Source organism: Prosthecobacter sp. (assembly GCF_044378005.1).
Lineage (GTDB): Bacteria > Verrucomicrobiota > Verrucomicrobiia > Verrucomicrobiales > Verrucomicrobiaceae > Prosthecobacter.
On sequence record NZ_JBILYB010000033.1, the window covers coordinates 1 to 47878 of the forward strand.

At 60.2% G+C, this 47878-nt stretch carries 40 protein-coding genes; 20 read left to right on the top strand and 20 right to left on the bottom strand.

Annotated elements, in window-relative coordinates:
• The 4 genes from sufB to AC6FTP_RS09070 form a co-directional block, all read left to right on the top strand.
• Positions 1–1197: Fe-S cluster assembly protein SufB (sufB, locus tag AC6FTP_RS09055; RefSeq protein ID WP_497206590.1), on the top strand; the 1197-nt coding region annotated here is incomplete at its 5' end.
• Between the two features lie 28 nt (positions 1198–1225).
• Positions 1226–2584, top strand: a complete 1359-nt coding sequence (gene sufD / locus AC6FTP_RS09060) for a Fe-S cluster assembly protein SufD (protein ID WP_497206591.1) — start codon at positions 1226–1228, stop codon at positions 2582–2584.
• A 113-nt stretch (positions 2585–2697) separates the two neighbouring features.
• Positions 2698–4473 (top strand): GMC oxidoreductase, encoded by a 1776-nt coding sequence (locus AC6FTP_RS09065; protein ID WP_497206592.1) that lies wholly within the window; start codon positions 2698–2700, stop codon positions 4471–4473.
• The gene (locus tag AC6FTP_RS09070; RefSeq protein ID WP_497206593.1) at positions 4470–4856 is read left to right on the top strand and encodes a hypothetical protein; all 387 of its coding nucleotides are present in this window, start codon (positions 4470–4472) and stop codon (positions 4854–4856) included. The genes AC6FTP_RS09065 and AC6FTP_RS09070 overlap by 4 nt, the downstream gene beginning before the upstream one ends.
• 4 nt (positions 4857–4860) lie before the next feature.
• Here the strand turns inward: AC6FTP_RS09070 and AC6FTP_RS09075 are convergent, their stop codons facing one another.
• Positions 4861–5937: a PEP-CTERM sorting domain-containing protein gene (locus tag AC6FTP_RS09075; RefSeq protein WP_497206594.1), complete on the bottom strand. Its 1077-nt coding sequence runs from the start codon at positions 5935–5937 to the stop codon at positions 4861–4863.
• Between the two features lie 155 nt (positions 5938–6092).
• Here AC6FTP_RS09075 and AC6FTP_RS09080 point away from each other — a divergent pair, with 155 nt between their 5' ends.
• Entirely contained in the window at positions 6093–6401 is a 309-nt protein-coding gene (locus tag AC6FTP_RS09080; RefSeq protein WP_497206595.1) for a DUF3817 domain-containing protein, read from the top strand.
• Between the two features lie 42 nt (positions 6402–6443).
• The gene (locus AC6FTP_RS09085; RefSeq protein WP_497206596.1) at positions 6444–8402 is read left to right on the top strand and encodes a sialate O-acetylesterase; all 1959 of its coding nucleotides are present in this window, start codon (positions 6444–6446) and stop codon (positions 8400–8402) included.
• 273 nt (positions 8403–8675) lie between these two features.
• Here the strand turns inward: AC6FTP_RS09085 and AC6FTP_RS09090 are convergent, their stop codons facing one another.
• The 7 genes from AC6FTP_RS09090 to AC6FTP_RS09120 all read right to left on the bottom strand — a co-directional run bounded on the left by AC6FTP_RS09090 (position 8676) and on the right by AC6FTP_RS09120 (position 17647).
• Positions 8676–9593, bottom strand: a complete 918-nt coding sequence (locus tag AC6FTP_RS09090) for a prolyl oligopeptidase family serine peptidase (RefSeq protein ID WP_497206597.1) — start codon at positions 9591–9593, stop codon at positions 8676–8678.
• Positions 9594–9702: 109 nt separating this feature from the next.
• Positions 9703–10989 carry a DUF1552 domain-containing protein gene (locus tag AC6FTP_RS09095; protein ID WP_497206598.1) on the bottom strand — a complete coding sequence of 429 codons (1287 nt, stop codon included), beginning with the start codon at positions 10987–10989 and terminating at the stop codon, positions 9703–9705.
• Positions 10986–13568: a DUF1592 domain-containing protein gene (locus AC6FTP_RS09100; protein ID WP_497206599.1), complete on the bottom strand. Its 2583-nt coding sequence runs from the start codon at positions 13566–13568 to the stop codon at positions 10986–10988. The genes AC6FTP_RS09095 and AC6FTP_RS09100 overlap by 4 nt, the downstream gene beginning before the upstream one ends.
• Positions 13565–14518, bottom strand: a complete 954-nt coding sequence (locus AC6FTP_RS09105) for a hypothetical protein (protein ID WP_497206600.1) — start codon at positions 14516–14518, stop codon at positions 13565–13567. The genes AC6FTP_RS09100 and AC6FTP_RS09105 overlap by 4 nt, the downstream gene beginning before the upstream one ends.
• Positions 14515–15744, bottom strand: a complete 1230-nt coding sequence (locus AC6FTP_RS09110) for a serine hydrolase domain-containing protein (RefSeq protein WP_497206601.1) — start codon at positions 15742–15744, stop codon at positions 14515–14517. The genes AC6FTP_RS09105 and AC6FTP_RS09110 overlap by 4 nt, the downstream gene beginning before the upstream one ends.
• Positions 15745–15783: 39 nt before the next feature.
• Positions 15784–16710 carry a TolB family protein gene (locus AC6FTP_RS09115; RefSeq protein ID WP_497206602.1) on the bottom strand — a complete coding sequence of 309 codons (927 nt, stop codon included), beginning with the start codon at positions 16708–16710 and terminating at the stop codon, positions 15784–15786.
• Between the two features lie 52 nt (positions 16711–16762).
• Complete coding sequence (locus AC6FTP_RS09120; RefSeq protein ID WP_497206603.1) at positions 16763–17647, bottom strand: sugar phosphate isomerase/epimerase family protein; 885 nt, start codon at positions 17645–17647, stop codon at positions 16763–16765.
• A 169-nt stretch (positions 17648–17816) separates the two neighbouring features.
• Here AC6FTP_RS09120 and AC6FTP_RS09125 point away from each other — a divergent pair, with 169 nt between their 5' ends.
• Positions 17817–18911, top strand: a complete 1095-nt coding sequence (locus tag AC6FTP_RS09125) for a site-2 protease family protein (RefSeq protein WP_497206604.1) — start codon at positions 17817–17819, stop codon at positions 18909–18911.
• 106 nt (positions 18912–19017) lie between these two features.
• Entirely contained in the window at positions 19018–20340 is a 1323-nt protein-coding gene (locus AC6FTP_RS09130) for an ammonium transporter (RefSeq protein WP_497206605.1), read from the top strand.
• 6 nt (positions 20341–20346) lie between these two features.
• On the opposite strand, the gene AC6FTP_RS09135 is transcribed toward AC6FTP_RS09130, so the two are convergent.
• The 3 genes from AC6FTP_RS09135 to AC6FTP_RS09145 all read right to left on the bottom strand — a co-directional run bounded on the left by AC6FTP_RS09135 (position 20347) and on the right by AC6FTP_RS09145 (position 26892).
• Entirely contained in the window at positions 20347–20604 is a 258-nt protein-coding gene (locus tag AC6FTP_RS09135) for a hypothetical protein (protein WP_497206606.1), read from the bottom strand.
• 3 nt (positions 20605–20607) lie between these two features.
• Positions 20608–25803, bottom strand: a complete 5196-nt coding sequence (locus AC6FTP_RS09140; RefSeq protein WP_497206607.1) for a PVC-type heme-binding CxxCH protein — start codon at positions 25801–25803, stop codon at positions 20608–20610.
• A 126-nt stretch (positions 25804–25929) separates the two neighbouring features.
• Positions 25930–26892 (bottom strand): 3-hydroxy-5-phosphonooxypentane-2,4-dione thiolase, encoded by a 963-nt coding sequence (locus AC6FTP_RS09145; RefSeq protein WP_497206608.1) that lies wholly within the window; start codon positions 26890–26892, stop codon positions 25930–25932.
• Positions 26893–27061: 169 nt separating this feature from the next.
• Between AC6FTP_RS09145 and AC6FTP_RS09150 the strand changes: the two genes are divergently transcribed.
• Positions 27062–28099, top strand: coding sequence for a Gfo/Idh/MocA family protein (locus tag AC6FTP_RS09150; protein WP_497206609.1), 1038 nt, complete (start codon positions 27062–27064; stop codon positions 28097–28099).
• A gap of 66 nt (positions 28100–28165) precedes the next feature.
• Here the strand turns inward: AC6FTP_RS09150 and AC6FTP_RS09155 are convergent, their stop codons facing one another.
• Positions 28166–28687 carry a GtrA family protein gene (locus tag AC6FTP_RS09155; RefSeq protein WP_497206610.1) on the bottom strand — a complete coding sequence of 174 codons (522 nt, stop codon included), beginning with the start codon at positions 28685–28687 and terminating at the stop codon, positions 28166–28168.
• 217 nt (positions 28688–28904) lie between these two features.
• Between AC6FTP_RS09155 and AC6FTP_RS09160 the strand changes: the two genes are divergently transcribed.
• A complete protein-coding gene (locus AC6FTP_RS09160; protein ID WP_497206611.1) occupies positions 28905–31112 on the top strand; it encodes a DUF1549 domain-containing protein in 2208 nt (735 codons plus the stop codon).
• Positions 31113–31153: 41 nt separating this feature from the next.
• A complete protein-coding gene (locus tag AC6FTP_RS09165) occupies positions 31154–32458 on the top strand; it encodes a DUF1501 domain-containing protein (RefSeq protein ID WP_497204168.1) in 1305 nt (434 codons plus the stop codon).
• Positions 32459–32565: 107 nt separating this feature from the next.
• On the opposite strand, the gene thiH is transcribed toward AC6FTP_RS09165, so the two are convergent.
• The 4 genes from thiH to AC6FTP_RS09185 all read right to left on the bottom strand — a co-directional run bounded on the left by thiH (position 32566) and on the right by AC6FTP_RS09185 (position 38350).
• Positions 32566–33699: a 2-iminoacetate synthase ThiH gene (gene thiH / locus AC6FTP_RS09170; RefSeq protein WP_497206612.1), complete on the bottom strand. Its 1134-nt coding sequence runs from the start codon at positions 33697–33699 to the stop codon at positions 32566–32568.
• Between the two features lie 58 nt (positions 33700–33757).
• Entirely contained in the window at positions 33758–34930 is a 1173-nt protein-coding gene (tyrS, locus tag AC6FTP_RS09175; RefSeq protein ID WP_497206613.1) for a tyrosine--tRNA ligase, read from the bottom strand.
• Between the two features lie 82 nt (positions 34931–35012).
• Positions 35013–36425: a DUF1501 domain-containing protein gene (locus tag AC6FTP_RS09180; protein WP_497206614.1), complete on the bottom strand. Its 1413-nt coding sequence runs from the start codon at positions 36423–36425 to the stop codon at positions 35013–35015.
• Entirely contained in the window at positions 36422–38350 is a 1929-nt protein-coding gene (locus tag AC6FTP_RS09185) for a DUF1549 and DUF1553 domain-containing protein (protein WP_497206615.1), read from the bottom strand. Before AC6FTP_RS09185 ends, AC6FTP_RS09180 begins: the two co-directional genes overlap by 4 nt.
• A 41-nt stretch (positions 38351–38391) precedes the next feature.
• Between AC6FTP_RS09185 and AC6FTP_RS09190 the strand changes: the two genes are divergently transcribed.
• The gene (locus AC6FTP_RS09190; RefSeq protein ID WP_497206616.1) at positions 38392–40614 is read left to right on the top strand and encodes an FAD-dependent oxidoreductase; all 2223 of its coding nucleotides are present in this window, start codon (positions 38392–38394) and stop codon (positions 40612–40614) included.
• Positions 40615–40675: 61 nt separating this feature from the next.
• Positions 40676–41479 (top strand): SDR family NAD(P)-dependent oxidoreductase, encoded by an 804-nt coding sequence (locus AC6FTP_RS09195; protein ID WP_497206617.1) that lies wholly within the window; start codon positions 40676–40678, stop codon positions 41477–41479.
• 186 nt (positions 41480–41665) lie between these two features.
• On the opposite strand, the gene AC6FTP_RS09200 is transcribed toward AC6FTP_RS09195, so the two are convergent.
• Positions 41666–42130: a hypothetical protein gene (locus AC6FTP_RS09200; RefSeq protein ID WP_497206618.1), complete on the bottom strand. Its 465-nt coding sequence runs from the start codon at positions 42128–42130 to the stop codon at positions 41666–41668.
• 299 nt (positions 42131–42429) lie between these two features.
• On the opposite strand from AC6FTP_RS09200, the gene AC6FTP_RS09205 reads away from it, so the two are divergent.
• The 4 genes from AC6FTP_RS09205 to AC6FTP_RS09220 all read left to right on the top strand — a co-directional run bounded on the left by AC6FTP_RS09205 (position 42430) and on the right by AC6FTP_RS09220 (position 44180).
• A complete protein-coding gene (locus AC6FTP_RS09205) occupies positions 42430–42867 on the top strand; it encodes a hypothetical protein (protein WP_497206619.1) in 438 nt (145 codons plus the stop codon).
• Positions 42845–43165, top strand: a complete 321-nt coding sequence (locus tag AC6FTP_RS09210; RefSeq protein ID WP_497206620.1) for a hypothetical protein — start codon at positions 42845–42847, stop codon at positions 43163–43165. The genes AC6FTP_RS09205 and AC6FTP_RS09210 overlap by 23 nt, the downstream gene beginning before the upstream one ends.
• On the top strand, positions 43162–43386 hold the full coding sequence (locus AC6FTP_RS09215; protein WP_497206621.1) for a hypothetical protein: 225 nt from the start codon (positions 43162–43164) through the stop codon (positions 43384–43386). Before AC6FTP_RS09210 ends, AC6FTP_RS09215 begins: the two co-directional genes overlap by 4 nt.
• Before the next feature lie 71 nt (positions 43387–43457).
• On the top strand, positions 43458–44180 hold the full coding sequence (locus AC6FTP_RS09220) for a hypothetical protein (RefSeq protein WP_497206622.1): 723 nt from the start codon (positions 43458–43460) through the stop codon (positions 44178–44180).
• A 12-nt stretch (positions 44181–44192) separates the two neighbouring features.
• Here the strand turns inward: AC6FTP_RS09220 and AC6FTP_RS09225 are convergent, their stop codons facing one another.
• Entirely contained in the window at positions 44193–45059 is an 867-nt protein-coding gene (locus AC6FTP_RS09225; protein ID WP_497206623.1) for a bestrophin family protein, read from the bottom strand.
• 137 nt (positions 45060–45196) lie between these two features.
• Here AC6FTP_RS09225 and AC6FTP_RS09230 point away from each other — a divergent pair, with 137 nt between their 5' ends.
• Positions 45197–45652: a carbonic anhydrase gene (locus AC6FTP_RS09230; protein WP_497206624.1), complete on the top strand. Its 456-nt coding sequence runs from the start codon at positions 45197–45199 to the stop codon at positions 45650–45652.
• 9 nt (positions 45653–45661) lie between these two features.
• Entirely contained in the window at positions 45662–45883 is a 222-nt protein-coding gene (locus AC6FTP_RS09235) for a hypothetical protein (protein ID WP_497206625.1), read from the top strand.
• Here the strand turns inward: AC6FTP_RS09235 and AC6FTP_RS09240 are convergent.
• Both AC6FTP_RS09240 and AC6FTP_RS09245 read right to left on the bottom strand, forming a co-directional pair.
• Positions 45854–46762 carry a sugar phosphate isomerase/epimerase family protein gene (locus tag AC6FTP_RS09240; protein ID WP_497206626.1) on the bottom strand — a complete coding sequence of 303 codons (909 nt, stop codon included), beginning with the start codon at positions 46760–46762 and terminating at the stop codon, positions 45854–45856. The genes AC6FTP_RS09235 and AC6FTP_RS09240 overlap by 30 nt on opposite strands.
• A gap of 82 nt (positions 46763–46844) precedes the next feature.
• Positions 46845–47285 carry a DUF3592 domain-containing protein gene (locus AC6FTP_RS09245; protein ID WP_497206627.1) on the bottom strand — a complete coding sequence of 147 codons (441 nt, stop codon included), beginning with the start codon at positions 47283–47285 and terminating at the stop codon, positions 46845–46847.
• A 194-nt stretch (positions 47286–47479) separates the two neighbouring features.
• On the opposite strand from AC6FTP_RS09245, the gene AC6FTP_RS09250 reads away from it, so the two are divergent.
• On the top strand, positions 47480–47878 hold a 399-nt coding region (locus tag AC6FTP_RS09250), incomplete at its 3' end, for a DUF808 family protein (protein ID WP_497206628.1).

Sequence of the window (47878 nt, forward strand, 5' to 3'; positions counted from 1 at the left end):
AAGGACCTCGAAAACATCCACTTCGACGAGTTCCGCTACTACCTCAGCGACGGCCAGAAGCCGAAGCGCTCCTGGGACGACGTGCCCGAGGACGTGAAGAAGACCTTCGACCGCCTCGGCATCCCTGAGCAGGAACGCAAATTCCTCGCCGGCGTCGAGGCGCAGTACGACAGCGAGGCCGCCTACTCGAACATCAAAGCCGCCGTCGCCGAGCAGGGCGTCATCTTTGTGAACAGCAGTGAGGGCCTCAAAGAGCACCCCGAGATTTTCAAAAAATGGTTCGGCAAAGTCATCCCCACCGGCGACAACAAATTCTCCGCGCTCAACAGCGCCGTGTTCAGCGGCGGCTCGTTCATCTACGTCCCGCCCGGCGTGAAGGTGAAGCACCCGCTCCAGGCTTACTTCCGCATCAACAGCGAGCAGTTCGGCCAGTTCGAGCGCACGCTCATCATCTGCGATGAAGGCAGCGAGGTCATGTACATGGAAGGCTGCACCGCGCCGAAGTTTGAGACCGCCACGTTGCACAGCGCCGTCGTCGAACTCGTCGCCCTCAAAGGTGCCAAGATCCAATACGTCACCGTGCAGAACTGGAGCAGCAACGTCTTCAACCTCGTCACCAAGCGCGGCATCGCCATGGAAGACGCCGAAGTGCGCTGGATCGACTGCAACATCGGCAGCCGCCTCACCATGAAGTACCCAGGCGTCATCATGAAAGGCAAACGCGCCCGTGGTGAAGTCATCAGCATCGCTTTGGCGAACAGCGGCCAGCATCAGGACACCGGCGCGAAGATGGTCCACGCCGCCGATGACACGACCAGCAACGTCATCAGCAAATCCATCTCCATTGGTGAAGGTCGCAGCACCTATCGCGGCCTCGTCCACATCCCGAAGCACCTCAAAGGCTGCAAAAACAACACCGAGTGCGACGCCCTGCTCATCAACAGCAACAGCCACACCGACACCTACCCCGCCATCAGCGTCCGTGGCAATCAGCACAGCACCCAGCACGAAGCCAGCGTCAGCCAGGTCAGCGCCGACCAAATCTTCTACCTCATGCAACGCGGCCTCACCGAAGCCGAAGCCATGAGTTTGAGCGTCAACGGCTTCATCAATGACTTGGTGAAGGAATTCCCGATGGAATACAGCGTCGAGCTGAAGCGCCTCATCGACCTCGAAATGGAAGGCAGCGTCGGCTGATCAAGAGCAGCCGCACACTTTGTTCGCCATGTCCGCCGCACTTGTTCCTATTTCCAAACACACACCTGTCACTGTGTCTCAAACTCCCGAATCTCCTGCTCCTTCCGGCCTCGAAATCATCGCTTCAACACGCGACGAATCCTCCGCTCCCGGCTGGTTCCATGCCCGCAGCGAAGCTGCGTGGACCGAATTTAAGTCTCTGCCTCTTCCAGGCCTCAAAGACGAAAACTGGCGCTACTCCAGCGCGAAGAAGATCGAACTCGCCGATCACTCGCCTGCCGTCTCACCGACTGCTGCGAACATCCAGGCTGCTCTCGCTGCCACCGAAGGTCTCAAAGAACGCGCGGCACGTTTTGTGTTCGTGAACGACACGCTCGTCGAGTCCGATACCGTCGGCCTTTCTGCCGGTGTCGTCTGCGTGAGCTTCGAGGAAGCGCTCAAAACACACGCTGACGTGCTTCAGCAGCACTTCATGAAAGGCGAGCAGGCGCTTGGTTCCGGCAAATTCGCCGCGCTGCATTTGGCGCATGTCAAAGCGGGCACCGTCATCATCGTGCCAAAGAGCGTCGTCATCGAAAAGCCGGTCGAAATCTTCCACTGGGTCGTCGGCGACCACGCGGCCATCTTTCCGCATACGCTGATCGTCACGGGCGATCACGCCGAGGTCAGCGTCGTCGATCATTACCGCAGTCTCGAAGGGGAAGGCGGACTCAGCATCGCCATCGCCGATCTCGTCGGCGGCAGCGGCAGCAAGATCACCTACGCCGCCTGCCAGGAACTGGCCGATGACGCCCAGGCGCTGCATCTTTCCAGCATCACCGCCGGACGCGATGCCAGTGTGAAAAGCTTCCAGGTGCAGCTCGGTGCCGCCTTCAGCCGCAGCGAGAGCGTGAGCGACCTCGTCGGCCAAGGTGCCCGCAGCGACATGCTCAGCGTCAGTTTGCCCATCGGCGAGCAGATCGTCGATCAGCGCACGCTTCAGCGTCACAAGGCCCCGCACGCCACCAGCGACCTGCTTTACAAAAACGCCCTCTACGGCCAATCCCGCAGCATTTTCAGCGGCCTCATCATCGTCGATGAAGGAGCCCACTACACCGACGCCTACCAGACCTGCCGCAACCTTCTCAACAGCAACGAAGCCGAAGCCACCAGCCTCCCCGGCCTCGAAATCAACGCCGACCAAGTCAAATGCAGCCATGGTGCGACGAGCGGCCCGATCAGCGACGAAGAACTCTTCTACCTCAAAGCCCGCGGCATCAGCGACAGCGAAAGTCGCAAGCTCATCATCGAAGGCTTCCTCGCCGGCGTCGTCGAGCGCTTTGGCAACAGCGAACTCCTCGACACCCTCGTCGCCCGCATCGACGAGAAGCTGGAGCGGGCGGTGTAAAGAGCTGGATCATCACAGCCAGCGTAACTGACTCGGGCACCAAAATATGCTGGAACTGTGACGCTCAAAGTTCTCAGGAGACATCGGGCGGAGATTTTGATAACAACTCCGCCATGCCCCTCCTCACCGACCGCAAAACCCAGCCGCAATATGATGTCATCGTCGTCGGATCAGGCGCGGGAGGCGGCATGGCGGCGCTCATTCTGGCGCTGCATGGCGTGAAGGTACTGATGGTCGAAGCGGGCCGGAACTACGAGCCCGCGACGGAGACGGCCATGTTTAACACGCCCGAGATGGCCCCGCTGCGTGCGGAGCGGAACCCGGACAAGCCTTTCGGCTTCTACGATGCCAATGTCGGCGGCTGGCAGGTGCCTGGGGAGCCTTACACGAACAAAGATGGCACCGAGGGAGCCTTCTGGTGGTGGCGCGCGAGGATGCTCGGCGGGCGCACGAATCACTGGGGCCGCATCTCCCTGCGCTTCGGCGAGTTCGACTTCAAACCGAAGTCGCGCGACGGGCTCGGCGTCGATTGGCCGATCAATTATGAAGACATCTCGCCGTGGTATGATCGCGTGGAGCAACTCATCGGCGTCTATGGCGAAAACGATGGCATCCCCAACGCGCCGAACTCCTCCCCCGGTGTGCTTTTGCCAGCACCGAAGCCGCGCCTCGGCGAACTCATGGCGAAGAAGTCGGGCAAGAAGAGCGGCGTGCCCATCGTGGCTGCGCATCGCGCTGTGCTCAGCCAACCGCTGGACTGGAAAAACCTGCCGAAGCAGCTCTTCCCGAACAACCCGAAGGCCCAGGAGATCATCGGCAAAGACATGATGATGCGCGCGCCCTGCTTCTGGGCCACCGACTGCCTCCGCGGGTGCAGCATCCGGGCGAATTTCCAAAGCACGACCGTCCTCCTGCCCGCCGCACTCGCCACGGGGAATCTCGACATCATCACCGATGCCATGGTGCGTGAGATCGTGATGAAGGACGGCAAGGCCAGCGGCGTGCATTACATCGACAAAAAGACGCGTCGTGATGCCGTGGTAAAGGCCCGCGTGGTCATCGTGGCCGCCAGCGCCTGTGAAACCGCCCGCATCCTGCTGAACTCAAAATCCCAGGACAGCGCCGGCCTAGCCAACAGCAGCGGCCAAGTCGGCAAGAACCTCATGGACAGCGTCGGCACGAAGCTCGGTGCGCACATCCCCGCTCTGGAAGATGCCCCTTTGCTGAATGAAGACGGAGCCGGTGGGCTGCACGTCTATTCGCCCTGGTGGCTCGTGAACGAGCACTCAAAACTCGGCTTTGCGCGTGGTTATCACATCGAAATGGGTGGTGGCCGGAAGATGCCCAGCGTCAGCGGTTTCAGCCTGCTGGATCAGACCAGCCCCGGCACCTACGGCAGCAAGCTGAAGGAAGACGCCCGCCGCTACTACGGCGCGAGTTTTAGCTTCAGCGGACGCGGCGAGATGGTGCCGAACGACGACTGCTACTGCGAGCTCGATCCCAAAGTCGTCGATCAATGGGGCATCCCCGTCCTGCGCTTTCACTGGAAGTGGAGCGACCACGAGATCAAGCAGGCCGAGCACATGCAGCAGACTTTTGCCGAGCTGATCGAAGGCATGGGAGGCAAAGCCAAGCCACAGAGCGGACGCGATGCCATCCAGCGCCCCGGAGAAATCATCCACGAAGTCGGCTGCGCCCGCATGGGCTCAAAGGCCGCCGACTCCGTGACGAATCAATACTGCCAGACCTGGGACGTGAAGAATCTCTTCCTCATGGACGGAGCCGTCATGCCCAGCAACCCCGACAAAAACCCCACCCTCACCATCATGGCCCTCGCCTGGCGCTCCTGTGAATGGCTGATGGGGGAGATGAAGGCGGGAGGGGTATGAGAAAAGAGGTCAAACGAGGTTGTCTGATCGTCTTCCTCCTCCTGGCGGCGGTAGTGGCCTATCCTGTTTACTTCGTTTTTTCATTCCAATACTACTACGGAGAAGCGGAACCGCTGGGAGGCCTGGTGCATGGGATGGCGGGTGTGTTGTATCTCCTGGAGGAAGAGGGTAAACCGCTTCCTCAAACCCTGTCCGAATTCTTGGCCTTGATGCCCGAAGAGGATCGGAAGCGTTTTGAGGGGTATCAGATGTCCTGGAACCCGGGGGCCGACCCACTTTTCAAGATGCGGGTGAACCGCAAATATGGGTTCACCCTGAGCCGTGACCGGTTTCTCTGGATCACCAAGCCCGAGGAACTCGACGCCTTGTTTCCGACTTCCTGAGGAATCAAGCCGAGCGCCTTCGCCTCATCCCAAACAACCCCGCCAGCAGCACCAGCACCGCACTCCCCGGCTCTGGCACGGCGGTGAGATTGAAGTTGAAGTCGTCGAAGAAATTCTTGAAGCCGTCCACGTCCGTCGCGGACCACTGGATCTCGGTAACGTTCGCTGTGTCGAAGCCGAAGAGTTCATCCGTCAGCACGGTGGTGGAGGTATTCAGGATCGAATTGTTGTCATCAAAGCCTCGGGCGGACAGGCTGACGCTGTTGGCAAAGGTGTTGAGACTGAGCGTGATCTCCGACCAGCCCTGCGTGCCGAGACTGATGCTGGTCGTCTGCCAGGTTGACGAGCCCCCCGCCCGATACTGAAGCAAATTGTCGCCCGTGTACCCTACATCGACCAGGATCTGGCCGATCGAGTCACGGAAACTCATGGCGACTGTGTTTGCTCCGATGGCAATGCCGTCATCAGCATCTGTCGGGCAAGTCCAGAAGCTGAGGTCGATGCGCATGTCGCTCGTGCTCAGCGGGTTGGTTCCATCAAAGTCGCGGGAATCGAGACTGTAGGCGTAGCTCATGTTCTGATCGTAGGCCAGAAGGTTGAGCACCTGGGAGCCGCTGTGAGCTCCTGTGTAGCCATAGGCAGCTACATAATCACGCTGGAACTGCCCCCCCTGATACACGGGCGCGCCGATGTCTTCATTGAGCCTGCCACCTGCGAGCGCCCGCCACAGGCCAGTGTTGTCCGCGATGTCCGCTGCTGATCCTCCCGGTCCTCCGCCTCCGGTGCCATACTGGCCAGCATTGTAGCGGCTCAGGTCCTGACCGTGATTGTTGTCACCCAGGGTGTTTGGGTAGGTCCCCGGAGCCACGATTCCCGTCAGCCCGTTGGTCGAGAGGTTGTTCAGGTAAAACTGCGCATCTCCGGCAAAGTTCAGGGAAGTGATGTTCCCAACACCGCCGATGCCGGGGATGCGATACCCGTCGCTCTCCTCAAAACTACCCAGGTAGGCCAGCGTCGGCAGCGCTACCCCCGAGAGGAGAAGCGTGATTGCCCAAAGGCCGATGAATGGTCTGGATGTCATTATTATTATGGTGAGTATATAATATCCACTATACGACTCAAGTCCTATTAACCAAACCTTGACAGGCTTCGGCAAACCCTTAGCCCGGCGAAGTAGAGGGACTTTTTCGCGTGAAACCAGTGCTGGTATGAGGCAGATCGGAGTCTCCCCCTCCCATGTCCGCCGCCTCCTCCATCCGCTGGTTCCGCCGCACCGCACTCGCTGAAGCCATCTCCTACCTTCTGCTCCTCGGTGTGGCCATGCCGCTGAAGTATGTCTGGGGTCAGCCGCTCGCCGTGAAGATCGTCGGTGGCATCCACGGCGGTCTGTTTGTGGTCTTCTGCCTCACGCTCGCACTCGCGATGCGCGCAGGGAAATGGTCGATCTGGAGAGCGGCAGGGCTGTTTCTCGCGTCGCTTGTGCCGCTGCTTCCCTTCTGGCTCGATGCCCGGCTTCGTGCCTGGGAACGCAGCAGCGGAGAATAATCTGGAAACATGACGAGCGAGTTTGTAGAAAGCGGCTCCGCCATGAAGCCCACCCTTTTTCTCGCCCTTCTCGTCACGCTTAGCAGCGCCTCCGCAGCCGTGAAGCTGCCCTCCATCTTCACCGACCACATGGTCCTCCAGCGCGACAAAGCCGTGCCGGTTTGGGGCAAGGCCGCACCGGGAGAGGAAGTCGTCGTCGAGTTCGCCGGGCAAAAGAAGTCCGCAAAGGCCGATGCGAGTGGCAAGTGGATGGTGAAGCTCGATCCCATGCCCGCGAATGCCGAGCCCCAGGTGCTGAAAGCGGGCAATGTCAGCGTGCAGGACGTGCTCGTTGGCGAAGTATGGCTCGCCTCCGGCCAGTCCAACATGGAGTGGGAGATGCAGATGAAGCCCGACTCGAAGGCCGACATCCCAAACACCACACATCCGAACCTGCGCCTCATCGAAGTGCCGAAGACAACCGCACTCACGCCACAGGACGATGTCCCCGCCGCATGGGCTCGCAGCTCTCCCGAAAGTGCAGCCACCTTCTCCGCCATCGGCTACTACTTCGGGCTGAAGCTTCATGAAGAGCTGAAGGTGCCCGTCGGCATCATCCTCAGTGCCTGGGGCGGCACGCGCATCGAGCCCTGGACGAGCATCGAAGGTTTCGACGCTGTGCCTGAACTCAAAGCCTTCACCGCCGACACCCGAGCCAAGCTTCCCGATAGCGACTCCTACTGCGCCGCGAACGAAAAACACCTCGCGGCCGTGGAGAAGTGGTCGCAGGCGGTTCGTGACGCCTTGGCGAAGAAACAGGCTGTCCCGGCGATGCCCGCTCAACCTCAAACACTCACCGCCGGGGCAGGCACGCCCACCGCTCTTTACAATGCCATGATCCACCCGCTCGTGCCCTTCGCCATCCGTGGAGCCATCTGGTATCAGGGCGAGTCGAATCACGGCGAAGGCTTCGTCTATACCGACAAAAAGAAAGCCCTGCTCGCCTCCTGGCGCAGCGTCTTCCAGCAGCCAGATCTGCCCTTCTACTTCGTGCAGATCGCCCCTTATCAATATGGCACCGAGGATGTCGAGATCCTCGCGCAGTTCTGGCAGGCCCAGCGTGAGTGCCTCAAAATTCCGCACACCGGCATGGCCACCATCTCTGACATCGGCGAGGTGCCGGACATCCATCCGGCGAAGAAAAAGGAAGTCGCCCGCCGCCTCTCCCTCTGGGCGCTCGCAAAGGATTATGGCCAGAGCGACATCGACCCCAACGGCCCGCTTTACGCCAGCCACAGCATCGAAGGTTCGGGCATCCGTGTGAAGTTCGACCACGCCGCCAGCGGCCTCGCCTCCCGCGATGGCAAACCGCTCACGCACTTCGAGATCGCGGGTCGCGATGGCATGTTCCACCCTGCGGAAGCGAAGATCGACGGTGACAGCGTCGTGATCACCTCCGCCAAAGTACCCGAGCCACGCCGCGCGCGCTTCGCGTGGAGCAAACTCGCCATCGCCAACCTCATGGACAAAGACGGCCTGCCCGCCACCGCCTTCCACACCCACTGGCCCGTCGATCCCGATCTCGGCAGCAATTTCGCCCGCGATTGCAAATGGGAGAGCAGCGACAAAAACACCTACGGCTGGGACACCGGACTCACGGACGGCTCATGGGCCAGCTTCAATCCGAACAGCTACGCCACCGGCAACTCAGACACCTTTCCCAAGCACGTCACCATCGATCTCAAGCAACCGCAAACGATCAATCTCATCCGCCTTGGTGCCCCGGAGTTCGGCTCCACCAAAACCGTCGCCGTCTCCCTCAGCACCGATGGCAAAACCTTCCGCGAGGTCGGCAAACACGCCTTCCCGCTCGCCAAGGCCGAGCGCGCCGCACTCTCATTCCCTGATGCCGAGGCCCGCTACATCCGCCTCACCTACCTCGATCACCACGCCCAGCAGGCGGGCAACTTCCCCAACACCTTCGCCTTCACCACCGAGGTGGAGGCGTATCGGGTGAGGTGAAACTGCGCGTTTGTTCAATTCAATCTCATCCGCGCCGTTGAGGAAGGTGCACGAAACTTAGCAACGACGGCGCATGCGACTCTCGCGCGGATGAGATCGATTCCCTTGTTCAGTTGGATTCTCACCGGCTGACTTCCACTGAGAACCGAGGATGTCCATCATGCCGAAGTCTGAGAACTCCAGGCCATCCCACAACATTCTATTCTTCGCAGCAGCAAGCGCCGGAGGGCCATGCCTGCCCATTCCGATAATGAGTGTGCGGAATACGTCAGTTTACTTCTTCTTCACCGGTGTGCTCGGGAGCGAGGAGACATTCAGCGTGAAGGGCTGCGCGGGCTGTTTGCCGAGGAGTTGGAGATCAAACCACTCGACCATGCGCTCGGTGTCCTGCGGCATCTCCTGCCAGCCGCCGTGGCCTGCGCCTTGGCGAATGACGAGTTCGCACACGGTGCCGACTTCATGGCAGCGTTTCAGAAAGCGCTCGGATTGCGTGATGGATACCTGCGGGTCGGCGTCGCCATGCACGATGAAGATGGGCGGCTGTTCCTTATGCACCCAGTAGATCGACGACAGCTCGCGCCCAAGTGCCTCGCGGCCTTCCGGCGTGGCGGCTTTGGGTCCAAAAGCAGCCGCGTAGGCTTCGAGCTTGCCGATGCCGACGGCGTTGTCTCCAGGCTCGAACCAGTTCAGGTAATCGGTGGGCGGATAGAAGCACGCCACGGCATTCACCGCGCTGCTTTCGCGATCAATCGGGTCGGCCGCCTTCGCATCGCCCGGTCCGCCGCGAGTCGCGAGCATCAGGCTGAGGTGACCACCCGCGCTGCTGCCCGTGACGCCGAGCTTTTGCGGGTCCACGCCATAGGACGCGGCATTCGCACGAACAAAACGCACCGCACGATTCAGATCCGCCACGATCTCCTCCACCTGAAACCTCGGCTGCGTGCCATGCACGACGACGAAGGTTGTGTAGCCCGCCTTGGGCCATCCGCCGTCACTGATGCCATTGTGGTTCGATTTCCACCCGCCACTCACGATCTTGATGATGCCCGCACCGTTTGGCTGCGCCGGTTTGAAGACATCCATCGTCAGCGCCACGCCATCGTGCTTCGTGTAGATGACATCGCGGATGCGCTCCGGCTCTTGGGAGAGCAGCGACGTGGTGAAGAGAGCAAGGAAGAGAAGATGTTTCATGGTTGGGTTATCGTTGCGACTTGGAGTCGAATGGAGCAATCGCTTTCAGCATCACTCGGAGAGTGAACCCGTTTGGCTTGTCGTGTGCACTTGTTCCTCTCGTTTGCGTTCAAGCCATCTCCAGCCCGCGCATGGTGCTGGTGCCGCTGCTGAAACTGCTGGCCTCAATGCCGAGGCGCTGGAGGAGGGTGAGATAAAGATTGGAGAGCGGGTAGTTCTTCTTTTTGTCGAAGGCGAGGTGCCCGACGTGCTTGAAGCTGCCGCCGACGAGCAGCGTGGGCAGGTTGTCGTTGGAGTGGGCGTTGGCGCTGCCCATGTTGGTGCCGTAGAGGCAGGCGGTGTGGTCTAGCAGGGGCTTGTCCTGCTCCTGGGTCGCGCTGAGGCCGTCGAAGAATGCGGCGAGTGACTGGAAGTGCGCTTCCTCGATGCGGCGGAGTTCGGCGATCTTCTCCGGCTGCCTACCGTGATGCGTGAGCGGGTGTGTGCCGCTGCTGACTCCGGCGATGCCTTTGGGGGTGAGATTGCCGGTGGAAAGGCAAACGGTGACGATGCGGGTCGAGTCGGTCTCGAGCGCGAGGCGCACGAGGTCGAGCATGGCGCGGGCGTTGGCCTTGAAGTCGTTCACGTCGGCGGTGTCCTTCGGTGGCGCGGTGGTCGTCTTCGGCTTTGGGCGGTTCACCCAGCTCTCGCTGGCGGCCAGGCTGGATTCGAGATCGCGGATGGCGGTGGCGAACTGGTCGAGGCGATCGCGGTCATTCGCGCCGACGCGTTGTTGCAGCGCTTTGAATTGATCTCTCATGCTATCGAGCAGGCTGCGGTCGCGCTGGAGGCGGCGCAGGGACTCCGCGCGGCCCTCGGCGGTGTCTTCGACAAAAAGCTGCTGATACAGCGCGACGGGGCTGGTGATGGGCGGAATCATGGAGCCGCTGCGTGTCCATGAGAGGCTCAGATTGCCCGTGCCGATCATCACGGGCAGCGATGGAAAGCGCGTGGCGCTGCCAGTCTTCTCCGCCATGACCTGGTCCAGCGAGACGCTGTTGCGGAAGGAGCCGCGGCTCGCGCCGGGTGCGCCGGTGAGGAAACATTTCTCCGCCTCGTGTCCGCCGTCCACGCCGGGTAGCGACACGCCGGAGAGGACGGTCGTGCGCTCGCGATGCGCCTTCAGGATGTCGAGATACGGCGTGGTCTCGTAGTCGCGCCCGGACTGCGTGGGGAAGAAAAACTCCGGCAGGATGCCCATGTTAGTCATCATGCCGACAAAGCGTCGCGGCGGCTGCGGCGCTGCGGCATGACCGAGGCGCGGCATCATGCATTCGAGGAAGGGCAGCGCCAGCGTGGTTCCGGCGCCGCGCAGCAGCGTGCGGCGGTTCAGCGGGCTGCGGAGGGAGATGTTCATGGTTTGGCAAAGAGCTGGCTGAGGATGACTTCCATCAAAAGGGTGCGCACGCCGTAATGTGCGGCTTCGGAGCGGTCGAGGATGCGCTCGACTTCGCGACGATCAGCAAAGCTCACCGGCGCACCCGTCGCATACACGATGAGGTGCTGCACAAAGGCACGCGCGAGTCCGCGTTCATCCGCAGCGAGCATGTCGCGCAGCGCGGCGTAGTCGTGGAAGGCGCGGCCATCCGCGAGTTCGCCGCTGGCATCCACCGGCTTGTCGTAGTGATACCACACGCCGCGACCATTCACGATGCGGCTGAAGTCCTCGCGTGCATGACTGGCGCGATATTGATCCCGCCAAGCGCCGGTGACATCGAAGCGCTCCAGCGCAAAGCCATACGGATCGAGCTGCGCATGGCAGCCCGCGCAGGTGGCGAGCGTTTTGTGCTTCGCGAGCTGCTCACGCACGGTCGTGGTGCCACGCGTGTCTGGCTCAATGCTGCCAGCGCCCGGTGGCGGCGGCTTCGGCACGATGCCGAGGATTTGCTCCAGCACGAAAGCCCCGCGCCGCACCGGCGAGGTGGTGGTGCCGTTCGCGGTGATTTTGTGAATGCTGGCCTGCGCGAGAAATGGTCCGCGCAGCGCATCCGACGGCAGGCTCACACGCCGCAGCTCATGCCCCGTCACGCCGGCGATGCCGTAGTGCCGTGCGAGCGTTTGATTCAGCATGGCGAAGTCCGACTTCACGAAATGCACCGCGCCGAGGTCCTTGCTCAGCAACTCGGTGAAAAACGCCCGCGTCTCCGCCACCATCGACTCCTGCAGCAGCCCGGTGAATTCCGGGTAAAGCGTCTTGTCCGGCTGCGTGGCATCGATCTCGCGCAGACGCAGCCATTGACCCGTGAAGTTCTCGATGAAGCGCCGCGCCTTGGCATCGCGCAGCATTCTTTCGGCTTGCGCACGCAGCACCTCGGGCTTGCGCAGTTCATCACTCTCGGCCAGCGCGATGAGTTCCTCATCCGGCGGCCCCGCCCACAAAAAATAGCTCAGCCGCGATGCGAGGTCGCTCCCCAGCAGCATGAACTCCGGCGACGTGAGTGCCACGCGATACGCCTCCTTCAGCGCATCCTGAAATGAATCGCCCGCAGTCAGCCGCATGGTGAAAACCTCCAGGTGCCTCGCCACCTCCGCATCCTTCACCGGACGACGAAACGCACGCCGCAGAAAGCTCGTGAGCAGCCGCCGCGCATCGTCGTGCGGAGCCGTGCTCACGACTTGCACCACGGGGCGCTTTTCGTTGCGCGTGCCGTAGGTGTTGTCCTTCGGCTGCGAACCGCTCGCGCGACCGCGAGGCCAGATTTGCTGCACCGGTTTCGGCAGGCCGCTCTCCGCCATCCACACGCTCACCGGCAGCTCGCCAAAGAGCGCCCGCTGGCTCGCAGGCGGCCATGTTTCATGCAGCGGCCCCTCGATTTCGATCCACTCGACCGCCACGCCCGGTGCCGGATGTGGCGGGCCGTGCATGTCCTCGCGGATGCCTTGTTTTGTCTGCGCATAGTGCGGCAGACGCTCGCAGGTCTCCGGCGTGAACATCAGCTCATCAGGCACGCCCGGCGTCATGCCGCCGCCGCGCTCCAGCCACGCGGTCAACTCCACAGCACCCGCCTTGTTCGGCGGCAGATCCACCGTGCCGTAGTTCAGCCCCTTGGCCAAAATACCGAAACTCACCGCACCATGCGCCTGCGTCGGGACCACCTGTTTTCCATCCCACGCGAAGCTATAGCCGCTCACGCGGATGCGATGCACGCCATCGAGCACCGGCGTGAACGGACTCACGCGATACCGCGCCGATTCATCTCCCAGTCGGAACAGCCCGATCGCCGTCGCCTTTGGCTCATCATCCGTGATGCGCGATGACTTCGCGTAGAACGTCTCATCCCGCGTCATGCCGATCAAACCGATGGCCTCCTTGAACCCCGTGAGCGTGCCGATGACCGTCGTGCTCCACGGATACCAGCGAAAGGTGAACACCGGCGGCTTCTCCACAAAGGCCGGCGTCGCCGCATTCAGCGCCGCATCCACCGCCGCCAAATGCTTTGCCAGATGCACGAATGAAAAGTCCAGCGCGGCAGGCGAACGATCAAACCCGTGCGCCTTCCCATCCGCCGGCAGTTCATGAGCCACCCGCAGCGCCGGCAGCGCGAGCACATCGCGCAGCGTATTCTCAAACTCCACCCGGCTCAGCCTGCGCATGCCCGTGCGCCCATCGCGAAGCTCACGCGCAGTGTCCATCGCCACGAGTTGCTGCGACAGAGATGCCATCGCTGCATCCAATTCCTTCGCCTCCGGCCGTGGTTTTGTCTCCGGCGGCATGTCGCCCGCTCGCACACGATCATGCACCTGCACCCATGCATCAAAGCCCGCCGAATCGAGCTTCAGCGACGTGAGATCGAGACCGCCTTTCTTCGTCTCGCTGTCGTGGCACTCGACGCAATGCGCTTCGACAAAAGAATGCAACGCCGCACTCGCTTGATCCTGCGTCGCGCTGTGCAGGATCGAAAGCGGGAGCAAAGCGAGCAGGCTGGCAGTCTTCATGGCCACAAGCGTGTGATTCCACCAACCACGAAGCCTGCGGAAGGCGCATCGAGCTTCACCGTGAGCTTGCCGAGGTTTCCCTGCATCTTCGCGGCGGCGATGACGCCGTTGACTGCTGGAGATGTTGCTTTCCGATCCGCGCCAGCGGGTGCCACACGCACTTTTTGGCCAGCTTTCAGGCTGCGGGCGACTTCATTGCTCTCCCAGAAAAGCGTCAGCTCGAGCGTCGATCCATCGACCACGTCCGCATAGCCAGGAGCGCCTTCTTCGGCCAGTCGCTTGGCATTGAGAGCCTTTTGAGCGTCCTGGAACTTGAGCAGGCTCGCGTCATCGAGGAAGACGTTCCAGCACATCTGCGTTTTGCCCTTGCCGATGCCGTGCGTCTCGGTGCGTATCTTATCGCCGATCTTGATGTCGGCGAAGGTCGCTGGCTGGCCGTCTTTCCAAACCTTCGTTTCGGCGTCCGTGGAAATGAGGATGCCCTTTTCACGAACGAAACTCTTGTCCGCGTTCGCCTGCGTCACCGTGAGGGTGCCGGCGCTGGAGTCGATGCTGTCCACGTAGAAGTATTCTTTGTGGCCGTTCATCATGTTCATCTGGTCCTGGATGTAAGTCAGCCAGGTCCACTGACCATCCGCAGCCTCGTGCATGCGAAAGATGCCGCGCATCCCGATGCGGTAGTCCTGCAAATCGCCGAACGCCGCATGGTGATACAACTCGGCATACGGCAGCACGGTGAAAGGCATGATCTCATCCGTGCCTTCTTTGCGAAATGTGCCGCTGCGAGTTTTGAGATCGATGCTGACCAGCTCGCCCCAGATGCGCCGCATGGCATCCGTCGGCACGATGACCTTGCCCGGCTGGATCTTCAAAACAGGCTTCACCGGCGCATCGGCAGCCTGGGGTGAAGTGAAGGCGATGAGGCAGAGAAGTAGGAGAGGCGTTCTCATTTCGTAGCAGGCTGTGGCTTCAAGACGGAGGCAGGAGCGCTGTTGATGCCGATGTTGAGTGTCGGAGCACTCGCTTTGCCTTTGACGCCATAGGCAGCGGTCGCAGCTTTTTGGAAGGTGGGCAGGATGCTTTTGCCATCGCCGGACCAACCGGCGTGCTGCACGAGGAAGACGGTGACGAGCTTGTTCTCGCGGTCGTAGCGCGAGTTCGTGCCGTAAGCACCGCCGTGCGTGAAGGACTTGCCATCGGTGCCGAAGCCGAAGCCATAGTTCGATTTTGCTTCGCCGGATTGATCGCTGGTCGCCGTCTGCACGGCTTTTTCGGAGAGGATTCGCACGCCATTGAAGGTGCCCCCGTTCGCCATCATGCGGTAGAAGAGCGACAGGTCATTCGCCGTCGAAAACAGGCCGCCTGCGGGCATCGGGTAGCGCTCGCGGCTGTCGAGCGGGTAGAGAAGTTGGCCGACGGGCAGTTCTTCGAGGCCGTCCTTGGCTGCGTTCGGCTTGTAGGACTTCGCGAGGCGTGCTTGCTGCTCTTGGTTCGGCCAAAAGGTCGTGTCATTCATGCCCAGGGGCTTGAAGAGCCGTTCGGCGAGGAAGGTTTCATACTTCATGCCGCTGACCACTTCGATGATGCGACCAGCGGTGTTGATGCCCGCGTTGGAGTATTTGGATTTGCTGCCGGGCTGGAAAAGCAGCGCCATCTTCGCGTAGCTGCTCACACGCTCAGCGAGCGGCTTCAAATCGAGCGTTGGGGCTTCCATCGGCGATTTGAAATCAAGCCCGCTCGTGTGACTGAGCACCTCACGCACGAGGATCGGATGACGCGGAGCCACGAGTTCGGGTTTCTTCGGATCGGTGCTGAGGTTCACCCTCTGCCCTTTGAACTCCGGCAAATACCTCTCCACGGGATCATCGACGCTCACCTTGCCTTCATCGACCAAGATCATGAACGCCGCCGCCGTGATCGGCTTCGACTGCGAAGCGATCCAGAACATCGAGTTCGTCTGCATCGGCTTCTTCGCCGCCACATCCTCAAAACCCACCGTCTCGACATCCAGCACCTTGTCAGGATCAGCCACCAGCACCACCGCCCCCGCAAGCGTCTTGCTATCGACATACGGCTGCAAGACAGGCGCGAGTTTCTTGGTCGCCACCTCGGCATGCAGTGTCGCAGTGGTGATCAGGAGAAGGAAGGAGAAGTGACGGCGGATGGTTTGTTTCATGTGGAAAGGGAGACGAAGATGAGGGTAATGGCGGACGACTTAATTCGGCGTGGCTTCGCCGTGAGGATAGCGGTAGTCGGCCTTGGCTTCGGTGGAGACCTGCTTCGTCGAGCCATCGGCGAGCGTGTAGAGGAAGAGTTTGCCACCAGCATGATAGACGATGGACGTTTCGCCCTTTGTGAAGCGCGGGTAGGCGAACCACACCTTCTTCCCCTCCGCGTTCGCGAAGGGTTTGAGGTTGGTGATCGTGCGTTTGGTCACATCGAAGTCCGCGACGTAGAGCGTGCGGCCCGAGTTCTCGTATTTGAAGCCGGTTTGATAATCGAAGCAGATCTTCGTCTCGCTCGGCGACACACTGATGCGGTCGAGGATGCCTTTGGGCGCGAGTTCGCAGGTCACGCGCTCGAACTTTGGCTCGCTGCCCGGATTTCGCGTCATGAGGTAGTAGCCGCGACCGAGGTTTGTCGGCGTGGCGGACACAAAGAGTCGGCCATCGCGCACGGCGGAGTGAACCCACGCATGGTAGCTCGGATTGGTGAGCTGGATCTCTTCTCCGGGCTTGCCGCCGATCTTGCTCGCCATGATGTGATAGCTGAGCTTGCCGGGCAGTTTGCGATTCCACACGGGTGTGTTCTTGCCGTCGCGTGTCCAGGTGGGATTGAAGTCGGTGAACGTGCCGTCGCTGAGCTGGTGAAAGCCGGAACCATCGGTGTTGATGATGCACATCGTCGTGATCCACTTGTTCACGTCCGGATCGTCCTTCAAGCGGCGGAAGAACACGAGATGATCGCCCGTGATCGACCACGACGGCTTGAAGTCCCAATGCCCGCTAGTGATCGCTTTCGTCTCCGGCTGGCCGAGCACGGTGATGTGAATCTCGCCGTTCTTGTAGTAGGACGCACGCGGCAAGGGTTCCGCTGCCTGAGACAGCGTGACGATCAACAGGAGAGGTAGTAGGGCTTTCATGGTCATAGCGAGTTTGGTGAACGTGCTTGAACCACGAAAGTCGCGGTCATTTTCAGCTCCAATGCTGTGCGATCTTCTTCTTCAAGAACTCCACGCTCCTCGCGAGCTGCTCCATGCCATCGACACCGTCTTCGATGCTGATCCAGCCGTTGAAGCCCTTGCTCTTCAGCTCGGTGAAGATGGCGTCGTAGTCGTTGAGGCCTTTGCCGATCTCGCCGTGGCGGAGGCGTTTGGCGTAGCCTTGCGCGCCGCCTTCTTCCTTGCGCAGGTCTTCGATGGTGCCCTCAGCGAGGTAGCGGTCGCTGGCGTGCATGGTGACGACACGGTGAGAGACGCGCTTTAGCAGCTCGATGGGATCCTCACCAGCGAGGTAGGTGTTCGAGGGGTCGTAGTTCACGCCGAAGTTTGGGTGGTTCACGGCATCGACCAGTTTGCAGAAGACATCCATCTTCTGCGCGAACTCGGGATAATCCCAGAAGTCGTCCTTGTAGTGGTTTTCGATGATCAGCGTGATGCCGCGCTCCTGCGCATACGGCAGACAGGCATAAATCGAGTCCGCAGCAAGCTTCACACCTTCATCCAGCGTCAATTCCGGCCGACGTTGGCCACTTAGCACGCGGCAGTAGCTGCCACCGAGCGTGTGCGTCATGTCGATCCAGCGCTTCTGCTTCGCGATCTCCTTGTCGCGGAAAGCCGCATCAGGATGCGTGAAGTCGGGCGAGCAGCACATCATCGGGATGACCTTGCCGGTGTCCTCGACTTCCTGGCGAAAGCGCGGCCAGTTTTTCTCATCCGCCATTTCGAGAAAGCCCGCATACCATTCCAGACCCTGCACATCGAGCGTGGCGGCGAGCTTGATCCATTCGGAGACGGTCATCGTCCCTTCTTTGCAAAGGGCGACCATGAAGGCTTTCGGGAAGGCGGCGAGTTTGGGCATGGGATTGATGCGCCCTGGTTGGGGCTCGGGTCATGCTAGACGAGCACGATCATCCTTTGCCACGACAAAAACTGTGTGAAATGCGCGTTGGACGCCATGGAGTGTTCACCTACTTCGCCGCATATCTCCGCCTTTGACCGGATGGCGACACCAGACGTAACTCTCCGTCATGAAATGGTCCTTCAAACTCGGCACCGTCGCAGGCACGGAAGTCCGCATCCACCTTACGTTCTTCATTCTCCTCGCCTTCGTGGCCTTCCAGGGCATGGGCGGAGGGCAGGGGACGGCGGGTGCGATCAATGCCGTGCTCTTCGTGTCCGCCGCCTTTCTTTGCGTGCTGCTTCATGAGTTCGGGCACGTCTTTGCGGCCAGAGCGTATGGCATCCGTACGCCGGACATCACCCTGCTGCCCATTGGCGGTATCGCTCGTCTGGAAAGAATGCCCGAAAAGCCCATGCACGAACTCGTCGTCGCGATCTGCGGGCCGCTGGTGAATGTCGTGATCGCGGTGATCATCTCCACCTTTCTCGGGCTGGGCATGGTCATGAATCCCGATCTGCACTTCGAGCAGGGCGGACGCTTCTGGGAGCAGCTCATGGTGTGGAACCTCATGATGGTCGCCTTTAATCTCATCCCCGCCTTCCCCATGGATGGAGGTCGTGTCTTCCGGGCGCTGCTCGGGTTCTTCGTCGATTTCGAACGTGCCACCCGTTGGGCGGCCAGCCTCGGGCAGGCTATCGCGGTCGTTGCGGGTTTGTGGATGCTGATGTCCGGCCATGCGAGTCCGGTGCTGATCCTCATCGCCTTCTTCGTCTTCATGGCTGCCGGGCAGGAGGCGAATGCAGTATCGCAGCGCCAGGCCTTCCAAGGCATGCGCGTCGAGGACGCCATGATCACGGACTTCCGCTCCATTCCTCCCGCAGCCTCACTGAGAGATGTCGTGGACCTGCTGCTCGCGGGCAACCAGCATGACTTCCCCATGGTCAATGCTCACGGCGACCTCCTCGGCATGGTCACGCGGCAGCGGCTCATCAGCGCCTTGTCCGAACACGGTCCGCTGCACCCCGCCGATCTCATTTTGGAGCGCTGTGAACTCCAGGTGCCGGGCCGCATGGAGCTCGCTGAAGCGCTTTCGGCGCTCGATGGTTCAAACTGCCCTGCCTTGCCAGTCATCGACCCCATCACCGGCCGCCTCATCGGCCTGCTCACGGCGGAAAACGTGGGGGAGCTGCTCATGGTGCGCACGGCGCTGAAGCGAGTGTGAATTTGGCTGCTCAATCTCGCGCCTTTGGATGAGATCAATTCATCCATAAATGTCTGGTGGCAGGAAAGGCTCATCTGATAAGCACTCCGGCTCCAACCAGCCAACCATGCTCCAACTCCCGTACTTCCGCACGAGCCGCCCTCGCTTTTCCCTGCCCACAGTCGCTGCACTGCTCGCCATCACGACGACAGCCTCCGCCGCCGACTCCACGATCAACTCCGGCGACACCGCCTGGCTGCTCACCTCCACGGCGCTGGTGCTCTTCATGATGATCCCCGGTCTCGCGCTCTTTTACGCAGGCCTCGTGCGGGCTCGGAACGTGCTCTCCATCTTCATGCAGTGCTTCGCCCTCACCGCCGTACTCAGCCTCGTTTGGCTCGTCTGTGGCTACACACTGTCCTTCAGCGATGGCGGTTCATTCATCGGCAGCTTTGATAAAATGTTCCTCCATGGTGTGACCACCACCTCCGTCCGCAGTGACTGCCCCACCATCCCCGAGCTGCTGCACTTCGCCTACCAGATGATGTTCTTCCTCATCACGCCGGGGCTGTTCATCGGTGCCTTTGCCGAGCGCATGAAATTCAGTGCCATCATGCTCTTCTCCGTTCTCTGGAGCCTCGTCGTCTATGTGCCCTGCTGCTACGGCGTCTGGCATAAGGCGGGCTCTTTCCTCGGCCTCACCGGCGTTATCGACCTCGCGGGCGGTATCGTCGTCCACATCACCGCAGGCGTCGCCGCGCTCGTGCTTTGCATCGTCGTTGGGCCACGTCGTGGATTCCCGCAGGCGCAGTTCCTGCCGCACAATCTCCCGCAGACCATGGTCGGTGCCGGGATGCTCTGGGTCGGCTGGTTTGGCTTCAATGCCGGCAGCCAGCTCGCCGCGAATGGCAGCGCCGCCATGACCCTCATCGTCACTCATCTCTCTGCCTGCACCGCCGCCGTCGTCTGGATGGGCATCGAGTGGCTCGTCATTCGGAAATCCAGCGCCCTCGGCATCGCCACAGGCTCCATCGCCGGACTCGCCGCCATTACCCCGGCTTCTGGGAAAGTCGGCCCCATCGGTGCCCTCTGCATCGGAGCCACCTCCGCCATCATCTGCTGGATCGCCTGCGCCAAGCTGAAGAAAACCTTCCGCTACGATGACTCCCTCGACGTCTTCGGCGTCCACGGTGTCGGCGGATTCGTCGGCACCCTGCTCGTCGCCGTCTTTGGCTCCAAGCACTTCGCCGGTGGTCTCGGAGATTTCGAGATCATCCCCCAGCTCACCACCCAGGCCCTTGCCGCCCTCTACACCATCATCCTCTCCGGCGTCGCCAGCTTCGTGATCATCAAGATCGTCGGCCTCATCTGCGGACTTCGCGTCACTGCTGAAGAGGAAAACCAGGGCATCGACCAGGCCGAGCACGGCGAAGCCGCCTACAACGACTGAGCCTCCTCAGCGCCGCCTCTGCCGCCACCACCAGGAAAGAAAGTGCCCCAGCCCGCTGAACTTGTGGGCTGGGTCCACCCAGTGCTCGATCACATAAAAAGCGAAGTAGTAAGCCCGGCAGAAGCCCCACACGCACAGCGTCAGCAGCAGCGCCGTGCGCCAGCTCCAGTGCTCCACCAGCAGGATTGCGGCAGAGAGCAGGCCGATGAAAAGAAAAAGCCAGGCTTTCAGCCACATGGCCTTGGTGGAGTGGAGGTCGCGCATTGGTCACTTCCTCTCCAGCCGCACATAATCCAGCCCCACCATGTTCCCCGGCGCTGCCGCAGGATTCGGCGGAGCGAGGGTGAAAGTGAGCTGGTGGTCGCCAGCCGTCAGGTCGTGGGTGCCCCAGTCGAGTTCGTCGGTGAGGATGACTTTGTCGGCATGGTAGCCATCGAAGGTGGAGGTGACGGGTTTGCCGTCGAGGGTGATGCTCATCATGCCGTAGTCGCGGGCCATCGTGAGCACGGCTTTGAGGGTGTACTTGCCGGGTTCCTTGACGGGGAGGGCGAGCGTGAGTTTCTGATTCGGCTGACCACCGACCCACCAGAGCTGGGAGCCACCGCTCCAACGGTTGCCAAAGCCACCCATGCCTTGGATGCGTGTGTTGCCACCTGTTTTGGCGATGACCTTGAGCGTCTCGCCTTCGAGCGCTCCTTCGACCGTTCGTAGTTCGGCCTTTAGGCCGTCCGGACGGGCTGAAGCCCGAACTACGGAACTCTGAAGATACTTCACCAAGTCCACCACCATCTCCGGCGGCAGCGCATCAAAGAGCCCCTCCGGCATCGTCGAGAGCTTCGACACCTCCCGCTTCGCGATGTCCGCCACCGGCAGCGTGAACTCCACCCCGCCCATCATGGCGATCTTCACCGCCGCCGCGCTTTCCCCTTTGATGACACCGCTCATCACCCGGCCGTCCTTCATGGTGAAAAGGTTGAGCTGGTAGTCCTTCCCGATCACCGCATTCGGATCGAGCACGTTTTCCAGCAGGTACCCGAGGTCAGCGCGATTGCTCCCCGTGATGTCCGGCCCCACGTTCTGGCCTTCGCCGAAGAGCTTGTGGCAGGCCCCGCAGGTGGCCATGAACATCGTCTTGCCCTTCGCCGCATCGCCCTTCGCCAAAGCGGCGGGCGTGAGCAGGTCGCGATACTTCTTCACCCGCTCCGCCATGTCGGCCTTCGGTGCATTCACATCGCCCCAGGCGGATTTGATCAAAGCGGCGATCTCCGCGTCATCGAAGGCCGTGAGCTGGCGCACCAAAAAGGGCGAAAGAGCGGTGCTCGGCAACGTCTTCGCCTCCACCGCTTTCAGCAGCGCCTTTGCGCCTTCCTTGGTCGAGGCGAGGGTGTTGATGGCATCGGGCAGTTCATTCGCAGGGAGCTTCGGCAGCAGCGCTCCGAGGATTTTGGGCGTCTCGGCGTCTTTCAGGGAGGCCAGCGCCTGGAGGGCCTGTCGGCGCAGTCCGCCGGGGGTGGTCGTGTCCGCCAGCATCCCCTGGAGCACCTTCGCCGTCCCGGCATCGCCCGCCTGGATCAGGAGGGAAAGCGCGGCCTGTCGCTCGCCTGCGGCCCGTTTGGCATCCGCCAAAGTGGCGCGGAACTCGCCCAGCGCGGTCGTGTCGCCAAAGAGGGCGGCCAGCTCCTGGACGAGTTCCAGGGTGCGCGGCGTGGCCCCGGCGCGCAGCCCGGCGGCGATGGCGGGCCAGTCGGCAGGCGGAGCGAGCTTCCCGGCAGCCTTGGCGGCCCCCACCACGGAGGCGAGGATGGATTCCTTCTCCTCCGGGCTGAAAGCCGGAGAATCAGCCTTCACCGCGGCAAAGGAGGCGTTCACCACGAGAAGTTGGGCTCCCACCATGAGAAAGTGGACTCCCACCTTTGGAATATGGCCGCCCACCTTTGGAATATGGCCGCCCACCTTTAAAAAGTGGGTCCCCACCTTGGCAATATGGCCGCCCACCTTTGAAAAGTGGGTGCCCACCTTTGGAATATCCCCGCCCACCTTGGGAAGGTGGGTGCCCACCTTTGGAACATTCCCGCCCACCTTTGGAAAGTGGGTGCCCCCTTTTTCAGGGTCGGAGCCCCCTTTGGCGGAGTCGGCACCCTTTTTCCCGGGCTCGGGGAGCACTTTTTGGGGTTTGGCAGGCCCTTTTTTGGGGTTCTCTCGCCCAGTGGCCGGCTGGCTACTGCCCTTTTCAGGCTGGGCGGTGGTGGCGCTCTCCAACCCCGCCAAGGCCCGGAGCAGCGCGTTCCGCCCCTCCGGCTCGGCCGACAGGCGGCGATAGATGAAGCCCGTGACCTTTTCGAGCTTCGACACCTTCGCGAGCTGCATCCCCACCACCGGGTCCGCCGCGACGAGCGGCTCGATGCCATACCAGATGAGCAGCGGGATCATCGGATCGTCCTTGTCCTCGCCGTGCTTGAGGAGGGCGGTGGCGAGGTCTTTGCGCTGATCGATGGGAAGACGCTGGAGCGCGGAGGCGAGCTCGCGGCGGACGATGGGGGATGACTCTTGGGGCACGCTAGGCAAAAGATTTTGTGGAGGCGATGCAAGATTCAGGTTCCCTCTCTTTGCTCTTTCCTTCCATTGCTCGGTCATGAATCGAATATTCCATTTCCTAGTGTGTTCGTTTGGGTCAGCATGAAAATCACCAGGAACGCTGGCTTCCACGCCCAGCGCCCCTAATGTCCATAGAGCGCGCAGCTTGATGGCTTGGTCCCTGGGATTGGAGGAATACCAGACGCCACCTTGAATAGTTTGGATCGCAGTGGCTAAAGGAGTGCCATTTGGGCCTGAGAGTAAGTTCCTTTTAACTCCGTGCTCCATCAGCACCCTTCTCGCCATCCGCGATTCCCACTCGTTCTCCGTCTGCACGGCGAGTTCCGCGAGTGCTACATCGCTTTCCTTGGCGAGATCACCCTTCCACGGCCTCCAGCCGTCGTAGCTGATGCGGTAGATCCGCCCGTTGCTGCGATCCCAGTTTTCGACGGCGTTGCTGCCTCGGTGGCAGATTTGCTGGTCGCTCCAGTCGCTGACATAGAGCGCGCCGTCGGGGCCGACTTTCTGCGTGACGGGGATGAAGTGCATGTCGTTCGACCGCAGGAAATCGGCGGCGTGTTTGCCGATGTAGCTGCTGCCTTTCACGTCGGTGTAGTTCGCGACGAGGCGATGGCCGTGGAGGTTGCCGAAGAGGAGCTGGTTGCGATAGGTCGGCGGGAAGAGGCTGCTCTGATAAATGGCGAGGCCGCAGTGCGCATGGCCGCCGCCGAGGGCGTTGGTGTCGTTGTTGGCAAAGCCCGCGCCGGTGGTTTTGTCGAAGTTGATATCGGGCCGCAGGCTGCCAGCGTAGTGCGCGTGGTCGGCGATGGTCTTGATGTCCTCGTAGGTGTGCGCATTGAAGTGCTGCCCCGCCTGCCGCTGATACCGCCCGCCAGGGACGATGTGGTAGAGATGCGGGATGACGCAGGCGGTGACGAAGAACTCGCCATGCTGGTCGTAATCGAGCCCCCAGGGATTGCTGGTGCCGTGCGCGAAGATTTCAAACTCATGCCGCACGGGATGGTAACGCCAGATGCCGGCATTGATGGGAATGCGCTGGTCGTCTGGCGTGCCGGGCTTGCCGACCTTTGAGTGTGTGAAGACGCCGTGGCAGCCGTAAAGCCAGCCGTCGGGGCCCCAGATGAAGCTGTTGAGCGTTTCGTGCGTGTCCTGGCTGCCCCAGCCGTCGAGGAGGATTTTGGCTGTAAAGTTCAGGCCAGGAACTTGGTTCGCCATTTCGCCTTCAATGGGGTCTGGTCTGTCATCATAATCATTGTCCGGGATGAACATCAAATAGGGTGCCGCCCCGACCCACACGCCGCCGAAGCCGAGTTCGATGCCGCTGACGAGGTTCAGGCCTTCGCAGAAGATCTTTTTTGTCTCGAAGGTGCCGTCGCCGTCTTTGTCTTCGAGGATTTTGATGCGGTCCTGGCCTTGGCCGACTTCGCGGGGCTTCGGGTAGCTATTCCCCTCCACGACCCAGATCCGCCCGCGCTCGTCGAAGGTGAAGGCCATCGGCTGCACGAGGTCCGGCTCGGCGGCGATGAGCTCGGCTTTGAAGCCACCGGGGAGCTGTATCGACTTCAACGCATCGGCGGGCGACTGGCCTTTGGCGTATTCGGCCTGCGGTTTGAGTGCGGGGCCGTAGAGCTTCTTCGGCGTGAGTTCGGCAGTGGTGTCCTTCCGCTCCTGCGTGAGGATGAAGACGCCGGCTTTGTTGCCAACGACGATGTCGGGCAGTTTGTCGCCATTCACATCGCCGACCTGCACATCGACGCCGACGCCGGTGTTCGCGTCGATGAGGTGCGGGACGAAATCGACACCGCCTTTGCCGTCGCGCTTCGTTTGATACCAGTAGATGACGCGGTGGCCACGCTCGTCGGGATCATGGCCGTTGTGCGCCCAGTAGCGCTTGCCGGTGACGATGTCCTGGATGCCGTCGCCGTCGATGTCCGCGAGATACGCGGCGTGCGGCTGGGAGAAGACGATGCCGTAGTCGTTGTCCTGCGGCTGCTCGGACGCCAGCATTCGCCGCGTCCAGTTCCCGGTTCCCGGTTCTCGGTTCTTGGTTTGCAGGAAGACGGCGACTCCATAGCGATGCGCGGCCAATGAGGTAAAGACATCGTTCGTGCCGTTGCCATCGAAGTCATACGCGAACATCTGCGCCCCACCGCCGACTCCGGCGGCGAAGTTGTGCTGCGTCCAAGGAGCCGGACTTGCCAAGTCCGGACGGGAGTTGGCAACTCCCGCTCCTTGATTCTCCCACCACCGCCGTGCTTCGAGGAGGTCGAGCTTTCCATCCCCATTTACATCGCCAACGCCGAGGCCGTGGGTGAATTTGGCGACCTTCAAATCATCCGTGACGGCGACGAAGGGCCATTTCTCGGTGGGTTTGGCCCAGTTCGGGGCGAACCAGCCGAATTTTCCACCGGTGCTGCACACGATCTCCGGTTTGCCATCACCAGTGATGTCAGTGAAGACGGGCGATTCGTTGTCCACCACGTCGGCGACGATGTGCATGGGCCAGGGTTTGTCGTCGTGCGTGCCGGGATTCAGATACAGCCGCGCTTCCTTGCCGGGGAAGCCGAGGATGAGGATGTCGTTCTTCTGGTCCGCGTTGAAGTCATGGACGTAGGCGAAGAAGTTGTCGGAGTAGCCATTGATGCTGAAAATCTTCGGCTCGTAGTAGGCGTGCTTCTTCTCAAACGCCGGGCCTTCCCACCAGAAGGGGCCGGAGACCACGTCGGGTTTGCCGTCGCCATTGATGTCGCCGATGGCCGCGCCTTCGGAATAGAAATCGCCGTGGAGCTGCTGGCGTTTCCAGGTGATTTGCGTGGCGGCCTGGAGGGTGACCGCAGAGACGCAGAGGAGCGCGAGGATGGTTTTCATGGTGGACGGAAACCAACGATATCAGACTTCGGCCTCATCGGACAAGGATTGGTTTGAATCGGACGCAGGCACGAAAAAGGCCGCCGGGCGATGAACCGCGGCGGCCTCGGAATCGGGGAAGGGGAATTACTTCGTGCCAGCGGCCTTGAGGTCGTTGTACATCTGGAAGCCCTGCTCAGGTGTGAGGCCTTCATGCACCACGCCACGCACCGCCTGCATCATGCTGATCGGCGCATCGCTCTGGAAGATGTTGCGGCCCATGTCCACACCGTTCGCACCCTGCTGGATCGCGTTGTAGCACATCGTCAGCGCATCGAGCTCGGGCAGCTTCTTGCCACCGGCGATCACGATCGGCACGGGACAGCAGGAGGTCACGGTGTCGAACTCCGTGTCGGTGTAGTAGCACTTCACCACGTTCGCGCCGAGCTCCGCCATGATGCGGGTGGCGAGGCGGAAATACTGCGCATTGCGGGCCATCGCACGACCCACGGCGGTCACGCCCATGACGGCGATACCATAACGTGATGCGGCATCCACGAGGTCGGTCAGATTCTTCAGCGACTGACGCTCGTAAGCGCTGCCGATGAACACCTGCACGGCGAGCACGCTGGCATTCAGGCGGATGGCTTCTTCGATGTTCAGCGCGGTGCTTTCATTGGAGAGCGGCTCGAATCCTGGGCGGCCAAACTTAGCTTTCTTGCCGTCGATCTCGCCTTCCCATTCTTCGAAGGGGCTGACCATCGAGGTGCCGCCGGATGCACGAAGCGCGATGGCTTTTGTGGTGCTGGCTGGGATGACGCTGCGCTGGATGCCACGCGTGAGCATAAGGCAGTCGGCATACGGTTCGAGCGGCATGATGGTCTGGTCCACGCGCTCCAGGCCGGAGGTCGGGCCCTGGAAGTAGCCGTGGTCAAAGGCGAGCATGACGGTGCGGCCATCCTTCGGATTGAAGACCTTGCTGAGGCGATTCTTGAGACCCCAGTCATACTGGTGACAGCCCTTGAGGAAGAAGCCTGGGGCGGCCTGGGGCACGTTGGTGAAATATTCCTTTTCCTTCTTGTCTGCTGCGCTGGTGGAGATGTCGGCCATGGTGAGTGTGCGGTTAAGTTTGAGGGGGCCGCGACTTTGGGCGCGAATCGGCACGGTGCAAGCGTGGAAGCGGCGGGGTGGATTTCGCTGAAAGGCTGGCTTTGTCACACGGGTATCTCACTGCGGCATTGCAAACCCCAACGGGATTCGCTTTCTCTGCACTCTCACCATGAAAAAATACAACGTCGGCGTCATCGGATACGGCTGGGCAGCAACCGCCCACATCGAGGCTATCAATAAAACCAAACAGGCCCAGGTCACGGCCATCTACTCGTCACGCCCGCTGGATGAAGCGGAACTGAGCGCGAAGCATGGCGGCAAGATCAAGGCCTACCAGGACATCGACGCGATGCTGGCGGACCCGGACATCGACGTGGTGGACATCACCAGCTACCCGAGCCAGCACCGCAATCAGGCCGTGGCAGCCGCGAACGCGAAGAAGCATATCATTTTAGAAAAGCCGATGGCCAACTCGCTGCAGGAAGTGCGGGAGATCGTGGCCGCCGCCAAGGCGAATGGCGTGAAGGGCTGCGTGTGCTTCGAGTGCCGCTACTCCGGCCAGTTCCAGTCTACGAAGGCGATCATTGATGAAGGACTGCTCGGTGAGATTCACTACGGCGAAGTGGATTACTACCACGGCATCGGCCCGTGGTATGGTCAGTTCCGCTGGAACATCGGCAAGAAAGACGGCGGCAGCGCCCTGCTCACGGCTGGCTGCCACGCTTTGGACGCCCTGCTCATGGTCATGCCGGGCGAGGTGGAGAGCGTCACGAGCTACAGCACGAAGTCGAAGAGCGAGATCTTCGCCCCCTATGAATATGACACGACGAGCGTGACGCTGGTGAAGTTCAAAAACGGAGCCGTGGGCAAAACCGCCGCCGTGGTGGACTGCCTCCAGCCCTATTACTTCCACACCCACCTCGTCGGCAGCGAGGGCAGCCTGCTCGACAACAAGATCCACTCGAACAAGCTGAAGACCGACAAAAAAGCCTGGGGCCAACTCTCCATGCACATGCTCGACAGCGGCGACGTGAGCGATCATCCCTACCAGTCGCAATTCCAGGCCTTCTTCGATGCGCTGGATGAAGGCAAAGACATGCCGCTCACCAGCTTCCAGGAGTCCCTGCGCAGCTTCGAGGTTATCTTTGCCTCCGACAAGAGCGCCGAGCTCGGCGGCAAGCCGGTGGCGATCAGCGATCTGGGTTAATAGCCTCGTCCTGTGAGACTTAGGGGCACTGATGTGATCTGCGTCAGTGCCCTTTTTCATGGCGGCTCAGCCTTTGAAGATCACGAACTTCCGGCAAAGGAAGTTCACCAGTACCGAGGTAAAGATGAACCCGAGCTGCGAAACGGTGGAGGAGAACCCGAGCCCCTCCGCCAGCCAATGCACGACAAAGGCACCTGGGAAGAAGCCAATGGCACTGATGATCCAGAAGAGGACCATCTCCACCCACTTGCTGTGCCTTCCCGGAGTGAAGACAAAGGCGATGTTCAGAAAGTAGGCGACCACCGTCCCAAAGGGCCAGGCGATGGCGTTGTTGAGCACGAGATTGTGACTGCGGAGTGCCTCGGAAATGACTTGGCCATCCACGAGCATCCCTTTTCCAGCAGGGTAGAGCGTGAGTGAGAGCGCCAGCATGATGCCATTGTGTGTGATCGCCGCTGCCACCCCACAGAGGCCGTATTTCACAAACTGGAGCAACGGATGAGCATCGCGGCTGATGAGGGCGCGCCAGATTGTGGGGAGGTCGTTTTGGCAAATGAACCGCCAGGCGGCGGTGATGAGTGCGAGCATGGCGGGCTGTGACACAAAGGGACGAAGGCGCAAGCGTCTTTCCCGCCATCTGGATGAGGCCTTCCTTAGGAATGGGCGAGGAGGTCGTCCTTTCTGAGGTGGGTTCGGGGGAAAGTTTTTTTTGGGGGTCAAAAAAGCCAAACTTTTGCCCTAATACATTCCGCCTTGACCCGTTTTCGACGCCGGAGTCACATCAATCCACCTCCCACCCTACCTCATGAACACCAAAACCACACTGCTCGCAGGCCTCGTCGCCGCCGGTCTGTGCATGTCCGCCACAGCCGCGGAAGTGCGCACTTGGACCGACGTCCAAGGCCGCCAAGTCAGCGCTTCCTTCGTCAAAATCGAAGGTGAAGACATCGTCCTCCAGACGGCGGACGGAGCCCTGCACAAATTCGCCCTGACTCGCCTCTCGGCAGAAGATCAGTCCATCGCCAAGGCTGCCACGCCTGCTGAGGCACCTGCCGCTGATGGGGCCTCTCCCAGCTTCATGGCCAACGCCACTGTCGCTCAGGCAGCCGCCAAGGTGGACACGCTCGTCGCCAATGGTCTCAAGCGTGCCAATCCAGACCGCATCAAGGCTGGCAAGCCCCCCATCACTGGCTGGAACCCACCCGCCTCTGACGAAACATTCGTCCGCCGCGTGTATCTCGATATCGCTGGCCGTATTCCGAACCACGACGAAGCTGTCGCCTTCATTAAGGCCGGTGGTGCTGACAAGCGCGCCAAGCTGATCGACCAGCTTCTCGACTCGGATGGCTACAAGGCACATCTTTACAACTACTTCGCCGAGATGCTTCGTGTGAAGGACAACTTCGAGCAGGACAATGTCCGTGGCACCCCTTACATCGGCTGGCTTAAAGAGCAGATCGCCAAAAACCGTCCTTGGAATGAGATGGTTTATGACATGATGACTGCCACCGGCAAGATGTGGGACAAGAAGCCCGACGGCACCTACAATGGCGCTGCTGGTTATCTCCTCCGCGATGCCGGCATGCCTCTGGACAATCTGGCCAACACTCTGACCGTTTTCCTCGGAACAGACGTGGCCTGCGCCCAATGCCATGACCATCCCTTCGCTGATTGGACGCAGAAGCAGTTCTACGAAATGGCCGCCTTCTTCGGTGCCACCACCACCCGCCTCGGTGGCAAAGACTTTGCCAACGGTGACCGTGCCAAGACACTGATGGACGATATCGAAAAGATGATCGCCGCTAACCCTTCGCTCGACATCCGCCGCCTGCGCAACGGCCTTCAGAACTACATTGGAGCCAACCGTGTCGCCATCAAAGATCGTGACATGAACGGCACCAAGTTGCCTCACGACTACAAATACAAAGACGCCAAGCCTGGTGACCCAGTGGAGCCGAAGTTCGTCACTTGGTCTCCTGCTGATAAGAGCAACCCAGCCTATAAGCAGAGCAAAAAGAACGAAGAAAAGCTGCGCGAGTCCTTCGCGAACTGGATGACTCATCCCCAGAACCCACGTTTCGGCATGGCGATCGCCAATCGTATGTGGAAACGCGCTTTCGGCATCGGCATCGTCGATCCAGTGACCAATCTCGACACCCCTGAGGAGTCCTCCAACCCAGAACTCATCAAGCATCTCGCCTCCGAGATGGTTCGTGTGAAGTTCGACCTCAAGCAGTTCATGCGCATCGTTTATAACACACGCGCCTACCAGTCTGAGGCCACCAGCGAAAACATCCCCATGGGTGACAAATACTACTTCCAGGGACCCATGCTTCGCCGCATGACTGCTGAGCAGGCTTGGGACAGCTACATGACCCTCGTGCTCGGCCAGCCTGACCAGTTCAAGGCTCCCCTCCAGGATCTGTACGCCAAGTCCATCGACCTCAACCTCGACACCGTCGATGCACAGACCGTCCTGATCAAATATGACGCCTATCGCAAGATCCAGCAGAAGGAAAACGCCCTCATGGGTGGTGGCCTCGATATGGCTGGTGAAGACATGATGATGGACAGCAAGAAGGGCGCTAAAGACGCAGCTCCTGCCACCGACGGCCCAGGCAAAATTCTCAGCTACGAAGGCATGCGCCTCATGCGCTCCGCCGAGCTGCCGCAGCCTGCGCCAAACGGCCACTTCCTCATCGACTTCGGCCAATCCCCCCGCGCTCTCATCGACGGCAGTTCGAAGGTCGGCAACGTCCCCCAGGTTCTTATGATGATGAACGGCAAGGCGCAGAAGATGCTCACCAGCCCGGATTCCCTCATCTTCCGCAACATGGAAAAGGTTCGTGACCCATCTGAGAAGGTGGAAGCCATGTTCCTCTCCATCATGAACCGCAAGCCAACCATGAACGAGAAGGACATCGCCAAGCGCAATCTCGCCCAAGGTGAAGATGGCTATGCCAACATGATCTGGGCATTGATCAACACCCGCGAATTCATGTTCATCCAGTAAACGACCAACAGACCGAACCGAAATCTCAGCTTAATTTACCTATGAAAACCGAACTCCTCCGCCTGAACGACGCCAGCCGTCGCCAATTCATGCTCAACGCCGCCAAGACGTCTCTTGGCGTCAGCGTCCTCTCCGGCCTTGGTGCCAAAATGGCGGCTGCTGAAGCAGTCTCCAAGTCCGGCCCGGGCACCCCCGGCTTCGGCAAAGCCAAACGTGTCATCTATCTCTGGATGGGCGGTGGCATGACCCACATCGACACCTTTGACCCGAAAGAAGGCGCCACCAAAGGCTTCGGCACAGCAGCCAAAGCCAAGGGTGACAACATCGTCGCTCTCGGCGGTTACCTGCCAAAGCTGGCGGAAAATGCCGACAAGCTCGCCATCATCCGCTCCATGTCCTCCAAGACTGGCGTGCATGAGTCCGGTACCTACATTATGAAGACCGGCTATGAGCCCCGTGGCACCATCGTTCACCCAGCCATGGGTGTCTGGGCTTCCCACTTCCTGGGCCGTATCAAGGACAAGACCCTTCCAGACAGCGTCGTCGTGAACAGCGGCAGCGCCTATCCTGGTGCCGGCTTCTTCCCACCCGCCATGTCCCCCATTCCGATCTCCAATCCAGAGAGCGGTCTGCAAAACATCCAGCCCACTGCGAGCGACGTGCAGTTCAACAAGCGCGTCTCCCTCATGAATGAGTTCGACACCGCCTTCCAGAAGAAGTTCCAGACGGAAGACGTGAAGGCTTACTCCGAGTTCTACGACGAGACCCTCAAGCTCATGAAGAGCGAAGACCTCAAAGCCTTCGATCTCTCCAGTGAGACCACCGAGACCCGTGAAAAGTATGGTCGCAACAACTTCGGTCAGGGCTGTCTCCTTGCCCGTCGCCTCGTCGAAAGCGGCGTCCGCTTCGTCGAAGTGCAGATGGGTGGCTGGGACATGCACAACACCATCGACACCGCGATGACGAACAATGGCAACACCTTGGATACAGCGTTCTCCGCTCTGATCCTGGACCTCCAGTCCAAAGGCCTGCTTGAGTCCACTCTCATCGTCCTCGGTTCTGAGTTCGGCCGCACGCCTGACGTCAATGAAAACGATGGTCGCGACCACTACCCGCTGGCCTACTCCACCGTCTTCGCCGGCGCTGGTGTCAAAGGCGGCTTTGCCTACGGCTCCACCGACAAGGAAGGTCGTCGCCCTGCCGACAAGCAGACCAGCCCGCAGGACTTCCTTGCCACCATCGGCCACGCCATGGGTCTTCCTGTGGACGAAGTCGTCATGTCCCCCTCCAACCGTCCGTTCACGGTCGGTGACAAGGGCATGCCAGTTACCGATATCTTCGCCTGATCCGACCTGCTCGTTTCAGACCGACTCCATCATCAGCACCCGGCTCACAAGGCCGGGTGCTTTTTATTTAGGCTTGATGATTCCTGGCGAATGACATCCAAATCACTTCACGCCGCTGCCAGGATCGCCGCGTCCCAGTCTTTCCACACAGCATCAAGCCCCTGGCGTGAGAGCATCGCAGCCACCTCCAGGGGTGAGCGTTCATCAGCGATGCCAAACTGACCCTCGGCGCGGGCTTTCTCGTCTTTTTCTACCAACTCAACACGACGGCCTTTCACCGTCTGGTGCAGGTCATCGCTGCCAGCGCCTGTGTAGCCTCCGGGTTCCGTGTGGCTGCCGGCACTCATGCTGGTAATGCCCATTGGAGCGAGTGCATCACGCAGATGGGCAGGCTCCCGAGTGCTCAGCACGATGCCCACTTCAGAAAAGATCAGCCTGAAAGCGCAGATCGTCTGCACCAGCGCCCAGTCAGGGAAGCCTGTCAGCGGATGAAAACCACCCGCTGCCGGACGCAAACGCGGAAAGGCCACCGTGAAGGTGGACTTCCAGCAGTGCTTATAAAGATGTTCCAGATGCGCAGCGAGGCGCAGCGCCTCCAGCCGCCAGTCACTCAGGCCAAACAGCGCCCCGATGCCCATGCGTCGGAAGCCGCCCTCATAGCCGCGTTCCGGGCAGGCGATGCGCCAGTCGAAGTCCTTCTTCGGCCCCGCCGTATGCATGTCTGCATAGATAGCACGGTCATAAGTCTCCTGATAGACCACCAGTCCCTCGCAGCCTGCTTTCACCATTCGTTCATACTCAGGAGCCTCCATAGGACCGACTTCGATCCCGATCGTCGGCACGAACTCACGGATCGCACGGATGCATTCCTCCAGGTAGCCATCGCTCACGAACTTGGGGTGCTCACCGGCCACGAGCAGGATGTTGCGGAAGCCCTGGCCCACCAGATGCCGCGCCTCCTTCACCACCTGATCGATGGTCAAAGTCACCCGCATGATGCTCGCATTGTCGCGGGAGAAACCGCAGTAGGAGCAGTTGTTCACGCACTCGTTCGAGACGTAGAGCGGCGCAAACATCCGCATCGTTCGGCCAAAATTTCGCCGCGTGATCTGCCGGGCCTCGCGCGCCATGGCTTCGAGTTGTGCGGGCGTCTTCACCTCCAGCAACGACCCAAACCTCTCCATGAGCGGCGACTTGCGCGCCGGTAGGGCATCAAGGATGGGCAGAAAAGCAGAAGGCATGGCGGGTCAGGGCGTCTTTGATACGCCTGTCAGAGCGGGGTGCAACGAATGGAACACATCACGCCAGACGCACGCTGCGCTTCTTGTCGAGTTTCAGCACGGCACCACTTTGCCAGGCGGGCTCGGCTTTCGGGTCGCTGAGCTTCTCGCCATTGAGCTGGATGCTGCCGCCCTGGATGAGGCGACGCACATCGCCACCGGACATGGTTTGATCAAACACAGACAGGTAAGCATGCTGCACCACGCCGAGCACGTCCTTGCGGTCACTGAGAGTCAAAATGGGCAGCTCCACACTGGCGAGATCGCGTTTGCTGAAGCGCAGATCCCAGTCTTCGCGGCATTCGCGGGCGGCATCCTCGCTGTGGTAGGTGGCCACGCATTTCGCGGCGAGCTGCTTCTTGGCCTCCATCGGATGCATCGTGGTGTCCAGTACCTCGCCGAGCACGAGCAGGTAATACTTCGCCATCAGCTCGTCCGGGATGCTCATGAGTTTCCCGAACATCTCCTTCGGCGCATCCGTGAGGCCGACGTAGTTGCCGAGGCTCTTCGACATCTTCTTCACGCCGTCCAGACCTTCCAGCAGCGGCAAGGTCATGCAGACCTGCGCCTCCATGCCTTCCTCTTTTTGAAGGTCACGGCCCACGAGAATGTTGAAGAGCTGATCGCTGCCACCGATCTCGACATCTGAGCGCACCACCACGCTGTCCCAGCCCTGCATGATCGGATACTGAAGCTCGTGAAGGCGCACCTCGGTACCATTCGCCACGCGGTTCTTGAAGTCCTCGCGCTGCAGCATCTGCTGGAGGGTCACGCGGGCGTTGAGTCTGATCACCTCCATGAAGGGCATCTCTTTGAACCACGAGCCGTTGAACACGACCTCCGTTTTGTCCTTATCGAGCACCAGGAAGGCCTGCTCCGTGTAAGTCTTCGCGTTTGCGAGCACCTCGTCATAAGTCAAAGCCGGGCGCGTCGAGCTGCGGCCGCTTGGGTCGCCGATCATAGCGGTGAAATCACCGATGATGAGCACGATGTGGTGTCCCAGTTCCTGAAACTGCTTCAGCTTCCGCAAGCCCACCGCATGGCCGAGATGGATGTCCGGCGAGGTCGGATCGACGCCCAGCTTGATGCGCAGCGGCTTTCCACGCGCCAGTTTCTCGGCGAGTTCTTTCTCGCTGTGAATGGTGACAGTGCCGCGCTTGAGGATTTCGAGTTGTTCGGGGACGGGGAGCATGGGAATCGGGGCGCGACAGTGTGTCGCGAGGCATGTCAGGTCAAATGGGCAAACGGTGTCCCGCAAACTCATCTGGCCCCCCTTACGCCAGCAGCGCCCGTACCACATCGCCACTCACATCCGTCAGCCGGTAATCACGCCCGGTGAAACGGTAGGTGAGTTGCTCGTGGTCGAGACCGAGTTGATGCAGGATCGTGGCGTGCAGATCTGGCACGGAGACTTTGTTCTCCACCGCAGCATAGCCAAACTCATCCGTCGCGCCGTGGATCATGCCGCCTTTGATGCCGCCGCCTGCCATCCACATGGTAAAACCTTTCGGGTGGTGATCGCGGCCCTTGCCGTTCTCCGCCACGGGTGAGCGACCAAACTCGCCGCCCCACACGACAAGCGTCGTGTCCAGCAGCCCGCTGATCTTGAGATCATCCAAAAGGGCTGCGATGGGACCATCCGTCTCCGCGCAGTGCAGATCGTGATTCTTCTTCAAGTCATCGTGCGCATCCCAGGCTTTTGGGCCTTCATTGCCGCCGCTGTACACCTGCACGAAGCGCACACCGCGCTCCACGAGCCGACGCGCGAGCAGGCAGTTTTTGCCGAAGTGCGCCGTCGTCGGATGATCCAGCCCATACATCTGGCGCACGGCTGCGGATTCACCTTTCAGGTCGGTGCATTCCGTGGCGCTCATCTGCATCCGGTAAGCCAGCTCATACGCATTTAGCCGCGCGGCCAGCGCTGTCTCTGCCGGGTTCGCTCCGGCATATTCAGAGTTCCATTGCTTGAGCAAATCCAGCCGCGCTCTCTGCTGCGTCGCGCTCACGTTCTTCGGCGGCGTGAGGTAGGCTATCGGCTCTCCGCTGCTGCGAAAGGGCACGCCTTGATACGAGGCGGGCATGAAGCCGTTCGACCAATTCATCGCACCATTCACGGGTGCGCCGAGCTTGTCCAGCAGCACGACAAAGGCGGGCAGGTTCTCGCTTTCGGAGCCGAGCCCATACGTCACCCACGAGCCCATGCTCGGCCTGCCAGCCTGGGTAAAGCCCGAGTTCATTTGGAAGAGTGCAGGCGCGTGATTGTTACTCTCCGCATGCATGGAACGGATCATGCACAGGCTGTCCGCATGACGCGCGAGGTTCGGATACACCTCCGCCATGTCGATCCCCGCCTGCCCATGCTTCGCAAAGCGATACGGGCTCTGCATCGCCACGTTCTTCGTCTTACCGCCCATGAAGGCATCCTCCTTCTTCCACACCGGGATCGCCTTTCCATGCCACTTCGCTAGCTCAGGCTTCGGGTCGAAGAGATCCACATGCGACGGCCCGCCATACATGAAAAGGAAGATCACCGACTTCGCCTTCGGCGCGAAGTGCGGCGCGCGAGGTGCCAACGGATTTGTATTCGTCAGCAGCCCATCTGCACCCATCAACGACTGCAAAGCCAGTCCGCCAAACCCGGCTCCGGCTTGCTGCAAAATGTGGCGACGTGTGAGTGGAGGCATCATTCGATATAAACAAACTCGCTGCTGTTAAGCAAGACATGCGCGAGATCCTTGAGCGCTGTCTCTTTGTCGCTGGCTTGCTCGCGCGACTGCAAAAACTCCAGTGACTGCTGCAAGCGAAGGTCCGTCGGCCTGCGCGCCAGTGTGAGCAGGAAGAGTCGCTCGACGATCTGCGGCAGCGTCTCGCCTGCCTCGGCTTTGGCTCGGCGAGCCAGATAGCCTGCTTGCTCCTCGATGAACTCATCATTCATCATCACGAGCGACTGCGTCGGCACGGTGCTTTGCGTGCGCAGGGCACAACTGTCCGTCGTTGTCGGAGCATCGAAAAGCTCCAAGCTCGGCATCAGCAGTTGCCGCTTCACATAGATGTAAACACTGCGCCGCCAATGCTCGGCTCCTTCGGTGGCGAGCACCGGCCATTTGTTCCGCTGGCTCGCGTCCAGCAGCTCCGCCCGGATGCGTGGCTTGATGCCAGAGCCGCCGGGTTTGCGATTCAACTTTCCACTCACCGCGAGCACTGCATCCCGGATGACCTCCGCCTCCATGCGCTGCTTGTTCATGTGCGTGAGGAGCGTGTTGGACGGGTCAGTTTGTAGTTCGGGCTTTAGCCCGCTCTGGGACCCCGAATCACGAGCTGAAGCCCGAACTACGAGCCTGGACTGTTGGCGATACGTCGCGGACATCAGCATCAGCTTGTGCAGCGGCTTCAGCTTCCCACCGCTCGCGATGAACTGCCCCGCGAGCCAGTCGAGCAACTCAGGATGACTCGGCTTCGCGCCGGAGAAGCCGAAGTTGCTCGGCGTGATCACCAGCCCGGCCCCGAAGTGGTGCTGCCACACGCGGTTCACCATCACGCGCCAGGTCAGCGGATTCTCTGGTGCTCCGACCCACTCCGCCAAAGTCCGGCGACGTAGCGATGTCTTGTTCGGCTTTGGAAAAGGCAAAGGTTGTCGTGTCAACACGACGGGCACTGCGGCAGAGACTTCCTCGCCCTTGTTCGCTGCGAGTCCGCGCAGCATCACATGGGTCGGCGGCACCTCGGGCTTCGTCTCGATCAGCGCCATCAGCTTCGCCGGGTCTGCGATCTTTTTGTCCTTCGCATCCGTCGCGCCACTCGGCAGGCCGAGCCGCTCCGTGCCGGCAAAGATCGCCATCAGGCTGTAGTAATCCTTTGCCAGCAGAGGCTCTGTTTTGTGATCATGACAGCGAGCACATCCGAGCGTCAGGCCGAGAAAAACGGACGACGTGGTGGAGATGACATCATCCATCTGATCCGCGCGATATTGCGCGATGATCTCCGGCGTCTTGCCCATGTTATCATCATTGCTCGGCCCGTTTCGGCAAAAGCCCGTGGCGATCAGCGTCTGCTCATCCGCACCCTCCACCTCATCACCCGCGATCTGCTCGGCGATGAATCGCGCATAGGGTTTGTCGTCGTTGAAGCTGCGGATGACATAGTCGCGATACTTCCACGCATAGGGTCGGTCGAGATCATTGTGAAAGCCGCTCGTGTCCGCATAGCGTGCCAGATCCAGCCAATGCCTGCCCCAGCGCTCGCCATAGCGCGGGCTCGCCAGCAGTCGATCAATTAGCGCTTCATAAGCTCGCGGCGACTCATCGTGAATGAAAGCCCCGACCTCTTCCGGCGTCGGTGGCAGGCCGATCAGATCCAGCGTCACTCTGCGAATCAAAGTCGCCCGATCTGCCTCGGCGGATGGCTGCAATCCTGCTGTTTCGAGCTTCGCGAGGATGAAGCGGTCGATGTCATTTCTCGGCCATGCCTTCATTTTCACTTCAGGCACCGGAGTCTTCGCCAAAGCCTGGAATGCCCAGTGCGCGCGACCTTTCTCAATGCTCGGTGCCGCAGCCTGGCAGATCGAAAAAGCGATCAGCCCGGTGATTGGCAGCGATGGAAAAACGCGGAACATGAGTTGGAGACCCCATTAACGCCGTATTCTGCTCCCTCTTCATGCGCTCACTTCTTTTACCCTTCATCTTTTTGCCGTTTCTGGCGGCTGCCGAGGTCATTGAGACCGACCTACTCATCGTCGGCGGCGATGAATCTGGCTGTGCCGCAGCGGTCCAGGCCGCTCGGCTGGGGGTGAAGCGCATCGTGCTGGTGAATGACATCGACTGGCTCGGCGGCCAGTTTTGTACGCAGGGCATCGGCCCCATCGACGAATGGACCATCGTGAATGGCAAACGCGCCGAATACCCGGCCAGCGGTGCCTTCGCGGAAATCCTGGAGCGCATCCATCAGCATAACCGCAAGACTTACGGCCTCGCGAAACCCGGCAACGGCTGGTGCGGCAGCAACACCATTGAGCCGAAGGCGGCGGCGCAGATTTTTGAAGAATGGCTGGCTCCGTATGACGGGCAGATCACCATCTTGAAAGGCTGGGAGCCTTCGAAAGTGCTCGTGGATGACGGAAGAGTAGTTGGTGTGGAGTTTGGCCGGACCCGTCAGACGGGGCCGACGAGTCTGATGGTCAAAGCGAAGCTCACCGCCGACTCCACGGACTGGGGAGACATCATCCGACTCAGCGGTGCGGCTTACATGGCAGGGCCGGATTTGAAAAGCCGCTTCAATGAACCCAGTGCTCCCGAGTCACTCGATCCCGGTGGTGATCTGGAAATGAATCCGATCTCCTGGTGCCCACTGCTTCGTGAAGCTGGCAAGGACAGCACGATCCCGAAGCCCGCTCGCTACGATGACTTCTCGTTTGCCGACTGGCAGAAAGCTCCGCCGTGGGTGGAGTGGGACGGCAGCGGCGGCATTTATAACATGGCGGGCTGGTGCATTTACACGCATCGGCGCATGATCGACCGCTATCACAACGGCCTCGCGCCGGGCACCGAAGCCGTCGTCCTGAACTGGCCCGCGCAGGACTACCCGCTCAGCACGCTGCCGAAGCATGTCGTCGAGGCTTTGGAGCAAAACGAACCGGGAGCGTCGAAGAAAAACATCGTCGCCATGTCGCCTGCGCAGCGGCGCATCGTGTTTGAAGACGCAAAGCAGCGGGCGCTGGAGTTTGTGTATTGGCTGCAAACCTCCGCGCATGATCGCGTGGGCGACTTCCCGCAATCCTTCCGCTACATGAAGCTGGCGGACGATTACGGCACTGCGGATCACTTGCCACCGAAGCCCTACATCCGCGAAGGTCTGCGGCTGGAGGCGCTCTACATCCTGCGTGAGCAAGATGTGCGCACCGAGGTGGAAAAGCCGCTGTGGGCAAAGTCGATGCCGTTCGATGGTGTCTTCGGCTACCAGTTCAACATGGACTTCCACCCCACTCGCCGGAAGTATCGCGAGGATGATCCAGCGCAGCCCTGGCAGCCGAAATTCTTCGGCACACGCAACTGGAACGCGCACAGCGACCGCACGATGTTCCCGCTGCGCGGGCTCGTGCCGGTGAAGATGAACGGGCTGCTCGGCTGCTCGAAAAACATCGGCGTCACTAGCATGGTTCAGTCGTCGCTGCGTCTGCACGGCCAGATGATGCACGTCGGGAGCGCGGTCGGCACCGTGGCCGCGATGTCGCTCAAAGATGGCCTCCAGCCGCGCGAGATCGCCGCTTCGCCGAAACGCATCCGCGAAGTGCAGCGCACTCTGCTGCGCCATGGCACGCTCATCTGGCCCTGGCATGATGTGAAGGCGGACGAGCCCCACTTCGAAGCTGCAAATCACCTCACACTCTCCGGCATCTGGCGCGCGGACCCAGACAACGTCTTTTTCAGGCCCGACCAGGTGGTCACACGTCGCGAGTTGGCTGGCGCTTTGTCGCGATTGATCCGCTCCCTGCCTGAAAGCAAGGACTGGACTGAGTTTCCCGCGCAGCCGCGCTTCATTGATGTGCCTGCGGATGCCGAGGACCGTGCCTTCATCGAAGCGATGATCTCCTGGGGCGATTTCGGTCCTCAACAGCCGACTTTTCAGCCAAATGAGACGGTGACTTGGGGCACGCTCAATCGCTGGCTCGCTGCGTTGAAGCTGCCCACCTTCAAAACGCTCGCTCATGCCAAAGTGAATGCCTATCCGCTTACCCGTGCTGAGTGTGCCGAATATCTTCATCGCGTGCAGAAGCAGCGCGGTGAGCATTTGCCTGATAGCTACGTGATCGATTCCAATGACGCGATGCCCTTCGATGACGACAACGACAAGGTGCCAGATCGGATTCAACCGAGGCGTTGAAGTCGCATTTCACACACACTTTGGCGTGGTGAAAATCCAGCCGACTCTTTATCGTCAAACCATGCGACTCGAAAACAAAGTTATCCTCATCACCGGCAGCGTCACCGGCATCGGTAAAGCCATCGCGAAACGTTGTGTCGCCGAAGGTGCAAAAGTGCTCATTCATGGACTCGAAGCCGATCTTGGCAATGCAACCCTCGCCGAACTCGGAGTGGACAAGGCCGTGCTCGTGCTCAAAGACCTCGCTGATGAAGATGCGCCGCAAGTGCTTGTCGAGAAGGCAGTGAGCGCCTTTGGCAAACTTGACGCCGTGGTGAACAACGCCGCACAGGTTGGCCTCGGTAACATCCACGACACGGACGCGAAATGGTTCCGCCGCATGCTCGAAATCAATTGCGTCGTGCCTTACCTGATCACTCGGGCGGCTCTCCCGCATCTGCGTCAGACACACGGCAGCGTCATCAATATCGGCAGCGTCAACGCCTGGAGTGGCGAGCCAAATCTGATGCCGTATTCGGTCTCGAAAGGCGCTCTCATGACGCTCACCCGCAATCTGGGCGACACGCTCATGCGCGAGGACGGCGTGCGCGTGAATCAGATCAACCCCGGCTGGGTGCTCACCGAGAACGAAGCCAAGCGCAAACGTGAGCACGGCCTCAAGGAGGACTGGTATGCCGATCTGCCGAAAGTCTATGCGCCTGCGGGCCGCATCCTCTGGCCTGAAGAAATCGCCGCCTGTGCCGCGTGGCTGCTGGCGGATGAATGCGGCCCCATCAGCGGCCAGGTCTTCGACTTGGAGCAGCATCCCTTCATCGGGCGGAATCCTCCCAAGGATAGCACGACCATTCCAAACCCGGCCAAATGATCCCCGCTCCGAGAGGAGCGCATTTTTGGAGCACTACACCCATCACATCACACGATGTTGCGCAGTCGTTGGCGTCAAAGTTGTTTATCCAACGTTCACGCCGTCACACGCTTCAACGGATTTGAAAAGAGCGGCATGGATCTCTCCATGCCGCTCGTTCAAAGGGAACTGCTGGTGCCGTGAAAGCTACTCAGTTTTCTTCTTGGCGTCCGGCTTGGTTTCCGTCTTTTTCTTCGGAGCTTTACCGGCCTTCTTGGCGGACTTCTGCTTCACGCCGACATTGAGCTTCAGCACGGTGTCATTGCCGTCGCCTTCCGCCTTTTTTACCGAGCCACCGACCCATAAGCCGACTTTTACTGCTTCGATGGTTGCAGGCTTGTCACCATCCACATACTCCGTGCTGGCGTTGACATTGTATTTGCTCTGCTCCGCTTCAGCCGCCTCGCTGCGAGTGATAGTGAGCGTTCGCGAGGTGATGGCCACAACCTTGCCATAGAGCGGATAGGTGTCTTGTTTGGCCTTGGATTCGCCCTTCTTGGCAGCGGACTTGGGTGTTTCTGCCGCCGCTGCCTTTTTGGGCTCGGCAGCGGGTGCCGTAGTCGATGATGTGACGACGATGAACGCCGCGAGAATGAGGTGCTGGATTTTCATAAACATGTTTGGGCTATGGTTCGGGTCTAGTGTGTCACGGGCACTTTTTTATTTTGGAATAATTCCAGCCTGGAAGGCAAGCCTCGATTTTCAGCCATGCCAAATCTCGAAAAGGCCGCGAAGCGACCGCCCCAGAAAACTGGCTGAAGTCTGCTGATGTCTTTGCCGTGACAGGAATGAAGAGGTGAGAGGAGATGTAAAAAAAGGCGTTCTCATACGCAATGCGGTGAGTTTGTCGGTGAAGCGAATGGCAACCAGGCCTTTCTCCCGACAACTCCCGATACCCAACTCACCCGACCATGACACGCACCATCCAGCAGCTCGTATTCTTCGTGCTTCTCTCGATTTCATTCGTCGCAAACGCGGAGGCCGAAAAGAAGACGCTGAACGTCCTCTTTATCGGCAACAGCTTCACCGCCAGACACAATCTCTCCACTGTGGTGAAAGCGATGGCGGAGGCGGGCAATTCGGGGCTCGCGTTCAACCACACGAAAATCATTTATGGTGGCAGCACGCTCAAGGATCACTGGCGACTGGGCACGCAAAACGTCGTAAAACAGTCCACGCTCACCGAGGCCGAGGAGAAGGCTACGATCTCGGCGCTGGAGAAGGCCGCTGCGGAAAAACCGAAGGACAGGTATGCCGAGTGCTCTCGCACGTCACCGCGCGTTGCTGCCGAAGATCGAAAGCAACCGGCAGCGCTGGGATGTCGTCGTGCTCCAGTCTTACCGCGATGATGTGGAAGGCGATCCCACACCTTATGCCGAGTATGCGCCGAAGTTTACCGAACTGGCCAAAGCACAAGGTGCGCGAGTGATCCTGTATGAAACCACGCCAGCAACGCAGAACGACAAACCGCTGGCCTCCGCGCCCGATTCAGCGCCGATCCTCGCCAAGGAACGCGCCATCGCCGCCGTGGCGAAGAAGATCGATGCGGCGGTCGCTCCAATGGCGCTCGTGGCGCATCGTTGCCAGACCCAGCGGCCCGATCTGACGCTGCGCTTCGTCAATGACGCCCATCTGACCAGACCATGAGCTATCTCACCGCCTGCACGCTTTACGCCGCGATCTTCGGTCAGAGTCCCGTCGGCCTGCCCATTGATTCCGTCACCGACACCCGCCATTTCGAAGGCGAAAGGAACGACAAGACCAAGGACCGCGACGGCAACCCCATCACCCGCAAATTCTCCGACAAAGACCGCGCCGATCTCCAGCGCATCGCCTGGGAAGGTTGGTCGGAGTTTCAGAAGCTGTAGTGATGGTTCTTCCGAATTCCTACCGTACTTGGCTCCATGAGATTCAGCCATATATCGTTGGGAGGAAGGTCATGAAAGTTGCGCGAAGCATTTTCTTCATGGCTTTGTTCGGTGCTGTCACGATGCACGGAGCTGACACGACTCAGCAGTCCCCGCCATCGGACGATGATGGTGCGATCCCTCAGTCTGTGAATGAAGCGAACTTCGAAGCCCTGTTCACAAACTCGCCCTTCACGCGATCTCTGGGTGTTTCGGACTCGATCATTCTCACGGGTGTCGCACATATTCAGGGCGATGTCTTCGCCACCCTGCTCGACACTGAAACCATGCAGTCACAGGTCGTCTCCAAGACCGCCAACATTCAAGGATGGCAGTTGGTAGGTGTCAGTGGCAATCCCGCCGAGTCCCGGACCTGGGCGGCCAAGATCCAGGTCGCGGGCGGGCAGGTCATCTCCGTCCGTTATCAAAAACCGCCCACCAAGCGCACGCCATCAGCGTCGGGCGGCAAAGGCTCCAGCAGCAGCAACTCGAACGAAAGCCTGCCGCCTTTGAGCACCTCCCAGATCGCCGAGGCTAAAAACGCCGCCGTGAACTTCAAAGAAGGTTTCAATGCAGACGGCTATCCCCGCCAGCCTCCGCCGGAGATGGTGGCCAAGCTCTCGCGTCTCAGCGTCTCGCAGCGTGAGGACATCAACAAACAAATGTTCGGCCTGCGCAACAAGGGTCTCGGCCTCGACGAGCGGCGTAAGATCTATGAGAACCTCGTGGATCGTTCGGGTCAGTCACGGCGCTGATCCCATCCTGCGTTACAGAATGTCGTGCAGATTCACGCGGATCGTGTCGCTGATGGAATCAAGCGGCAGGTCATTTGCCTCGCGGCCAAAGGGGTCTTCGATCTCTTCGGCGATGACCTCGATGCTGGCGAAGGCGTAGAAGACGAAAGTCACCACGGGCACGGCCCAGTACTTGTAATCGAGCACGAAGCCGATGGGCATGGTGAAGACATAGATGAAAATGATCTTCTTCAAGAACAGGCTGTATGAATACGGGATGGGTGTGCGCTTGATGCGCTCGCACGCGCCCAGATTATCGGCAAAGGATTGCAACTCCGAGTTCAACACAATGAGGTGATCTCCTGTGATGATCTGGTTCGTGTAGAGGCGGTTGATCTCGGTGAAGAGGGCTTTCAGAATCTGGTTCGGCACATGACTGCCTTGCGCGTAGTAGGCGGCATCATAAGACCCCAGCGGCACCAGCTTTTGCGTCTTTACCCCATCACGGAGATGCTCCTTCGCGGCGAGGATGAAGTTGCAGATCAAGTCGCGGAACAAGGGCTTTTCCCCAGCGGCTTCCACTGGCAAAAAGGCGTGCAGCTTCAGCGCCAGATTGCGCGAGTTGTTCACGAAGCTGCCCCACAACTTCCGTCCCTCCCACCAGCGCTCGTAGGCTGTGTTTGTGCGGAAGATGAGCAGCATCGAGAGCACAAAGCCCACCAGCGAATGCACCTGCGTGGTGTTCTTGAACGAGGCGTGGAAGAGTTCGTTCTCGATGTAGGCCACCACGGCGGTGTAGATGGCCACGGCGAACATGCCGGGCAACAGTACACGGAACGAATCACTGCGATGAAACGCGAAGATGAGCTTCCACCAGTCTTTGGGATTATAGGTGATCATGAACGGCTCTGCCTTTCCGAGAGGAGCGTGGAGGTGTCAAGATTCGGCGGCACTTCGGCTGCGCCGCTTTGCCAAACACTCGCACATGGGAATGATCGGCGCAGTTATTGCTCTCCACTTTTCTCCACCGCACCCTCATGAACAGCCTACTTTCCGGCATTCACCAGTTCCACGCCCAGGTCTTTAAACGTGAAAAAGACTTCTACTCGCAGCTCGTGGCGGGGCAGAGTCCCAGCACGCTCTTCATCGGCTGCTCGGACTCGCGCGTTGATCCATCAATCATCACCCAGTCCGATCTCGGTGCGCTGTTTGCACTTCGCAATGCGGGGAACATTGTGCCCTGCCACGGTGCCTCCAACGGAGGTGAACCGGCAACGATCGAGCACGCCGTGACGGCGCTTGGCGTGAAGGACATCGTCATCTGCGGTCACAGCGGCTGCGGAGCTCTCCAGGCCATGCTCAATCCAGAAACGATGACCAAACTACCGCTCGTCAAAAGCTGGTTGAACCACGCCGAGGCCACCCGCCGCATCATGGAGGGAAACTACTCTCACCTATCCGGCAAAGAACTGTTCGATGTGGCCATCCGCTAGCATGTGCTCATGCAGATCGAGAACCTGCAAACCCAACCCTCCGTCGCCATAAAGCTTCAGCGAGGTGAACTCAATCTTCACGCTTGGATCTATCTCATCGAGTCGGGCGACATCCTCGCCTACTCCACCAAAGACGGCGGCTTCGCCTCTCTCACCGACGAACGTGCGGCAGGCGAAACGGTGATCCACAGGCAGGAGACTTTAGGCCACCTTCGCCAAAGCACCGGCTAAGACCGCGTGGCAATGCTTCGCGGCGGCGATGGGTTCATAGCCGGGTTTGTTGAAGATCTGCCCGCTGACCTCCACCACGACGGGGCCTTGGTAACCATGCTGTTTCAGCGCGGTGAAGTACTTCACATAATCCGTGCGGCCTTCGCCGGGCAGCAAGAACTGGAATTTCCCAGGCTCGCCCACCGAGTCCTTGACGTGAATGAACTTCGTGCGCGGCAGCAGCAGCTTCATGCTTTCCTCCATGTCGATGCCTTGCAGTTCAAAGTGGCTGTAGTCGTAGGCCACTTGAATGGCCGGTGACTTCACCTGCTCCAGCAACCAGAGCAGGCGCTCCGGTGAGTTCACCGCACTGCCGACGTGCGCTTTGATCGTGATCGTCGTCTTCACCTTCTCGGCTGTCTCCGCCCAGGATTGCAGTCGCTCGACCATGCCAGCTTTCTGCTGCTCCCAGGTCGCTGGTTTGCCACCGAGCACCGTCTCGATGATGGCAGGCCGTGCCGGATTCAAATCGAGCGCCATTTGCGCCGCATCGCGGATCGTTTGCAGGGCCTGGGCATGCGCCTTGTCATCGGCCGTGAGACTGAGGTTCACCATCAGGCAGGGGAGGTCCAATTTCAGTGTACTGAGCTGCTGCGCCGCCTCCTTGCGCGCTTCCGCCGTGAAGACCTTCGGCTCCGTGGGATACCCCGCATTCAGGGCAAACTCGACATTCGCATAGCCAATCTCAGCACAGGTTTTCAGCGCCTCGCTCAATGACAGCGTCTTCATGCCATACAAGCTGAAGCCGAGGCTGATTCCGTCAGGAACCGCCGCACGCGTGAACTGTGGCAGGGCGGCAAACCCCAGGGCGGTGTGAAGAAAATGGCGGCGTGTGGGCATGACGGTGGTGCGTGAGTGGGTGAGCTTGATGGATAAACTACCGAGTGCTCGATTCCTTGCATGAAGAAGATGGACGGTGCTGCTACGCCTTCGCTCGACTCATCAGCAGATGCGAGACACAAAACAATCCAGCCAGCGTCATGAGTCCGCCGAGGCCTAGGAGAATTTGGAAGGGCAGTATCTCGAAATCGGTCACGCGGCTGACCTGCGGGTCTTCAGGCAGATAAGTCACTCTGGCTTTGCCGGTTTCTTTGGCCGCCTGGTAGTCGGAGCTGCCGACATCAAACTCTTTCCTGATCGCTGGGTCATCGGCGGGTTTGTACTCCACGACCAAGGCATAATACTGCCCCCCTCTAGAACCCTTTTTCGTGGAACTGCTGATGACTCGCCCCTCTACCACCGCCGAGCTTTGTTCGAGTTTTTGAGCCGTCTGGACCTGGGTCCAGCCGAAACTCAGGAGCCAAATGCCAACCCCGATCAGGAAGGTGATCGTCAGAATTGCTTTGATGTTTTGCTGCCACATGAGGTGCGAAGAGGGAGGCGCTGCGTTGAGCTGTTTCAAATCTTGCCTCAAACGCAGTCGGTGACCAGCAGATTGTCCCGGACGAAGAGTCACGCCTCGACACTTGAGCTTCGCTCTAGCCGTCTTACAAAGGGAAGCAACGCCATGCCACTCATGCTCAACTTCACTCACCGTCTCTCGAAAGGAGTCCGCCCATGACCTCTGGCTGGATCGCACTGCTGGATGATCTTGCCACTCTCACGAAGGTGGCTGCCTCCTCGCTGGATGATGCTGCAGGGCAGGCGGCGAAAGCGGGCAGCAAGGCGGCGGGCATCGTCATTGATGATGCGGCGGTCACACCGCGCTACGTCGTCGGCCTCACCGCAGATCGGGAGTTGCCGATCATTGCCAAGATCGCCGTCGGCTCGCTGAAGAATAAACTACTCCTGCTGCTGCCCGGAGCCCTGCTGCTGAGCTTCTTCGCTCCCTGGGCCATCACACCGCTGCTCATGGCTGGCGGTGCTTTTTTATGCCTGGAAGGCTACCACAAGGTCATGGACCTCGTGCGCCCCGGTCATGGCGATCACGCCGAGGCGACGACAGCCGCGCAGACG

What these genes read in the sequence shown, in the direction of transcription:
- sufD (WP_497206591.1), top strand. Translation starts at nt 1,226, where the DNA reads ATGTCCGCCGCACTTGTTCCTATTTCCAAACACACACCTGTCACTGTG.
- AC6FTP_RS09065 (WP_497206592.1), top strand. Translation starts at nt 2,698, where the DNA reads ATGCCCCTCCTCACCGACCGCAAAACCCAGCCGCAATATGATGTCATC.
- AC6FTP_RS09070 (WP_497206593.1), top strand. Translation starts at nt 4,470, where the DNA reads ATGAGAAAAGAGGTCAAACGAGGTTGTCTGATCGTCTTCCTCCTCCTG.
- AC6FTP_RS09075 (WP_497206594.1), bottom strand. Translation starts at nt 5,937, where the DNA reads ATGACATCCAGACCATTCATCGGCCTTTGGGCAATCACGCTTCTCCTC.
- AC6FTP_RS09080 (WP_497206595.1), top strand. Translation starts at nt 6,093, where the DNA reads ATGTCCGCCGCCTCCTCCATCCGCTGGTTCCGCCGCACCGCACTCGCT.
- AC6FTP_RS09085 (WP_497206596.1), top strand. Translation starts at nt 6,444, where the DNA reads ATGAAGCCCACCCTTTTTCTCGCCCTTCTCGTCACGCTTAGCAGCGCC.
- AC6FTP_RS09090 (WP_497206597.1), bottom strand. Translation starts at nt 9,593, where the DNA reads ATGAAACATCTTCTCTTCCTTGCTCTCTTCACCACGTCGCTGCTCTCC.
- AC6FTP_RS09095 (WP_497206598.1), bottom strand. Translation starts at nt 10,989, where the DNA reads ATGAACATCTCCCTCCGCAGCCCGCTGAACCGCCGCACGCTGCTGCGC.
- AC6FTP_RS09100 (WP_497206599.1), bottom strand. Translation starts at nt 13,568, where the DNA reads ATGAAGACTGCCAGCCTGCTCGCTTTGCTCCCGCTTTCGATCCTGCAC.
- AC6FTP_RS09105 (WP_497206600.1), bottom strand. Translation starts at nt 14,518, where the DNA reads ATGAGAACGCCTCTCCTACTTCTCTGCCTCATCGCCTTCACTTCACCC.
- AC6FTP_RS09110 (WP_497206601.1), bottom strand. Translation starts at nt 15,744, where the DNA reads ATGAAACAAACCATCCGCCGTCACTTCTCCTTCCTTCTCCTGATCACC.
- AC6FTP_RS09115 (WP_497206602.1), bottom strand. Translation starts at nt 16,710, where the DNA reads ATGAAAGCCCTACTACCTCTCCTGTTGATCGTCACGCTGTCTCAGGCA.
- AC6FTP_RS09120 (WP_497206603.1), bottom strand. Translation starts at nt 17,647, where the DNA reads ATGCCCAAACTCGCCGCCTTCCCGAAAGCCTTCATGGTCGCCCTTTGC.
- AC6FTP_RS09125 (WP_497206604.1), top strand. Translation starts at nt 17,817, where the DNA reads ATGAAATGGTCCTTCAAACTCGGCACCGTCGCAGGCACGGAAGTCCGC.
- AC6FTP_RS09130 (WP_497206605.1), top strand. Translation starts at nt 19,018, where the DNA reads ATGCTCCAACTCCCGTACTTCCGCACGAGCCGCCCTCGCTTTTCCCTG.
- AC6FTP_RS09135 (WP_497206606.1), bottom strand. Translation starts at nt 20,604, where the DNA reads ATGCGCGACCTCCACTCCACCAAGGCCATGTGGCTGAAAGCCTGGCTT.
- AC6FTP_RS09140 (WP_497206607.1), bottom strand. Translation starts at nt 25,803, where the DNA reads ATGAAAACCATCCTCGCGCTCCTCTGCGTCTCTGCGGTCACCCTCCAG.
- AC6FTP_RS09145 (WP_497206608.1), bottom strand. Translation starts at nt 26,892, where the DNA reads ATGGCCGACATCTCCACCAGCGCAGCAGACAAGAAGGAAAAGGAATAT.
- AC6FTP_RS09150 (WP_497206609.1), top strand. Translation starts at nt 27,062, where the DNA reads ATGAAAAAATACAACGTCGGCGTCATCGGATACGGCTGGGCAGCAACC.
- AC6FTP_RS09155 (WP_497206610.1), bottom strand. Translation starts at nt 28,687, where the DNA reads ATGCTCGCACTCATCACCGCCGCCTGGCGGTTCATTTGCCAAAACGAC.
- AC6FTP_RS09160 (WP_497206611.1), top strand. Translation starts at nt 28,905, where the DNA reads ATGAACACCAAAACCACACTGCTCGCAGGCCTCGTCGCCGCCGGTCTG.
- AC6FTP_RS09165 (WP_497204168.1), top strand. Translation starts at nt 31,154, where the DNA reads ATGAAAACCGAACTCCTCCGCCTGAACGACGCCAGCCGTCGCCAATTC.
- thiH (WP_497206612.1), bottom strand. Translation starts at nt 33,699, where the DNA reads ATGCCTTCTGCTTTTCTGCCCATCCTTGATGCCCTACCGGCGCGCAAG.
- tyrS (WP_497206613.1), bottom strand. Translation starts at nt 34,930, where the DNA reads ATGCTCCCCGTCCCCGAACAACTCGAAATCCTCAAGCGCGGCACTGTC.
- AC6FTP_RS09180 (WP_497206614.1), bottom strand. Translation starts at nt 36,425, where the DNA reads ATGATGCCTCCACTCACACGTCGCCACATTTTGCAGCAAGCCGGAGCC.
- AC6FTP_RS09185 (WP_497206615.1), bottom strand. Translation starts at nt 38,350, where the DNA reads ATGTTCCGCGTTTTTCCATCGCTGCCAATCACCGGGCTGATCGCTTTT.
- AC6FTP_RS09190 (WP_497206616.1), top strand. Translation starts at nt 38,392, where the DNA reads ATGCGCTCACTTCTTTTACCCTTCATCTTTTTGCCGTTTCTGGCGGCT.
- AC6FTP_RS09195 (WP_497206617.1), top strand. Translation starts at nt 40,676, where the DNA reads ATGCGACTCGAAAACAAAGTTATCCTCATCACCGGCAGCGTCACCGGC.
- AC6FTP_RS09200 (WP_497206618.1), bottom strand. Translation starts at nt 42,130, where the DNA reads ATGAAAATCCAGCACCTCATTCTCGCGGCGTTCATCGTCGTCACATCA.
- AC6FTP_RS09205 (WP_497206619.1), top strand. Translation starts at nt 42,430, where the DNA reads ATGACACGCACCATCCAGCAGCTCGTATTCTTCGTGCTTCTCTCGATT.
- AC6FTP_RS09215 (WP_497206621.1), top strand. Translation starts at nt 43,162, where the DNA reads ATGAGCTATCTCACCGCCTGCACGCTTTACGCCGCGATCTTCGGTCAG.
- AC6FTP_RS09220 (WP_497206622.1), top strand. Translation starts at nt 43,458, where the DNA reads ATGAAAGTTGCGCGAAGCATTTTCTTCATGGCTTTGTTCGGTGCTGTC.
- AC6FTP_RS09225 (WP_497206623.1), bottom strand. Translation starts at nt 45,059, where the DNA reads ATGATCACCTATAATCCCAAAGACTGGTGGAAGCTCATCTTCGCGTTT.
- AC6FTP_RS09230 (WP_497206624.1), top strand. Translation starts at nt 45,197, where the DNA reads ATGAACAGCCTACTTTCCGGCATTCACCAGTTCCACGCCCAGGTCTTT.
- AC6FTP_RS09235 (WP_497206625.1), top strand. Translation starts at nt 45,662, where the DNA reads ATGCAGATCGAGAACCTGCAAACCCAACCCTCCGTCGCCATAAAGCTT.
- AC6FTP_RS09240 (WP_497206626.1), bottom strand. Translation starts at nt 46,762, where the DNA reads ATGCCCACACGCCGCCATTTTCTTCACACCGCCCTGGGGTTTGCCGCC.
- AC6FTP_RS09245 (WP_497206627.1), bottom strand. Translation starts at nt 47,285, where the DNA reads ATGTGGCAGCAAAACATCAAAGCAATTCTGACGATCACCTTCCTGATC.